This window comes from Salimicrobium jeotgali (assembly GCF_001685435.2).
GTDB classification, from domain to species: domain Bacteria; phylum Bacillota; class Bacilli; order Bacillales; family Halobacillaceae; genus Salimicrobium; species Salimicrobium album.
Window position 1 is genome coordinate 2,072,446 of sequence record NZ_CP011361.2, and the last position, 57,671, is coordinate 2,130,116.

Here is a 57,671-nt window from a genome sequence, read left to right on the forward strand (position 1 = left end):
TTTTATACAGTACACAAAAACCTGGTTCGATTCGGAAAGGAGATGGAAATATGGAAAAAGAAATCATCGCGTTACAGCTTGCTCACATTCTTGGAGAGGAGTTCACTCCGGAAGACCTGAAACAGAAACTTGAGCAGCCGAAGCACAGCAGCCATGGGGATATAGCCTTCCCGTGCTTTTTCCTGGCCCGACACTTCAGAAAAAATCCTCAAAATATAGCGGAGGATGTAAGCGCTCAGCTGAATCACCCTATTTTTGCGGACACGGAAGCCCTTCACGGCTACGTTAATATTTTTCTCGACCAGTCTTTCATGACCGACCACATCCTCCGCCGTGCTACCCATATCGACTACGGCCGTCACCGTTTCGGAAATGGTGAGCGTGTAGTGCTGGATTTATCGGCCCCAAATATAGCAAAGCCCTTCTCCATGGGACATCTGCGTTCTACAATTATCGGGAATTCTCTGGGGCTGCTCGCCGAATATTGCGGTTATAAACCAGTGAAAATCAATTATATAGGCGATTACGGTACTCAGTTCGGTCATCTGCTGGCTGCCTACGAAAGATGGGGGGATAAAGATACATTACAAGAAAATCCTCTGAAAATGCTTTCGGATATTTACGTCAGATTTCACGAAGAGGCAAAACAAAACCCGTCACTTACAGAAGCAGGACGCGACTGGTTCAAGCGTCTTGAAGAAGGAGAAGAGGAAGCCGCAGCTCTGTGGAGTCGTTTCCGTGAATTATCTCTCGAAGAGTTCGACAAGATTTATAAACAGCTTGATATAACTTTCGATCTGACACGGGGTGAAGCTTACTATAGTGATAAAATGGGAGAAACGATAGCGATACTTGAGGAAAAAGGACTGCTCGAACAATCCGAAGGGGCCCTCGTAGTGCGCCTGGATGAATATGACCTCCCTCCCTGCCTGATCGTTAAAAGTAACGGCACGACCACCTATGCTACGAGAGATCTTACGGCTGCGATCGATCGCTATCGGGCCTATCATTTCGCTGAAAGTTTGTACGTAGTCGGAAATGAACAGACGCTCCACTTTGAGCAGATTCGGAAGGTGCTCGAAAAAGCCGGCTTCCTCTGGGCTTCCTCCATGAAACACATCTCTTTCGGCATGATGCTTCAGGACGGAAAAAAAATGTCGACGAGGAAAGGGAGAACCATTCTGCTTGAAGACGTACTCGAAGAAGCCCGGGAACGGGCCGGAGGCAATGCCGACATAGGGACAGGAGCGGTGATTTTCCACGACCTGAAACATCAGAGACAAAACGACGTTGAATTTTCACTGGATGATATGCTCACTTTCGAAGGAAATACAGGGCCGTACCTGCAATACACGTATGCCCGCGCCGTTTCGCTTACCGAAAAAGCCGATTTCGACTTCAGGACCGACCTGAAAGATGGGAGTGCCTGGGAACTTGTAAAACAGCTGCATCTCTTCCCCGATGAAACGAAAAGAGCTTTTATACAGAAAGACCCTTCCGTCATTGCCCGCTATCTTTTAAAACTGTCAAAACATTTCAACCAGTACTACGCCCACACGAAAATTTTACAGACGGACCAGATGAATCAGCGTCTCACTCTTGTACAGGCGGTAATTACGGTGCTGAAAAAAGGACTCCATCTGCTCGGGATGAAAACCGTGGAAAAAATGTAAAAGAAATTGCGTTCTTTATATAATAATAGTATGTTTGGCATATACCCTATTTCTGAAAGGGGAGATATTATGTATCCACTGTATTATACCGCAGCTATCATTATGACAGCCGTTGCCCTTGGAGCCACTATCTATATCGGAAAAAACCTGAACAAGCAGGAACATTCGGCCGACAGTGATGAAGAATTGGCCAGCCTGAAATCCGACTCCCGTGATACTTCCAGTTTCCGTCGTCTCAGCATCATCTACGTTATCACCTTTGTTATTACGTTAGCACTGATCTGGATCTTCATACTTTAACCTTCTCGGAAGAAGGTAAGGAAAACAAGTTGCCGCTCCCCCTCATAAAGCACTAAGGGAGAGCGGCAACTTTTGTATACACCCGTACTATTCGTTATATTCTTCCTCGGCCACTCTTTTCACGCGACGGACAAAGTTAGCGACGGCCTGATCGTTGGAGAAAAGAATCAGTATCCGTAAATACCATTTCCTTGGCCTATTTGAAGATAGATAGGTGAACGTCGTCTTCTTCTCTCCCTCTTTTTCAAGTAAATAAGTGGCCTGTATATCATAAACCCCGGCCAGTGTATAAGAATAAGTGAGTCTTTTTTCATTTTCTTCATCTTTGAATTCAGTTACGGTAACCTCGTATTCTTCCTTTGTCTCTCCTACGCCGTACGATTGTCTGTACACATTCCCGACCGTCTCTCCGGAAGAATGGATGAGCCGGTGTTCTTCGATATTCGGCATAATTTTTTTGGTCTGTTCCAGGGACTGATCGAAATATGACCAGACGTGTTCAATCGGTGTCTCTACCTCAATCGTATCCGACCACCGTTTCATGGGACTTCCCCTCCTCTTTTGTTGTTACTGCCCATGCGATAACTACTGCAAGAAAGCCGGCACTCAACTTACCGGCAAGCACCGGCACTACCATATCCTTTTCAATGCCTGCCACAAAAGCGATATGAGCTCCGAGTGCAAAAGCTCCACTGACAGCGAAAGCTGAGTTGATCACTTTCCCCCTCGGCTCCATATCCTTCATTGTTACCAGCATAGGTATATTGTGAGCCATAGAGGCCAAAAGCCCCGTCATCGCCACTTTATCCACTTTCACCAAAGGTCTGATTATTTCAAAAGGCCTCTGCAGCACTCTTTCGAGAAAAGCGACCAGTGGAAAAGCTCCGGCCAGGGTGACTGTTATTTTCGCTACAATCACCGCTCCTTCCGAAAGAGGGGCCAGCCCCTGGATAACGCTCACTCCAAGAAGTGTTTCAATAGTAATAGACACGAGACCTACAGCAATAAGGACTTCCACTATCTTACCAAATGCGGCGAACAGACGTATAGTGACAGCTGTAAATAAACCGAGACCGATCGAAATTAAAATTGCAAGAACAATGGAAGGGAGCAGATTTACAAGCATCCAGTCAAAAGCATATCCTCCAAGAAACCCGCCTGTAAAACAGCCCACGGGGATAGTCGTAAATCCGATCAGAACTCCTTTGGCAAAATAACGGTAATCCTGCTTATGTAATACCGAAAGCGCAACCGGTATAGTAAACACTACGGTCGAACCCATCATCGTTCCGAGAAGCGACCATGAAAACACAGCCGCCTCCGCGTCCTCGGCAAGGGATTCGGCCAGGGGATACGCCCCGGTATCGATAGCCAGAAGCATCGACGGGAACATCCCGGGGTCCGCCCCCAGCCATTCGTACAGCGGCACGACTACCGGAGCCATCCACTCGGCCATCACGGGGGCGAACGAAATGACCCCTATCATGGCAAGAGCAAGCGTCCCCATCATCCGGAACGCCTCGTAAAACCGGTCCCCGAGCTTCAGCCGTCTATTCAGTATATAATAATCCAGAGCCCCGAGAATCAGAAAAAAACACATAGCTCCGAGGACCCAGTCGTTCAGCGTCATACACCCACCCCCTGTTACTCATAGTATAACAAACCGGTGCGAAAGCGTAAGCATCTGCGTGAAGTTAACGAATAAAGAATAATGCATAAAAAAACTCCAGCTGAAAGCTGAAGTTTTAAACGGCGCTGCAGGCCGCTCCATATTTTTTAACATATTGCTGATGATATTCCTCTGCTTCATAAAAAGTGGAAGCCGGTACCACTTCTGTTACAATCGGAGACTTGAAAATTCCGCGATCGTTCCATTCTTTTATTTTCGCAACGGACTGCTGACGCTGCTCCTCATTCGCATAAAAAATCACGGAGCGGTACTGATGTCCGACATCTTCTCCCTGACGATTGACGGAAGTAGGATCATGGGCTTCAAGGAAGTACTCGACGAGAGCTTCATAAGTGAGCACTTCAGGGTCAAACTCAATACGAATGGACTCCGCATGTCCTGTTTCCCCGGTTTTCACCTGTTCGTAGGACGGATTCTCCACAAATCCTCCCGTATAACCGACTGTTGTATTCGTCACTCCGTTCAATCTGTCAAAGAACGCTTCCACACCCCAGAAACATCCTGCACCGAAAGTAGCGATTGCCATAATATATCTTATCCTTTCTCTCTAACTACACTTCTTCCGAGAGTTTAGACGGGCTAACAATCAAAATCCCCTCTCCTTAATATCCAGGAAGAGGGGTCGACGTTATAATATCCGCTCGATCCTCTCATCTCTTAGAATGGATATCCATTCTACAGGAATTGGCACCGTTCACACTGATTCACATCAGCAGGATGGTTGCCGGGCTTCAAAGGGCCAGTCCCTCCGCCTCTCTGGATAAGAAGTTTCGTTATTAATTTTAAGTTATTTTCCATAATACAACGAACCGGTAGTAAAGTAAAGCAGTAAAGCTCATTTTTTTCCTCCCTGATAATTATGTTTAACCTCCTGTGTTTTTGTCTATAAAGTAACAGTTACGATTATAATAATCACAATGGTTATAATTCCGGGAAGGATGACGAACTATGTACGGACTGGAAGACAAAAGAAAGCTTATTCAGGACTTTATCAGTCAGGTTTCCGAAGAGGATGCCGGAAAGAAACCTTCAGATGATACGTGGTCTATACTGGAAATATTGGAACATTTATATCTGATGGAGAACTTCATCATTGAACAGATCAATGACGTCATAAAAAATGGCACGAAAGAATCTGCATCACCGAAACCTATCGAGCGTACCACCAACCGTTCCCATAAAGTGGAAGCGCCGGAAGCAGTCCGGCCATCAGGGGCCTTCTCTTCTATACAGGAAGCACGTGAGGCTCTCGAGAAGACAAGGGAAGCTACAATGTTTCTGACTCACAACAAATCCGGAAATACACTTCAGCAATACTCTTTCCCCCACCCTTCCTTCGGGGCTATGAATCTGGAACAGTGGGTAGAATTCATCGGATGGCACGAAATGCGTCACCTGGAGCAGATGAAAGAAGTACAGGAACAAATAAGCTGAACCCTTTCCACCTCTCTTCGTTGAGCATTTAGAAGAGAGGTGTCTTATGTATAAGGCCGTATACATCTTCACCCCGTCATTTGACTGTATGAAATATTCTGATAATATTATTAAAATACGAACCTTTGCGGTTCCCTCTCTACAGCCGACAGCTGAATCAACCAATAGAACATATAGGAAGGTGAAGAAGTGAATACACAACCAACATCCAACAATCATACTACGCCACTGCGTCATGATATACGGGTCCTAGGCGAAATGCTCGGTAAAGTCCTCGTTCATCAGGGCGGTCAGGAATTACTTGATAAAGTGGAAAGAATACGCAAGTTAACAAAGGACTTGCGGAGCACCCCTGATTCTTCGACTTATGAGACATTAAAGTCGGAAATCACCGAATTGAAACCGCCTATGCGTTCTCAGGTGATCCGTGCTTTTTCCATATACTTTCACCTGGTGAACATAGCCGAACAGAATCACCGTATACGCCGGCGGAGAGAGTACCAGCTCAGAGAAGACATGTCCGTACAGCCGTTTTCACTGGAGAGTGCTGTGCAGAACCTAAAAGAAAATGATTATTCAAAAGATGTCATTCAGGAGACACTGGACAAACTTTCTTTGGAGTTGATCATAACGGCCCATCCTACAGAAGCGACGAAGCGGACCGTACTGGAAATACAAAAAAGGATTGCTACCATTTTGAAACAGCTGGATGAAAGCAGACTCACCCGGAGAGAAAGGGAAGGCGTCATGGACAGTCTTCAGAATGAAGTCACCGCACTTTGGCAGACAGAAGAGCTCCGGGAGCGGAAACCGACCGTTATGGATGAAGTAAGGAACGGCCTGTACTACTTTGACCATACGTTGTTCGACGTCTTACCGGATATTCACCAGGAACTAGAACATCAGCTTGAGGTGAACTATCCCGAAGAAGAATGGTCTGTACCTGATTTTCTTCATTTCGGTTCCTGGATCGGCGGAGACAGGGATGGGAATCCGAACGTGACGCCGGAAGTCACCTGGGAAACCCTGCATAAGCACAGAAACCTGATTTTAAAAAAATACGAAGATTCGCTCGTCGATCTGATGAAACGTTTCAGCCAGTCGCTTGCTTACGTCCAGGTGTCCGGGAAGCTCATGCAGTCTATCGAAAGAGAAGAAACGTGGCTTCCGGAGGACAAAGTATGGAAAGTGGAAAAAGAAGTGTACCGCAGAAAATTCGCGGTGATACTAGAGCGTCTGCGTCAAATAGGTCAGTCAGAAACCGGCTACAGAAGCGCCGATGAGATGCTTAATGACCTGTCCCTGATTCAGGAAAACGCGCTTCGCCATCAGCCTGAAAGCAGAGAGCTTAAAAGCCTGAGAAAACTTATCCGTCAGGTAAGTCTGTTCGGTTTCCATCTGGCTACTCTCGATGTCCGTAATCACAGTGGCGAACATGAAATAGCTGTCTCGGAACTTTTACAGAAAGTAGGGATCACAGACGATTATTCGTCCCTGAGTGAAGCGGATAAAACCGGGATCCTTGAGAATGTATTGAAAGACCCGAGACCTCTTTCTCTGTTGAATGAAGACTATTCGGAAGCGACCCGTCAAATTATGAACGTTTTCCATATGATACGTGATGCTCATAAAGAATTCGGGAAACGCTCCATTGAAGTCTACCTGATAAGTATGACAGAGTCCGTCAGTGATCTTCTCGAAGTCCTCGTACTTGCTAAAGAAGCCGGGATTTACCGTCTTCATGCAGACGGAAGTGTCGAAAGCGACCTCGACGTCGCACCTTTACTCGAAACTGTAGATGACCTTGTTGCCGGACCTGACATCATCAAGACCCTGTTTGAAATGGAAGTATTTTCGAAACACCTGGAAAAACGGGGCAACCACCAGGAGATTATGCTCGGTTATTCCGACGGCAGCAAAGATGGCGGCACGCTCACAGCCAACTGGAGACTGTACAAGGCTCAGGTCGAGATCCATGAGATGGCCCGCGAATATAACATCGGTCTTAAGTTCTTCCACGGCCGCGGGGGCTCTCTCGGCAGAGGAGGAGGGCCCCTCCACCGGAGTCTTCTTTCCCAACCGGTAGAGACACTTGGAGATGGCGTGAAAATAACCGAACAGGGAGAAGTCCTTTCTTCCCGGTACATGCTCCGTGATATAGCTTACCGTAGTCTCGAGCAGGGGGCTTCTACGCTCTTGGAAGGGGCCGCTAACGTTTCAAAAGAGTCAGAGCAGGGTTTTCATCGGGAAGACAGCTGGGAAGAGGCGATGGAAGAGATATCCGACGTTTCCTTAAAGACATATCAGTCACTCGTTTTCGGAGACAAAGATTTCATTTCTTATTTCAATGAAGCTACTCCGCTGAACGAACTGAGCGAACTGAATATCGGGTCTCGTCCCATGAAGCGTAAAGACAGTTCGAAATTCGAAAACCTGCGTGCCATTCCCTGGGTATTCGCCTGGACGCAAAGTCGTCAGCTGCTGCCGGGGTGGTTCGCAGCCGGCTCCGGGCTCGCTGATTACCGGGACCGGGCCGATGGGAATATGGAACTGCTTCGACAAATGTATGAAAACTGGCCTTTCTTCCGCTCCACTATAAACAATCTGCAGATGGCCCTCACGAAAGCGGATATTCAGACTGCCAGAGAGTACAAATCGCTCGTGAAAGACGAAGCGGTAGGAGAACGGATTTTCAATACGATTGTAGACGAATATGAAAGAACGAAAGAAGTCCTTCTCCAGATTACTGAAGACGATGAACTGCTCGATCATCAGCCGACAATTCAGGAGTCCGTGCGCCTCCGTAACCCGTACGTGGACCCTATGAATTTCCTTCAGGTGGAACTGATCAAGGAACTCCGGGAAACGAAGAACCCGGGAGATGAACTGCTAAAAGAAGTTCTGCTCACTATCAGTGGTGTAGCTGCAGGGCTCAGAAACACCGGTTAAGCCGGTATAAATAAAAAGTTATAAACGAAGGAGCCGGTATCACCGAACAGTTCGGTGATACCGGCTCCTTTTATATTGAATGCTCTTTTCACTTACTCCAGTGAGCGCCCCGCTCCATGTGCACAAAAGGGACATGGGTATTGACTTCTCCCTCTATACGGGCAAGAGGAATGTTCTCCCCCTCAAGCCAGGCGGAAAAATCCAATACTACCGGGGACTGATCGCCCCCGAGAGCAAACCATATTCTTTTGTCATGTACGAGGTACCCGGAAGTATGAATGGTGCCCGCCCACTGATCATACAGTTCGGAGAAGACTCCTCTGGATCTGTCGTTCAGAAGTCTGAAAGCTTCTTCGGCTTCCGGAGCTCCGGCGTTTTCCATCACTTCCATCCTTCTTTTCGAATCTACAAGGTGGTATCTGTTTTCTTTTGGCAGTTTTTCGAAGTGATTCGTACACATACGTGCCTCCCTCACTTCCACGCCTCTCGGTGATGCTTCCACCACGTAAGGCGTATTGGACGGGTCAAACACTGTATAGCTGAACGAATGGCGATGCGGAATTCGTTTCAATACGTCCACCGCTTCTTCCACATTACCACAGGTCTCCAAAATGATTCTTCCGATCATACAGCAGATAAAACCAGGCCCTGGACGCTTCCGGTTCATAAAATTATACCCGAGCACCAGACCTTTTTCGTTCATTCCGTCCATTCTCCCCGTAATACGCTGAGTCGGGCCGGCGGTAGCATATCCCGTATCCGAAGGCTGGAAAAATGCGAATCTTCCCTCGTACGTTTTCGGCAGATAATCATAGTTTCGAATCATATATCCGTCCCCGGTAAGGATGGAACAGCCCGATTTCTTGTAGGGGACACGGTAGCCGCCGAATTCCATCAGCGTCCGTGTCATCGTCCAGTCAAGAGCATCTTTCAGCCCTTCAAGCTCCGCCCATATTCCAGGAGCGAACCGCCCGATCACCTCTTTCGCTTCCTCTATATCCACCTCAAATCGCGGGATGCGTACCTCCCACTGCTTTTTTCTGTTCTCCACTGTGAGAGATCCCTTCAGCCCCAGGCCTTGAGCGTAACCAAAATCGTAATGGGTCCCTCTGAACTGTATAACGTCGCTATGTATTCGTTTCATATGTGCACCTTCCTATCTTTTCCCACTATTCTAAGGAAAAGGCTGGAAAATATCAAAGATCCGGAACTCGAAAGTCCCGGACCGGTAATTAATATAGTTTTCCCTGTTTAAACATGATTGTCGATAATTTCGTTACCGCGTGAATGTAGCAGTTTTGACGAAGCGGGAAAGGGTCTCCGAAGAACTGGGGCAGAATCGTATCCATCGTATGTTTCATTTTATCGAATAACCGTTCATACACTCTTTCCTCCGACATGAACTGGGTCTCTCTTCCCTGCATCCATTCGAAGTAAGAAACGATGACACCGCCGGCGTTAGCCAAAATATCCGGAATGATTAATACACCTTTGTCACTTAAATACTTATCGGCTTCTTCCGCAATCGGCTTGTTCGCTCCTTCGATAATGATTTCGGCTTTGATATTTTCCATATTATCTTTATGAAGCTGATTTTCAAGAGCTGCCAGCAGCAGTACGTCGACATCAAGTTCCAGAAGTTCATCCCGGTCGTGGATATTCGCTTTGATGTCGTACTCCTGAAGCTGGTCGTCTTCGGTAGGAAGTTCACCGTCGTGCTCATTCGCAAACTCTACAAGAGAGGGAACATCCAGACCTTCTTCATTGTAAAGCATGACGTTATGGTCGCTTACCGCAACTATTTTGTTTTGAAGGTAAGTACATTTATAAGCTTCGAGGGCAGCGACAGAGCCGAGATTACCGAACCCTTGAATAGCCATAGTCATCTTTTTCTTCGCATATTTTACTGCCGTATCAGCAAATACATTCTCATTTTGGGCCAGCCACTTCTCGTTCTCTCTTGCATAGTTATACATAAGGTAGCGGAACGAAAAGTATACTCCTTTCCCTGTAGCCTCTCTCCGCCCATGAGAACCACCGTTCAATATACTTTTACCCGTAAAACTGTTGCGGTACGTCTCTCCGGTGTGAATAGTCTTGTATTCAGCCATCATCCAGTCCATCTCACGTTCCCCGGATCCCATATCGGGGGCAGGAATATCTTTATCAGGCCCTATAATATCGTCGAAGTACTGTACGTATTTCTTACATATTAAGTTCAGTTCCTTCACTGTATAATCACGGGGATTGATTTCCAATCCGCCTTTCCCACCTCCGAAAGGTACTTCATGCAGGGCGTTCTTAAGAGTCATCAGTTTAGAAAAGTCGGAGACCTCATCTTCCGTGACACTCGGGTGGAAACGGATGCCGCCTTTATAAGGTCCGAGTACATCATTGTGCTGGACGCGAAACGCAGGTATTCTCTCTACGGTTCCGTCTTCCATCGTCACCCTGAGGAACGACTTATGTATATGGTTCGGCGTTGTTAAAATAGAAACGAGAGACTCATAAGCCTGCTCCCTCGTCTGAGCTTTCAGATCGGGAAGAAACTCTTTATCATCCATAATAGCTTTCAGTGAATTCTCTATGATTGTACTCTGTTTATCCAAGTTCATCTCCTCCTTCTTTCATACTTCTTCCCTACTTTTCCATTAGAAAACCACCCTGCGAAATTTTATCTAGTCTTTCCTGATTTTTTTTGATACTCTTTAAGAAGAGATTGGAAATTTGTTACGTAAAATTGCAGCAGAGGTGAACATACAATGACTGAACTATTAATACTGGGCGGAGGATATGGAGGGTTCAAAGTTCTTTATGATGCTTTGGAAAACGGCATTCCGGATGATGTGCATATCACGATGGTAAACCGGAACCCTTACCACGCCATGAAAACGGAATATTATGCTATAGCCGCCGGAACGACGTCCGACAGAAGCGTTCGTGTTGATTTTCCTATCCATGAAAAGATTTCCTATATTTTTGACGAGGCCACCAGGATAGACGCGGAAGAGGACCGGGTCTTTCTTGCCGGACGGGAAGAGCCGCTCGCTTTCGATCAGCTGGTAATAGCTCTTGGGTGTGAGGACAACTACCACGGAATCGAAGGAGCCGAAGAATTCACTGAAAGTGTGCAGACGATGTCCAGCGCCCGTCATGCCGGGTACAAAATCAACGATCTGAAAGCCTACGGTAACGTGACTATTGTAGGAGCAGGTCTCAGCGGAATCGAAGTGGCCGCAGAGACGAGGGAGAGCCGCCCCGATTTGAATATCCGCCTGCTTGACCGCGGGAACACGGTCCTTAAAGCGTTCGATGAAAAGATCCAGAAACACGTAGCAGACTGGTTCAGAGAAAATGAAGTGAACGTCATTCATGAAGCCAAAGTCGAATATGTAGAAAAAGACGGCGTCTGTAACAACGGTATCTGTTACATGAATGATGTTACAGTGTGGACAGCCGGCGTACTTCCACATCACCTTGCCCGGGAACTCCCATTCAAAAAAGACCGGGAGGAGAAACTGATCGCTAATGACTTCTATCAGATTCCCGAGAAGACGAACATTTATGTGGTAGGCGACTGCGTTTCGTCGGAGCTTTCTCCGAGCGGACAACTCGCCGGCGAGCAGGGAGAACGGATCGCCGAGGTTCTTAAGTATGTATGGCGCGGCCAGCAACCCAAAAAACCGAGCTCGATCAAATTAAAAGGTACCCTCGGCTCCCTCGGTAAAAGTGATGGTTTCGGTAACATGATGAACCAGCCGCTAACAGGGAAGATTCCACGTATTGCGAAGTCCGGAGTGCTATGGCTTCACAAACGTCATTAATACCCTATTATTAAAAAAGAAGTGAATCGGCTGTTATCAGCTGATTCACTTCTTTTCGTACAGATTGCTTCTCATTTCTTCACAATCGCTTCCATCTCCACTTTTGCCCCTTTTGGTAACTTAGCTGCTTCTATTGCAGCCCGCGCAGGGTAAGGTTCACTCAGAAATCCGGCATAAATTTCGTTGACTGTCTGGAAATCATCCATGGAATCCAGGAAGATTCCCATTTTCACGATGTCCGTATATTCTTTCCCGGCTTCTTCGAGAATGGCACCTATGTTTCTCATTACCTGTTTCGTCTGTTCTTCCACACTATCAGCCACGAACTGCTGCGTTTCCGGATCAAGACCGATCTGCCCGGAAATGAATATAAGGTCTCCCGCGTCCACTGCCTGAGAGTAAGGACCTACTGCTTTAGGAGCCTTGTCTGTTTCGATTACTTTCGTCATACTGAATCCTCCTTTGAATGTGTGACGTCTCTCCAAGGATACAATCATCTAAAAAAAAGCACAAGCCGCGGAGGCTTGTGCGATTAATCTTCGTCCTTTATGACAGGGTCTGCAGGAACAGGTTCGCTCAGAAACTGCTGAATCTGCTGCTGATATTGCTCCAGTTGCTCCCAGTACAGATTGAACTGATCCGCATTAACAAGGAACTGTTCCCCGTCATGGACTGCCCTTATCTTTCCTGATACAATGCATGAATATACATAATCTTCCGGAAGCTCCAGATACCGGGCCGTCTCTTCAATTGTACGGTACATGGAAATCCACTCCTTAATGGATAAATGTATATCTCTTTTTATAATTATAACATAGCAGAATCATGGTTGGCTCGTCTTTACTATTTTATTCTGCTCAAAAGTGATGTTGGCGGAACGTTCTTCCATGCGCTGAAGGGCTTCCTTCTCGTCAGGAGCCGGCATGATCCGGTCGTTACGGATCTGCATCGGTATGAAAGAAGGGTGGATCTCATCCTCTTTCAGCCGGACTTTCAAATACCCGGTATAAGCTGTTTCCCCGTCCACGTAATCCGGGAAAAGAAAGTTTCCTAAGGAATAGGCGATAAAACCATCTTTATAATATTCGAACCCTTGCAGAACGTGAGGGTGATGCCCGACGATCACATCCGCTCCCGCATCTATAAGACGATGTGCAATCTGCTGTTCTCCGGGCTGGAATTGGGTCTGACGTTCATCTCCCCAATGCATCTGCACAATGACGTGGTCACTCGAAGCTTCTGCTTTTTTAATTATTCTTTCCATTCTTTCCACCTGATAACCGCTTGCAATACCCGGGCGGTCCTCTTCTGCATACCAGCTCACTTTGGGTAAAACTGCGGAGAAAGCCAGAAAGTGGATGCTCCTCCCCTCCTTCTCTGTTTTCCATCCACGATAGGCTTCTTCTTTGTTACGGCCCGCACCGATAAAAGGAATCTCCCTTTTTTCCAATGCGTGCAAGGTGTCTTCAAGACCGGTGATACCGTAATCCAGAGTGTGATTATTAGCCAGTGATACAGCGTCGATTCCCGCCTTCTTCAGACCGTCGAGTGCTTTGTCCTCCGAACGGAAATTGTATATCTTATCTTCCCGCACTCCTCTGGTCGTAATAGGGGTTTCCAGGTTAACGAAAGTAATATCGTCACTCTGAAACTCTTCATTTACGTAGTGGAAAGGGTAAGCATACCCCTCGTCCGCGACCGTCTGTTTCGTAGACTTTTCAAAAAGCACGTCTCCGGTGAAAGTAAGATCCACTTCCTCATTGAAAGATCCGTCTTTCACAGACTCTCTCCCCACATTTTCTTTCGTTTCCTCTGCACTGTTACCTTCTGTCTTATTCTCATCATTCTTCTTTCTATCTTTCCCCGCATCTGCTGCGTTCTTTTCCAGATCTCCGGCTTTAATATCCTCAGGAGCGGACTCGTATATAACAAAGAACAAAACTGAGCCAAAAACAAGTATCATAATCATAGTCAATGTAACCAACAGCTTCGCCATACAGTATTGTGCTCCTTTTTTATATTTGTTTTTATTATGTCACTACTCCTGAAGAAATACTACTTACTTTTCGCATATTCCCCCTCCTTTTTTCGTATATAAGAAAGGATCCGGACATCAATGTCCGGATCCTTTCGTGAACCATTCTGCGTTAAGACCGATGTCACTCGAGAAGGTACTCAAGCTCACTTATATTTTCATGGTTTCCTGTCACAATCAGCCGGTCTTCGAGCTGTAATTCCGTGTCCCCATGAGGAATAATCGATTCGTTACCCCGGTAAATTCTTACGATGATCGTATCACCGAAGAATGGGAAGTCCCGAAGCTTCATACCATGAAACTCCTGATTTGTAAGCGGTACTTCCATCAGTCCTTCTTCTCTTGTCGCGAAAATATCAGCGATGTACGGAGAGGCGATCATCGCTTTCATCATTGCCCGGGAAGAAAAGATAGTAGAAAACACGTTTATCCCTTTCTCTTTCAGCATAGCCTGATTGGTCGGCGCTTCCACTTTAGTGATGATATTCTCGATTTCCGAATCCGCAGCCTCGAGCGCAATATTCGTATTCAGTTCATCATCATTTGTGGAGATTACGAGTACTTCCGAATCAAATACGCCGTGGCTCTGAAGTTCCTCTATCGCATAACTTTCCAGCTTTTCCACTGTAAAATCAGGCGATCCCGGAAGTTCCCCGCTGTGATTGGGACGGGCGTGATAAAGGTAGACTTCATACCCCTCTTCTGCAAATTCTTTCGTTAAAGGCATGGTGATCTGATTGGCACCGATGATTTTCAGACGCTTCTTCTCTTCTGCATTTTCGGCAATCGGAAAGAATTGCTTAAAAAGCACAGGAGTGAAAATACAGGCTATAATGGCAAGCAGGATTAAGGAAGAAGCCATCTCCCCGTCAATCACTCCTATCCTTTCTCCTATCTTCGCAGCTGCTATTACGAGTGACAGAGTAGAAGTAAGCAGAAAACCGGAACCTGCCACTGTCCGCCAGTCGTACCATTTCTTCAGCACCATCACCGGGATGAGCTTGGACAGCAGGAGACCGAGGAACAGAAGCGGAATGAGCAGTACGACGGAAGGGTTGCTGAAAAGACCCCATATGTCCAGTTCCACTCCGATCATTACGAAGAAAATAGGAATAAGAAAACCGTATCCGAAAGAATCAAGCTGCTGGACCATTTCCTTATTGGGCGAAAGCAGGGAAACAAGGACCCCGGCCAGAAAAGCGCCCAGTATGTTCTCTGCTCCAAGAGACTCGGAAAGGCCGACAAGGATCATTATCAGAGTAAAGACGGCTCTCATTCCGATTTGAACCGTACCCGTCGAGAGGGTCTCGAAAAATGTTTGATTCTTGAAGAATTTCCCCAGGAAATAGAGGCCTATCCCGGCCACAAAGAGCAGAAGAAGCAGCCACATATTCCCCCCTTCTTCGTAAAAGGAGACGAACACCGCCAGAAGAATCATAGTAACCAGATCCGCAATTACAGCTACAAGTAAAATAATCTGGCCGATTGTGGATCTCATGAGTTCCGATTCTTTCAGCGTGGGTACTACAATGCCCAGAGATATTGTGGAAATGACGAGCGTCATAAAGAAAGCATTCCCTACAAGACCCGCCAGAGAAAGAGCAAGAGAAATAAGGTAAGATAAAACCAGAATAAATATGAATATAATGACAGCTACACCGAAACGATGGGGCTCCGGTCGCCCGTTCAACATTTTTTTCCGTTTCCCCGATTTGAAAATAGAAAAGTCTATTTCCAGACCACTCAGAAACATGAGAAATATAAATCCGAGCGTAGACAATATATCCAGCCATTCGTTAGGTTCTATCAGATTAAAGCCGCTTTGCCCGATAATCAGCCCCACGATAATTTCTGCCACTACAACCGGCAGAAAGTGAAGGCGGAACCTTTTAAGTAAAATCGGGGTCAAAAAAGCCGCTACAAGCACGATGATCAGTGAAGTAACAGAAATGTGATCTTCCATAAAAAACTGCCCCTTTCTTCTATATTACACAGAAAGCCCTCCTATTATCGTCGGTGACTACCTTAACGTCAAGAACTTTTTACCAACGGGAATCATTCAAAATAATAAGGAAAATGAAAACGGCAGCCGGCATTGAAAGGATGAGCGCAATACGGGCATTCCGTCTGTTCTTTATACACCTCCACAGCCATCTCCTTCCTGCAGTTCCCACAGTAGATACCTGACTCCCCCTGTCGTTCGGAAGGCCAGACCTCCACCTCATGTTCAGTCATTTCCTCGTGACATTTGATACAGGCGTAATATTCCCCGCAGCAGTAAAATTTTATCGCAACGACATCTTCGTAATTGTGATAATGGCGACACCTCGTTTTATCATCCAGCCGGATTCCGTGTATATCCATAAGTCCAGACCCCCTTCGATTTCTTTCTATTGTAACAATCGCGGCTTACATATAATATTAAATTATACTGTACATAGGAAGGAGCAATAAATAATGTCTTATTTCCCTGCGAAGGACAAAGGTCCGGACCGCTCTCTCGGAATTTTAAAAGACGGGTATAACTTCGCCCGGAAACGTCTGCAGAAACAGCACCTGGACGTATATGAAACGAAACTGCTGGGCGAAAGAGCTGCACTCCTTGGTGGCGAAAAAGGAGCAGAACTCTTTTATGATAACGATAAAATGAAACGGGGCGGCGCTATGCCCGCCTTCATACTGAAAACTCTGTTCGGGGAAAACGGAATCCAGACGATGGACGGTAACCCTTTCGAACACAGAAAGAGACTGTTCCTCTCTCTCATGACCCCGGAAGCGCTTGATCGACTTTTCCAAATTACTGTGGAGCACTGGGAACGTGCTTCAGAAGTCTGGGAAAAGAAACGGAAAGTCGTTTTGTACAATGAGATGCTCACCCTTCTGATGAAGGTTTCCTGCGAATGGGCGGGTGTCCCGCTTAAGGATAAAGAAGTTAAAAAGAGAGCCGATGATTTTGCGCTCATGATCGACGGCTTCGGCTCTATCGGCCCCAAACATCTTCAAAGCAGAAAAGCACGGCAGCGTTCCGAGCAGTGGTTTGAAAACCTTATACTCGACGTCCGGGAAGGGAAGCTTGAAGCTCAGGAAGGCACTGCAATTTTTGAAATGGCGATGCACCGTGATCTCAACGGCAAACACCTGGATGCACGAATGGCCGCCATTGAATTGCTGAACATCGTCCGTCCGACGGTGGCTGTCAGTAAATTCATCACTTTCGGTGCCCTGGCTATGGAAGAATTTCCGGGAGAAAAAGAAAAGGTTGCCGGTAGTGAAGACTATCTCTACTATTTCGCTCAGGAAGTGCGGCGCTTCTATCCGTTCGTTCCTTACCTGCCGGCACGTACGAAGAAAGAGTTCGCGTGGCAGGGATACAACTTCTCCGAAGGGCAGCTCGTGCTCATAGACGTTTACGGTAATAATCACGACCCGCGCATCTGGGAAGAACCGGAAACTTTCAATCCGGAACGCTTCCGAAATTGGAACGGAGGACTTTTCGATCTGATTCCTCAAGGAGGCGGCGACTACGAGAAGAACCACCGCTGTCCCGGAGAATGGTCGACTCTTGAAATTCTGAAAGCCAGTTTCCAGTACATGGCCCAGCATCTCGAGTACAAACTTCCGAAACAGGATTTAAGTTACAGTCTGAATAAGATGCCTGCTTTGCCAAAAGACGGCTTTATTATGAAAAGTGTAAAGAAAAAATGAGACGTTTCCAGGCCCTGTCCGTTTGTTAAGCCATTCAGCATAAACTGACAAAAAATAAAAGCGTCGACCTTCCGCGGTCGACGCTTTTTTCAATTCTTTACTTTTTCATAATTCCCTGCGTTACAGCCATTTCTTTAGCTACGCGAGGGGCGAGCCAGATCATAGGAAGCAGAAGGAACGAAACGGGTACTGCCGTAACTACGATGAAGTTCTGCAGTGCTCCCACTCCGCCGTTACCGATGATAAGGAGTATTGCTGCGACAGCTCCCATAAGAAGAGACCAGAAAATACGTACCCATGGTTTCGGATCTCCCTCACCGGTCACTGCCATTGCGATAGTGTAGGACATCGAGTCACTCGTCGTAACAACAAACAGAATAGTCAGTATGAGGAACAACGGTGAAATGATGACTGCCAGCGGAAACTGCTCCGTAATAGCAAACATCGCTGCAGCGTTACCGGCTTCTGCGAGAGGACCGGAAATAGCTCCCGGATTCTCTAATTCAAAGTGGATGCCGGAACCTCCGAGAACTGTGAACCAGAAAGCGGAGATGACCGGTGCCAGCACGGAAATGGACAGAATGATCTGACGGATGGAACGTCCTCTTGAAATACGGCTGACCAGAATCGCCATCATCGGACCATAACCGATAAACCATCCCCAGAAGAACACGGTCCACGCACCGAGCCAGCCTCTGTCGTCACGGTAGGTCGACATCTCCAGGAATTCCTGAAGATAATGACCGAAGCCTGCTACATACTGGTTAATTATAAACAGACCGGGACCGAAAATAAGAACGAAAAATATCAGTCCGATAGCAAGTCGAACGTTGAAGTTACTAAGCTTCTGAATGCCTTTATACAACCCGGTGACGGCTGAAATGGTGGAGATGAGAACTACGGCACCAATAACTCCGAGCTGCGAATAGAAGTTGTCCGGTATATTGAATATAGTCTGCAGACCATAGCTTGCCTGTGTTCCGAGGAATCCGATCGGGCCGATCGTACCTGCTGCCACTGCAATGATGGAGAAAGCATCTACAATCGTCGCGAACCACCCTGTACGTATTTTCTCCCCGAAAATCGGATAGAGAAGCGTCCGCGGTTTAAGCGGCATACCTTTCTGATAATGACCATACATCATCACTACTGCACTTACCGTACCGAGGATCGCCCACGCCAGAAAGCCCCAGTGCATGAAACTCTGAGCCAAAGCCGGAGCGATCGCTTCCCTCGTACCTGCATCAAGATCCCCCTGCGAAGGCGGGACAGTCAAAAAGTGGGTAATCGGTTCGGCAGCCGCCCAGAATACACCACCTCCGGCGAGAAGAGTCGCCATAATAATGGATAACCATTTGTACAAACCTAATTCAGGCTTGTCCAGGTTCCCCATTTTCACGTTTCCATACTTGGAAAGCGCAAGGTACAGCCCCACTATAAATGTAGCAAGCATGAGAAACTGCCAAAAAGCACCAAAATATTTAGCAGCCCAAGCGAATCCTGTGTTTACAAATTCGGTCACACTGTTAATATCGATAATTGCAAATACCACGAATAAGAGGAGTGCTCCTCCGCTTATACCAAATACGGGCCAGTCAACGCGACCCTGTTTATTCTGTAGCATAACAAACTCCTTTTGAGGTTTATTTTTTTACACAATTAAATATACTACCACTACCTTAATTACGTGTAAAGCGGAAAAATCGAAGTGTCTCCTACTTCTGTAAATCCTGCTTTATTTTTTCCCTGTCTGCTCTGATTGCTTTATAAAAAGCGTAAACCATCAGAAGCATAATCACGGAAAATGGAAGAGCGGCTATAATAAGGGCATTCTGTAACGCCTGCAGCCCCCCTGTATAAAGCAGTACAGCTGCAACGGTCGACTGGGCGATTCCCCAGGCGAACTTAACCGTCTTCGGAGGGTTCAGTGAGCCATTGGTCGTCTGCATACCAAGCACGAAAGTTGCCGAATCTGCAGAAGTGATAAAGAAAGTACCGATTAAAAGCATAGCGATGATAGACATAACGATCCCCAGCGGAAACTCATTGAATACTCCGAAAAGAACCTGAGTATCTGCAAGGCTGGCGACTTCGGAACCGTTCTGCTGAGTCTGGATCCCTGTAGCTCCGAATACCGTAAACCACAAAAAGCTTACAAGGGAAGGGATGAGGAGCACACCGCTCAAAAATTCGCGGATGGTACGTCCTTTGGAGACCCGGGCAATGAATATACCGACGAAAGGCGCCCACGCTATCCACCATGCCCAGAAGAAGACTGTCCAGTCCATGACCCAGGCGCGCTCCTCTTCACTGTTCGGAGCCAGACGCAGGCTTTCGTAAGCGAAATTCTGTATATATGCTCCCAGAGAATCGATGAATGTATTTGCAATGTAAACGGTGGGCCCCACTATAATCATGATGCCGAAGAGCAGAGCAGCCAGCACCATGTTGGCATTACTTAAAAGCTTAATCCCCTTGCTGAGCCCGGTATAGGCGGAAATCATGAACAGGACAGTTACCACTGCAATAATGATCAGCTGCAGGAAAAAGCTTTCGTCCCACTGCAGAAGATATGTAAGACCCCCGTTGATTTGGGCAGCGCCGAAACCGAGCGTCGTGGCAACCCCTACTATCGTTGCAAAAACGGCAACAACATCAATCGCTTTCCCCCAGGGACCGTACATTTTATCACCGAATATCGGTTCCAGAGTGGCACTGATGAGACCGGGCTTCCCGTGACGGAATTTAAAGTACGCAAGTACAAGAGCCACTATCGCATATATCCCCCAGGCATGCACTCCGTAATGAAAAAAAGAAAGGCGCATAGCGTCACGAAGCGCTTCCCTCGTGCCGGGTTCTGCCAGTGGGGGTGTATTTATGTAATGTGATACCGGGGATGCTGCCCCGTAGAATACAAGACCGATCCCCATACCCGCGCTGAACAGCATGGAAAACCACGTCGGATAGCTATAGTCAGGCCGGTCTTCAGCGCTCCCAAGCCTTATCTTTCCGTAAGGACTGAAAATGAGATAAATACAGAAAACTACGAAAAACGTAACTATGAGCAAGTAATACCAGCCGAAATTCGATGATATGTAGCTCATTATAGTTCCGGTAGTCGCTTCAAAGTTACCCGGAGCGAAAATTCCCCATACGGAAGCTGCGATAGTAATGGCTAATGTTATCCAGAAAACTTCTGTCAATTTTTTCATGATGTCCTCCTTTGAATTGTACATATAAAAGTTATATACCCACCGTTTTTCCTGTTAAACGGTTCAGCAAAATCCTCATGTTTCATAAAACCCTGTTCCGGCTATGAGAATAAGAGCATTTATTAAGGAGGAATAATCGATGGAAAAATTCCAGTCACTGGTGCTCGAAGAAGATAAAGACTTGCATCTCCGCTCTAGGACGGAGGGCGACCTCTCCGAAGGGGATGTCACGATAGAAGTAGCCTATTCCAGTATCAATTATAAAGATGCCCTTGTAGGGAACCAGAATCAGATAGTAAAACACTATCCCCTCGTTCCGGGCATCGACCTTTCCGGAACTGTAATAAAATCCAGGGACGGTTCTTTCAAAAAAGGACAGGAAGTAATCGTTACAAGCTACGACCTCGGCACCGGACACGACGGAGGGTTCAGCCAGATTGCGAGAGTACCGAAAGAATGGGTGGTACCTCTTCCTGAAAATATGAGTTTAAAAGAAGCGATGATTCTCGGAACTGCGGGTCTTACCGCCGCTTTGTCCATTCAGAGACTTGAAGATAACGGGCTCACTCCGGAAAAGGGTGAAGTTCTCGTTGCCGGTGCAACCGGCGGTGTCGGAAGTGTCGCCGTAAATATTCTTGCCCAGAATGGTTACAGTGTTACGGCAGCTACCGGAAAAGATTCCGAGCATGACTATCTGAAAAAACTGGGAGCGTCCTCTATCATTCACAGAGATGAAATCATGGATACGGACGGTACCCCTACACGGAAAAAACGCTGGGCCGGTGCGGTTGACCCGGTAGGTGGCAATACCCTTCAGTATATTTTGAGCACGCTTGAAAACAGCGGTTCCGTCTCCACCAGCGGACTTGTAGGCGGCATCCAGATTTCCACCACTGTCCTGCCCTTTATCGGCCGGGGGATAAACTGGCTCGGCATCGATTCCGTCACCTGCCCTATGCACGAACGTAAAAAAGTATGGCAGAAACTTGCGGATGAATGGAAACCTTCCATGCTTCAGGAGGATATGCTGAACGAAGTCAGCCTCGAAGAAGTACCGGGCGTCCTTGATAAAATTCTGCGTGGTGAAGTTCGCGGAAGAACCATTGTAAAACTCTGAGCCGCCTGTACGTGCAGGACACCAGATGATTGTAAACGCAACGAATACAACCCCGGCGCTGCCGGGGTTGTTTCATTCAGATTCTGCGTACGTCTGTATACCTTTATGCCACGTTTCCGTAACTTTAATATCTTTCAGCCGGCCTGGCGGGCTCTCGAGTGGATGCTGGTCCAGCAAAACGAAATCCGCCTGATACCCCGGGCTCACTTTCCCTTTTCGATATTCTTTGAATTCAAGGTAGGCAGGAGCATGGCCCATTCCATAAAAACTTTCATCCACTGTCAATTTCTCCCCGGGCATCCATCCGCCCTCGGGCTGATCTTCCAGGTCCTGCCGTGTAACAGCCGTTCCTACTGTTACCATAGGATTGATCGAACCGATAGGCAAATCCGAGCTTAAAGTAAACGGGATCCCTGCTTCCTTCATACTCTTGTAGGGATCCGAAAAAGGTACAAGCTCTTCCGGTACCCATTTCTCTTTCTTATCCCATTCTCCGAGAAGAAAAGAAGGCTGCGTCTCCACGTAGGCATGACTGGCAGAAATGCGCCCAATCAAGTCCGGCGCCAGAGTCTGGGCATGTATGAGCCGGTGACGCAAATCTTTCGTACAGGCTTCTTCCTGCTCCAAAGCTGTCACTGCCTGTTCCACAGCCCGGTCACCGATCGCATGCATCGCTACCTGCATCTGGTTTTGTGCGGCGTAGCGTACCATCTCGTTCACTTCTTTTTGATTGTAAATGAGCGGACCGCTTTTTGACGGTTCATCCGGGTACGGGTTTCTCATCGAAGCAGTATGAAGCCGCTGGGTTCCATCGAGAAACAGTTTAACAGCCCCCACCGTTACGCTAGCGGTACCATCTCCTGTGCGCATCGTTTCTTTTTCAACAAATTCCGTAATATCATCTTTGTGAAAAACATAATGGTGAAGCTGCACATCAATCGGCAGGTTCCCTTCCTGCTCCAGATCGGTGTACGCCTCATAAAGCCTCGCAAAACTACCGATAAAACTGCGGTCGTCCGTATGTACACTCGTTATACCATAGCTGCTCAGACGGGGAAGGGCCGCTTTAATAGCATTTTTAGCCTCTTCCTTATCACGTCCCCAGAACCTGTGATTGATGAAATGAACCGCAGTGTCTTTAAAACGTCCATTCATCTGCCCTGAAGTATCTCTCTCCTTAAAGGATTCAGGTATGCGGGAAAACTCCTTTTCTTCCTTTAAGAGGTCCAGAGCATTTTCACTGATGACACACTCATGTCCGTCCTCATGAATAAGATAAATGTAGGCATTCACCTGGATATCGTTTAAATCTTTTGCTGTCAACGGGCGTTCCAGATCCTCAAATCCGGCGTCATTGAAACCTTTACCGAATATCCATTGCCCTTCTTCAAGCACCCCGTAATGTTTTTGTATCATCTCTTTCATCTCCTTGAAACTGTCCGCCTCCCGGAGATCCAGCTCTTTCACCAGCAATCCGTACCTCAGCAGATGCATATGTGAATCATTGAATCCCGGCGCAAGCACCCTGCTTTCCCCGTCGATGACCGGCCCCTCTCCCTGGTAAGGACTCGGGTACACTGCTTTAATGTATTCTCCTTCGAATTCCACTGCGTACAGTTCTTCCGGCTTTTCTTCACCGGACGGCTGGTAAATCCGCACATTATCTATAATCATTTTTGTGACTCCTTTTAATAAATTTCCTGCATCCGTCTCCGGATGCAGGAACATCATTACTGTTTGTCATTTTTGTACTGCATATACACAACCTGTGTCACAAGGAAATCTTCTACGCCGTGTTTGCCGTCGGTACCGCCAAGCCCCGACTGACGCATTCCGGCATGATAACCCTGCACAGCTTCGAAATTCTCGCGGTTTACATACGTCTCTCCGAAACGAAGCTCGTTAGCCACGCGCATCGCCTGGTTGACGTCGTCGGTGTATACCGAGGAGGACAGACCATATTCGGTGTCATTTCCTTTTTCAATCGCTTCATCAAGTGTTTTGTATGTCGAAATTGGAATAACCGGACCGAATATTTCTTCCGTCATGATTTCCGATTCATGGGAAATATCGGTCAGAATGGTCGGTTTAAAGAAATAACCGGAATCAAGATCCGCTCTTTCTCCTCCTGTAACAACAGTAGCACCATCAGCGACAGCATTGTTCACCATTTCTTCGACTTCTTCCAGGCGTTCTTTGCTGACAAGAGGGCCGACGTCCACTTCTTTATCTTCTTTCGGATTCCCTATTTTCATACCTTCAAAGGACTCTTTCAATTTCTCAATAAGCTCTTCTTTTTTACTTTCGTGTACGTAGACACGCTCTGCGTTCGTACAGGCCTGCCCGTTGTTTGCAAGCCGGGACGTAACGATACTTTCCGCTGCTATATCGAGGTCGGCTTTATCCGTGACGATAGCCGGTGCTTTCCCTCCGAGTTCCAGATTCACTTTCGTAATATTCTGCGCTGCCGCTTCCATCACTTTTGTGCCGGCGGGGACGCTTCCGGTCATCGTGATCATCTCAACGTCTTTGTGGGAAGCCATAGCGTTTCCGAGTTCGGATCCTGTGCCGGTAATGAAGTTATAAACCCCTTTAGGAATATCTTCCATCTTATCGATGATTTTTGTGAATTCGGCAGCCGTATTCGGGGTCTGCTGACTAGGCTTCAGAACGATTGTACAGCCGGTTACGAGAGCAGTGGCAACTTTACGTGCCAGAATGAATACCGGGAAGTTCCATGGTACGATACCGCCCACGACTCCTATCGGTTTCTTATAAACGAAGATGTTCTCGTTCTCTCTGTCACTCGGTACAATTTCACCTTCTATGCGTCTTGCCCACTCGGACATATAGCGGAAGTAATCAATAGCCAGGTCCACTTCCCCGCTGGCCAGTCCGTAGTCTTTCCCCTGTTCTTCCTGCAGGAGATCAATGAACGTATCGCGGTTGGCTTCGATTTCGTCCCCGAGACGACGGACGATTTTTCCTCTTTCAACATTCGGTGTGAGCTCCCAGCCTTTTTGAGCCTGTTTCGCTGCTTCCACCGCTTTATTCACGTCCTCTTCGGTACCTCTTGGAGTTTTGGAAATAATCTTACCCGTAGCCGGGTTTTCGATCTCTATCCAATCATCTCCACTGGACTCTGTATATTCACCATTAATGTATAACTTGTGTTCAATCACTTTATCATCCTCCTGTAGTTGTACAGAGAATGTTCCACTAACTGTACACCTTTAAACAAATGATCCGGATAAGAAAAAACGCAGCCCTGACTTATAGGCTGCGACTGTTCCCTTATGAAATTCACCTCACCTGACTATTTTTTTGACTGAGTTCTTCAGACTGTTGAACGGGTGCAGGATCAGTAAAGCCGCTAAAGGAGAGCGGGAAAATAACTTTATGTTGAACAATTTAACAAAAGTATAATGCTGCATGTGGTGGTACTTTTTCCAGAACGAAAAATCAAGATACTCAGATGTCTGCCAGCCCGGAATGCTTTCATTCAGGTACCTTTCCATTTCCATGAATTCACGTTTTCTTTCGGAAAATGATACATCTCTTGAAGAGTACATTCTGTTAAAAAGAAAAGTATTGATTAAAAGAGGTTCCAGCCCCTTTCTTACTTCTCCACCTTCTCTGAAGTAATCCACAAGGCAGTTACATGCTATATACATATGATCGTAAAGTTTCTCGTTTTTACTTACATTCGTCTCGTGACTCAAATCATATACATACAAGGGAGTATTTAAATAATTAACGTGGTCAGCTTCGTGAAGTACTTTAGGTATAGTCGCATGATCCTCGAATCTGAATTTCTTTTCCGGAAAACGGATGACGTCGAAAAGTTTTCTTCTGAAAATTTTGTTGCATGGAAAGTGATCAGTGAGCATCAATTCCCTGTAATCCAAATACTTAAGTTTTAAAGCGACATTTTTCATTTCAGTTCGCGATTTTTTTACAGTGTAACCAAAAATCAGAATGTCCCATTCATTCGTGTCGAGAATTCCTTTCACTTTCCGGCGGGCACCCTCCACTAACAGATCATCCGAATCGACAAACCAGACATATTCCGTCACTGCATGGTCAAGACCCAGATTTCTTGCTACACCCTGCCCCTGATTTTCCTGATGCAGAATGATAAAACGGGTATCTTCCTTATAGGTTTCCATCAAGTATTCGTAAGTCCCGTCGCTTCCCCCGTCATCCACAATAATCACTTTATCCCCTTTTACCGTCTCGGGAAGTAAAGTATGCAGACATTTTTTCAGCAGGTCCACATTGTTAAAAGTGGGGATAATGTAAGAAATATCAGCCAACTGATCACCTTCTTTATAGTTTTCCACTTCATTTTTGTTTTCTTTCGTCGGGTCATGAAGATGTAAAGAGATAAAATCGCTGCCATATTCCCTGCGTCCTGATTTCTATGATGTTCCTTTAAGTATATGGTACCCCTCCCGCAATAACAAGACGAAAAAATGAGCGTATGCAGAAGGTTGCATACGCTTAAGAAAGTGCGTTCAGATATCTGTGATAGTAGGAGTCCACGTTGTTAACGAGGAGCAGTTCCATATAGAGATGGGCTTTCATATTGAAATCCTGGAAATCTATGGACGTAAGCTCCTGAATCTGTTTAATCCGGTAGTTCAGCGTATTCGGATGGATATACAACTCGCTTGCCGTCTGTTTCCCTTTCGTATTGTTGGCGAGGTACATTTCAAGCGTACGCAGCAGGTCTGTCTGTTTTTCCCTGTCGTTTTTGATCAGTTTCAAAAGATCTCCACTGTAATAATCGTCGGCACTATTCTTTTCGTAAAGAGCAGCAAGATAGCGATACGTGCCCATCTTCGAGAATTCCCGCGGCATCGTCTCCGGACGGGGCTTAAGAAAACTTGCAACTTCAATCACTTCGAGTGACTCCAGGAAACTTTTCCGTATTTCCCGGAGGGTGTCATACTCTTTTCCGACACCTATCAGAAAACAATAAAATTCCTCTTCTCCGACTTCCGTCTTCACTCTCGAAATAAAAGTGCGGGCTTTACGTAAAGACTCCCCTTCCGATTCTGCTTCCATCAGCAGAACCAGCTGATATTCCGATTTCAGAAAGTACATACGATATTCCTGCTTATACGTCCGCACGATCCGCTCGAGGTAATCCAGCATATACCGGTACCTGCTTTCCGTTACGGAAAAAACTATGACAGAAGCGCGTTCCGGCAGGGAAATTTTGACGAGAGCGGCATCTTTCTTCAGCTGACTTTCAGAAGAATACTCGTGATTGAGCAATTTCCACAATACTTCATCTTTCCGGTTATCTTTTTCGCTCGTCGTTTTATGAAGATCATAGATCATCTTACCGATATAAGGAGTGATGTCGCGGAGAAATTCCATGTCCTCCTCTTCCATCCAGTCGTCCGATTCCTGTATCCACACATATCCTACCGTCTGCCCCATATGCTTTGCTGCAATGACTACCCGCTGTCGGAACCCTATATCTTCGATCGGATGAACGCGAACCGGATGACTGGTACGCTCCAGACGCTGCACGATCCCCTCTTTTTTCAGATGATCTATAATAAACACCGGGCATTTCTTCGATAGTATAGTCTTCTGCTGTGTCTGATCGAATCCATCGAAGGAGGAACTGTAGGATACAAGTTCAAAACTCTTATTTTCGATAATTACAGGCTTCTTCAGCTTCGTACTGATGATTTCGGTTGCCTTGTGAATATCTTCCACCTGCATCAGAAGTTCTTTCCATTCCATTTATTTCTATCCTTTCCCGAACAAGGTTTCGCTCGGTATCATTATACCTATTTTCAAGTGTCAGAAACAAGAAAAGTGCTGATTGTTCAGGAAAATTCCATTTGTCAAAAAATATATCATAAAAAAAGCACCACCCTTTTACAAGGATGGTACTTTCCTTAGTGATACTAGAACATTTCCGAAACTGTTTTAGCCTGCATATGCAGCATAATATAGTCAGGTCCACCGGCTTTAGAATCCGTACCGGACATTTTGAATCCGCCGAACGGCTGGTAGCCGACGATGGCGCCTGTGCAGTTACGGTTGAAGTAAAGGTTTCCGACGTGGAAGTCGTACTTCGCTTTTTCAAGATGAGCACGGTTATTGGAAATGACGGCACCTGTCAATCCGTATTCCGTATTATTCGCTATGTCGATAGCTTCATCGAAATCACGGGCTTTTGTGAAGCAGACGACAGGCCCAAAAATCTCTTCCTGCTGCATGCGGGAATCCGGAGCCAGGTCAGCGAAAATTGTAGGCTCGATGAAATACCCTTTAGAGTTGTCCCCTTTACCGCCTGTAACCAGTCGGCCTTCTTCTTTACCGATGTCGATGTAACTCATCACTTTGTCATAGGCGCTCTGATCCACTACAGGGCCCATGTAGACGTTATCTTCTGTAGCATTCCCTACGGTAAGTTTCTCTGTACGTTCTTTCACCATTTCCAGCACTTCATCATAGACATCTTCATGAACGACAGCACGGGAACCGGAAGAACATTTCTGTCCGGAGAAACCGTAGGCGGAAACGACGATAGCTTCGGCAGCCGTTTCAAGATCGGCTTCTTTATCCACGACCACCGTATCTTTACCACCCATTTCGGCAATAACCTGTTTCAGATGATTTTGGCCTTCCTGGACTTTTGAAGCACGTTCAATGATGCTCGTACCGACAGCACGGGAGCCTGTGAAGGAAATGAGACCGACTTTCGGGTGGTCCACAATCGCATTCCCTACTTCTCCACCGCTGCCCGGAATGAAGTTCAGAACACCTTTTGGAAGTCCGGCTTCTTCAAGCACTTCAACAAATTTGGCTGCGATTACTGCACTGTTGGAAGCAGGTTTCATAACTACAGTATTACCTGCAACCAGTGGTGCTACTGTCGTACCTGCCATAATAGCGAGCGCCAGGTTCCACGGTGGAATAACAGCTGTCACGCCGATAGGCTGATAAATATACTGATTGTGTTCGCCTTCGCGGCTTTCCACGTGTTTCCCTTTTTTCAGTTCTACAGCCTGGCGGGCATAATACTCAAGGAAATCAATCGCTTCTGCCGTGTCGGCATCCGCTTCTTTCCATGGTTTACCTACTTCATAAGCAAGATAGGAAGAAAATTCGTGCTTGCGGCGACGGATGATGGCAGCTGCACGGAAAAGAATTCCGGCACGTGCTTCCGGGTCCCATTTTCTCCAGTCTTCGAAAGCTTCCGATGCAGACTCCACCGCTTTTTCGGCAAGTTCTTTATTCGCTTTGGATACGACCCCTACCACTTCTTTCGTGTTCGCAGGGTTCGTCGATTCTATTTTTGCATCTGTACGGATACGCTCGCCGTCAATTAGAAGATCATGCTGCTTTCCGAGTTCCCCTTTTACATACTTAAGAGCCCCCTCGAAAGCTTCCTTGTTTTCTTTGACTGTAAAATCCGTAAATGGTTCGTGTTTGTATGGCGCTACCATGATACATTCCCCTTTCGATTTATATTATCGTGAAAAGATTCCTTTTACTGCAAAGGCTATATTTGCAGGGCGTTCTGCCAGACGTCTCATATAATAACCATACCATTCCATTCCGTATGGCATATAGACGCGCACAGTGTACCCTTCTTTCGCTAAATCATGCTGCAATTTATTTCTCATGCCGTAAAGCATTTGAAATTCGAAACGGTCTTTTGAAATACCGTGTTCCCTGGCCAGCTCTTTCGTGAAGTTGATGACTTCTTCATCATGACTCCCGACGGCTGTATAGTTGCCGTTAAGCATGTGTTTCTTGACCAGTTGTTTCAGATTCTTATCTACCATATCTTTATCCTGGAATGCGACAGTCCCGGGCTCCTTGTAAGCACCTTTCACCAGCCGCACGTACGGATCATACTTATCCAGTTCGTCCAGATCTCTGTCCGACCGATACAGATAGGACTGGATGACGAGTCCGACGTTCGGATACTTCGCCCGCAGTTCTTTGAAAACATCTATAGTTGCCTGACATCGACCGGAGTCCTCCATATCGATCTGTAAAGTGATGCCGAGTGCCTGAGCTTTATCCAGAATTCGTTCCATATTCCGGATTACCAGTTCGCGGCTTATGTCTAGACCTAGTGATGTCAGCTTCACGGACATCTCACAGGCCAGGTTATGATCAAACATTGCCTGCACCGTTTCCACAGCTTCCCCGGCACGTTCTTTCGCTTCCTCTTCGGAATCCACGAATTCGCCGAGATGATCCACGGTTACTACTAACCCTTCATCATTCAGCTGTCTGATGACCGGAACTGCCTGAGAAAAAGTTTCTCCTCCGACCAGCTTATCGACACCGAATCGGGTTCCGTACTGTTTTGCCAAACGATCGAGTGTTTTATTATTTGATAGAAACAAGAAAAAATTCTTCGTGATGGCTTGCAAATTCAACACACCCTTTCTTTCCTTACCTCCCTGAACTCATGAAGAGTTAGTAGCAGATCTGTTTGAACTGTTAAGAAAATTATAACTCTTGAAAGCGCATTCCTCAACGTGTGCGGACCACAAACATCCGGTGGAGGTTTCATAGTTTAACCACAATAAAACGTATTATGCCGGGAAAGGACAACGGATTGTGAACTTTTTCAATTAATAAGGACAGTCGTTGACTGAAACGCTTATGATAAAATGAAAGAAAGCTGAAGGAGGCGGTAAATAATGGCCAGGTCAGAAGTAACAGGGAAAGGACACAGCAACAGAATAACGGATGTAGAGGGTGTTCTCGTAGGACATGAAACATTGAGCGAAGGATCTGTGCAGACCGGAGTTACAGCTGTACTCCCGCATGGAGGTAATGTATTCCGGGAAAAAGTCACTGCTGCTTCTCACGTAATAAACGGCTACGGGAAAACGTCCGGAATGATGCAGCTGGAGGAGCTTGGAGAACTTGAGACACCCCTTCTGCTAACCAATACATTGGGAGTCGGAAGTTGTTTGAATGCTCTTTTGGACCATGCTCTGGAAGAGAATGAAGAAATCGGGAGAACATCAGGAACAGTCAACCCTGTGGTCGGGGAGTGCAACGATATGTTTCTGAATGATATCAGAAGCAGAAGCATCACTACCGAACACGCCCGAAGAGCAATCCGCGCAGCCGGCAGAGAGTTCCGGGAAGGATCCGTCGGGGCCGGGCGCGGGATGCTGTGCTACTCCATGAAAGGAGGTATCGGCTCTTCCTCCCGTCTCATCTCAGTCGACAAGGTCACCTACACTCTCGGAGTTCTCGTTCTGACAAACTTCGGAGTAATGAGCGATTTGACGTTCCACGGGAAACAGATCGGGAAGTATTGGGCCGACAAAGTAAAAGCCGAACCCCATGAGGATAAAGGCTCCATTATGATAATCGTCGCAACGGACCTTCCTGTTACCCACAGACAACTTACGCGCATACTGAAACGATCCGTCACCGGACTCTCCCGGACAGGGTCATTTATCGGCAACGGAAGCGGGGACGTGGTCATCGGCTTTACGACTGCGAAGGATCACCCCCCTCTCCCCGATTATCTTCTGGACGGAGCGTTCCGTGCTGTCGGGGAAGCTGTGGAAGAAGCTATATTCCGTTCCCTGCAGGAATCGGAACCGGTGACCGGAAGAAACGGTTTCCGCCCTCCGACCTGGAGTGAACTCATGGGGAAATATCCGATTTAATATTTACTGCCGGTCATCGAGTGACGCAGGTGATTACTGAAATCTTTTAATTGTGCAAGCGTGGCGATGTCTTCTTCGTAAAGCGGGATTTCTACAAGTTGCTGGTTCCGGAAAGTTTCCCGGAGCTCTTTCAGATGTTCTTTTTCCACTTCACGGCGTTTTTGAAGAAAAGTGCCGTCCGCGTAATCCGGCAGCACTTTATTCACGAAAATATCGCGGATGTGAAAATGGTGCTGATGCAACTGTTTAATGGCCTGTTCGGTTTCAAGGATAGAGAGACGTTCGGGGATCATGACGAATACGAAGTTCGTTTTCTCCTCGTCGAGAACGATTTCCCGTACAGCTTCAAACTTCTCCCGTCGTTCCTGGAGGACATCATAAATAGGATCTTCGACAGGCTCACCGTCATTGAGCAACTGTGTATAATTATCGTTCGTTTTTTTACGCTTCTCAAGCATCCCGTCAATCCATACGGTCATCATTTCGGGGAGGGTCAGCAGCCGAAGGGTATGGCCGGTCGGCGCTGTATCAAAAATGATATGATCGAATTGTTCGTTCTCCTCCAGGATAATTGCCGTAATCCGGTCGAAAAGAGCCGCTTCTTCCGCACCAGGCGAGGCACTCGCCATGTCAATCTGTCTGTGCACTTCTTCGACCATCTTTGATTTCACAAGCCCTTCCAGGTTTTTCTTGACCCCTTCAATATAGCGGGCGGATTCTTCATGGGCATCCACTTCCATCCCCCACAGGTTGTCGGTCAGTTTCTTCTTCTCGTGATTAAGCTTCGTATGGAAAATATCTCCGAGGTTGTGGGCAGGATCGGTGGATACGATAAGTGTTTTCTTTCCCTCTTCCGCTCTCACCAAAGCAAGAGCCGCACTCGTCGTCGATTTCCCGACTCCGCCTTTTCCACCGATAAATACAATTTTCTCTTTCATACATCATTCTCCTTCAGCAGCAGCGTATTCCCTCAAGGGGGGATTTTTCCATTCCCATCCGTAAATGCCAGTCGTGATACTTATCAATAATATATGGGTAAAGCTCCAGCGTATAATAGAATGCCGGGTTCGGTATACCAAGCATATCGGAATACAGAAGCAGCAGGAAAAGATCATCCTCGTCCCTTAATTCCCGGGCTATTTCCGTTCGATGCGGCATACTGAGCACTTCTTCGTAGTAATCCACGAGACGTTTGATCATCGATTTACGATCAGGCATAAAATTCTCCTTTCTTTGACTAGCAGAGTTTCGTGCATACCGACATCATTCCCTGATTCTTTGGTCCACACCTTTGTATCATCACTTGCAAATCAAAGAGGAGTCACAAAAGTATTGTGCTCCCCTTCTTTCTGTTATCGATCAGTTACTTTTTTCGACTTTACCTCCATCTTCTTTCATCAGAACAGAGATGGCAGTAATCGTTATCCATATGGCGAATACCATAATAAGAGCGCCGAACGTAAACAGAAGCCAGTCAGATCCTTCCACCCACGGTGCCCAGTCGGTGAGTACCTGAGAAATCATGGCCCAGAGGGTCATGAACATCAGGAAAATCATCGGAATCATCGCCGGCCAGTAATTTCGGCCGAGCCGCTTCAGCCATACGGAAATAAGTAACAGACTGATACCGGCAAGCAGCTGGTTCGACGTACCGAACAGCGGCCATAACAGATATCCTCCGGAACCGAAACCTTTCGGACCTTCCGGAATAAGTGTAAGAGCAGCACTGGAAACGACAGCGACTGTAGTAGCAACATGAGTCTTTGTCAGCGCCGGAACATTATATTCCGTACCCAGTTCGGAGATGATATAACGCATCAGACGCACCGATGAATCGAGTGTCGTAGCCGCAAAGCTTACAACGATTACCGATACGATGGTAGCTGCAGCCTGGGCAGGGATGCCAAGTCCGGTCGCCAGCTGGGCTGCGCCCTGAACGAAAACCCCGAGACCCGCTCCGCTTGCTTCCGCAAAGCCGCTGTACGTGTTTGTGAAATCTCCCGCTGTAGGAAAGAAAGTTACTACGGCTATGATGGAAATCAAAGCGAGCGCCCCTTCCCCTACAGCACCAAGATATCCGACGAACCGGGCATCCGTTTCTTTATCCAGCTGCTTGGATGAGGTGCCGGAAGACACAAGACCGTGGAAGCCGGAAATCGCCCCGCAGGCGATGGTTATAAACAGCAAAGGGAACCAGGATGTATCTGCCGTTCCGTTATTTACCGGCGCAGTGACCTCCGGGTTCGAAAACAGAAGACCCAGATAAAGGATGGCAAGTCCGACAACCAGCTGATGGGAGTTGATAAAATCCCTCGGCTGCAGAAGTTTCCATACCGGCATCGTCGAAGCTATATACACATAAACCATCAGGATAATGATCCAGACGAAGAAAGCCATAGATGTAGCCGAAGCTCCGAAAAGAGAAGTGCTGCCTTCCCCGCCGAAATAGCTGACCAGGTCAATCTGCAGAGCCGGAACATAACTGGCGACGATGGCCGTCAGATACATAACCGCAAGAGCTGCCAGAGACGGCAGAAGCATACTTCCCTGCTTTTTGTATACCGTATAACCAATCCATATGGCCAGCGGTATCTGGATGAATACAGACAGCACCGCGGACGGATTTGTGATGAACAGGTTTGCTATAACCCAGGCGAATACAGCGTTGACCATGAGCACCAGGATAAGAATAATGAATAAAAACAGTATTTTGGCGCGTTGACCGATCAGCGTATTCGCGAGCGTCCCTACTGACTGCCCTTTATGCCGTACAGACAGAACTAGTGTACCGAAGTCATGGACACCTGCCGCAAAAACGGTACCGAGAAGCACCCACAAAAGAGCCGGAAGCCATCCCCAGTACACAGCGATAGCAGGGCCGAGAATCGGAGCAGCTCCCGCAACAGACGTGAAGTGATGTCCCCATAAAACCCACTTATTCGTCGGAACGAAGTCCACACCGTCTTTATATTTATGAGCCGGTGTCGTGTAGTTCGGGTCAAGTTTGTAAATCTTTTCTGCCAAGAATTTAGAATAATACCGATAACCAAGTGCCAGGACAATAATACCGAAAACCGCAAGCCAAATCCCGTTCATCAGCCTTCCCCCTTTAATCATCTTCCGCATCTTTATGTATTCGTTTTCAATATGGATTTAATTATACTACCTTTCCTGAAGAGCTTCAATCTATATTACTGATTTTTCTAAACATTCTTACATAATTTTTCAAACAGCAGACTATCCCCTTTTCCTCTGTTAAAAATATGGCAGAAACAACGAATTAACGATTCCGGCTCATAGGCAACAGAGGAATCTTCATGCTATAGTAGTAAAAGTAAATCAATGGAAAGAAGGATACATAATGAACAACCGTAAATTCTATACTGCCCTGCTCATCCTCGGTATTGTACTCGTGTCGTTTAACCTGCGGCCGGCCATCACTTCAGTCGGCCCCGTGATTGGTCTTATCAGGGAAGATCTGAGTCTTGCCAACTGGAGCGCGGGCCTTTTAACGACGTTACCTCTTGTCGCTTTCGCTTTCACTTCCCCGGTCACCCCGAGAATCAGCGCCAGATTCACAAATGAAATCGTACTGGTCGCCGGAACATTTCTGATATTCGCAGGGGTTGCTGTACGGCTGATTCCGAATACGGCTGTTTTGTTCGCAGGTACTCTGCTTGCAGGTATCGGTATCGCCGTCTGTAACGTTCTGCTGCCGGGAATAGTGAAAGAGAAATTTCCTGACAGAGTCGCTCTCATGACCGGAGTCTACGTTACAACAATGGGAGTATTTGCCTCGGTGGCTTCAGGCGTAAGCATTCCCGTAGCTACAGGACTCGGGTGGGGGTGGACGAATGCCCTGGCGATCTGGGCCGTACCCGCTTTTCTGGCAATGGTCCTGTGGATTTATCTGATTGTGAAAGAAGGTAACACCCCACGTAACGGGGAATATTTCGAACTCGACCAGACCAATGTGTGGACGTCCCCGCTGGCATGGAAAATCGCATCATTCATGGGACTGCAGTCGTTTCTCTTCTACGTCACGGTAGCCTGGCTTCCCGAAATTCTGAATGCCGGGGGCGTCAGCATAGCAACTGCAGGATGGATGACTTCTGCCGCCCTTTTCATCGGACTACCTGCGAGCTTCATCGTTCCGGTTATAGCCGAGAAATTCAACGACCAGCGGAAAATGGTGCTTATCCTCGGCACTTTTTCTCTCGCCGGTTATTTTATTTTGTGGATCGGTAACTCTTTTGCTCTGTTGATGGTAAGTATTATATGCATCGGTATCGCCCTGAGCGGCAATTTTGCTCTCGCTCTCGCTTTTCTCGGCATGAGAACGAAGTCGGCCCGGCAGGCCGCAGCACTGTCCGGCATGGCGCAGGCTTTCGGTTATACGCTTGCTGCAGCCGGACCGATGCTCATCGGCCTTCTCTATGATCTGAGCAGCAGCTGGACGCTGCCTGTACTCACTCTTCTGCTCGTTTCTGCAGGAGTCATTCTTTTTGGTATGGAAGCGGGAAGAAACCGATACGTCGAAGAATCTTAATAAGAAGGGAGGGATGACGTTGGCTCTGCAGCAACCCTATACACCGAAGGACAGGAGTTTCTGGCAGATAACACTGAGCCTCACTCTTGCATCCTTTTTTATTTTTGCAAGTATGTATGCCGTCCAGCCGCTGTTTCCCGTCTATGTGGAAGAATTCAATATAAGTATCTCGGCAGCCAGTCTGTCACTTTCCCTGACAATCACCGGGCTGATTGTAGGACTGATCGTTCTCGGTTTCTTTTCGGACCGGCACGGGCGGACGTCGTTCATAAAAGCCTCCGTTGCCGGTGCGACTATTCCTTTTCTGATTATTCCATGGACAGATTCTTTTTTTCTGCTCATCTGTCTGCGGTTTATTCAGGGGGTGGCTCTCGCCGGACTCCCGGCCGCCGCTCTTGCCTATCTGCACGAAGAAATCGACAGCGGCAGTGTTCACGTAGCCACCGCTCTTTACATATCGAGCAACGCCCTCGGAGGGATGGTCGGACGGGTGATGGCAGGAACGATGACCGATTTCTTTTCCTGGCACACGTATTTTTATATGCTCGGGGGCCTTGGTACGGTTATGTTTCTGCTAATGCTCCGTCTTCTCCCCGCCTCCCGTTTCTTTGAATCAAGCGAGCTTTCTTTCCGTCACGATCTGCACGGTTTCTCTTATCACCTCAGAAACCCGCGGCTGCTTCTTATTTTCGGTCTCGGAATCATTTTTCAGACGAGTTTCACCGGGGTATGGACTTATTTACCGTTCCATCTGCAGGAAGCCCCGTTTTTCCTGTCGCTTGCAACTATTTCCCTTTTCTATTTCGCTTATGGTCTCGGTGTTGTCGGCTCGCCTCTAGCTGGATGGCTCGCCGGACATTTTCCTCTAAGCAGCGTACGACTCACCGGTATCTTCGTACTGTGTACCGGTATTTTCCTTATGCTTTTCGATGCTGTATGGATCATTTCTATAGGTCTCGCTCTTCTCTGTCTCGGGTTCTTTACCGCACACTCCCTGACCGCCTCCTCTATCGGAGATCTCGTCACACATCACAAAGGCAGCGCTTCAAGCCTGTATCTGGTTTCTTACTATATAGGCGTAGTGACCGGAAGTTCAATGCTCGGCCCCCTTTACAATTCGCAGGGGTGGCCGGGACTGATGATTTTCCTCGCCCTGCTTCCGCTCATCTATATCATTATCGTACGAAGCAAGGTAAAAATCGGAAATTAGCGGCACACCAAAAAGAAGAAGCATGGAGCCGTACACTCCATGCTTCTTCTTTATTTACATCATCGTTATTCAATTCGGATTCTTGAGCATTTGCGGTACTTCGGTGAGATCGATACCCCATGCCACAGGAAGCCAGAAATAAACGGCGAGGGTTACGATAATGACCCCTACAAAGTTCAAAGCGATACCGGCTTTGGCCATGTCCGGTATGCGCAGATATCCGGAACCGAATACGACGGCGTTCGGAGGAGTAGCCACCGGCAGCATAAATGCCGAAGAGGAAGCTACGCCGGCAGCGATCATAACAGCATAAGGATGCACCCCGAGAGCTACCGCGAGTGACGCCATAATCGGATACATCATATTCGCCGTCGCCGTATTCGAAGTGATTTCGGTAAGGAAGATCACCATCACCGTCACGGCAAGCAGGACGACGAACAGATTGACGCCTTCGAGTATAGTAAGCTGATTCCCGAGCCACTCGGAGAGGCCCGATGCACTGAATCCGCCGGCGATAGCCAGTCCACCGCCGAACAGAAGCAGAATGCCCCACGGCAATTTCACCGCGGTATCCCAGTCCAGAATCCGTCCTCCCTTTTCGTTCTTCGCAGGAATGATGAATAGAATGACGGAAGCAGTAAGGGCGATGACGGCATCATTTATGTTTTCGTTCACGAACTCCTGCAGCAGGAAGGAACGGGTAATCCAGGAGAAAGCAGCCAGTACGAATACGACGAGGATCACTTTCTCCTCAAAGCCCGCTCTTCCTATCGCATCTTTCTCTTTCTTAATGACGTCCCGGCCTCCCGGTAATGTTTTCAGCTTCAGCGGGTAGGCTACTTTAATCAGGTAAAACCATGCAATGAAAAGGAAAGCCCATGCTACCGGCACACCGAACAGCATCCAGCGTGCGAAGGATATTTCCACGCCGTATAAATCGCCGGCAATAGCAGCGAAAGCTGTGTTCGGAGGCGTCCCGATGAGAGTGCTCACTCCTCCGATCGAAGCGGAGTAGGCAATACCGAGCATGAGTGCTTTTCCGAACCCGAAGTTCTCCTTCGATGTATCGATGGAGTCATCGTCTTTCAACTGTTCCGATACCTGGTAAATAATAGCGAGACCAATCGGGACCATCATCATGGCGGTCGCCGTATTGGAAATCCACATGGACAGAAAGCCTGTGGCTACCATAAACCCGAGTATAATCCGCTCCGTATTTGTTCCTATTACGAGAATAATACTTAGAGCAATCCGCTTGTGTAAGTTCCATTTTTCCATGGCGAGAGCGATCATGAACCCTCCCATGAATAAAAAGATCGTATCGTCTCCGTAGGAAGACGCCGTCTCGTCCATCCCGAGACCTCCGGTAAGCGGAAACAGAATGATCGGAAGGAGAGAAGTAAGCGGTATGGGAGCCGCTTCCGTCATCCACCAGCTCGCTACCCAGAGCGTACTTGCGAGTACTGCCTGAGCATCATCCGACATGCCTTCAGGCTGGAAAAACAAAAGTGTAAGTACAAACAAAAGCGGGCCGATGATCAGACCAATCCATTGAACCTTTGAGTAACTTGGACCCCCATTATCGTCATCCGGCCTTGCACTTCGTTCTGAATCGGTCGCTTTCCCGCTGGAGGTGCCACTGTTATTCGGCTTAACGAAAAAACTGAGAAGTTCCTTGGCCTGGTCGTGCTTTTCCCATAGCCAGTTCCACGTTGCTGATATCATATATTGTCCTCCCATTCCTTTATGTATGCGTTATCATTTGACGATTATATCAGAAAGTTGCCTCTTTTTGTTCTTTTTTTTACTTTTAAGTAAAACATTACCGGTGCTTTAAACAGGTAATCTTCTGCGAAAAGGAGTATAATAGAATCACAAATCTATAGTGAGGTGACTGTAATGAGCCGGATAGTGACCATGATCTTCATGACTGTGCTGCTCGTTTTCGGTTCTTTCTCCACTGCCTCTGCTGCAAGTTCCGTGTTCACTATGAAAGGGAACACTTCCTCGAAAACTGTAGCTCTCACTTTCGACGACGGTTCGGACGGTACCAACATCTCTTCCATTCTCAATGTCCTGGACAGGGAAAACGTCACCGCTACCTTCTTTTTGACCGGTTCCGGAGCGAAAAAACACCCCTCTTCCATACGGAGTATCACGCGTGCCGGCCATGAAATTGCCAACCATTCCTACTCCCATCCCGACTTCACTACTATTTCTTCTTCTCAGATGAGAAATGAACTTTCCCGTACGGAAAGTGCTGTTGAATCCATCACCGGCCAGTCTCTTTCTCCTATTTTCCGGGCCCCGTTCGGAGCCGTTAACAGCCGGGTTCTGAACACTGTCGGCAATGCCGGGTATACCCATACTATCCACTGGGATATCGACACTTTGGACTGGAAAGGCTACTCTTCTTCCCGGATATACGACCGTATTATGTCGAATGTCCAGCCCGGTTCTATCATTCTCATGCATACGGGTGCCGGGGCTTCCGGAACGACGAAAGCTATTTCCCGCGCCATCCCTGCTTTAAAACAGAAGGGATACAGTTTCACGACGGTTTCGCAACTGCTCGGCACGACGACAGCTTCCACCCACCGCGTGCAGGCAGGAGACACGCTCTACTCTCTGGCCAGAAGATACGGGACCACTGTGGATGCTCTGATGAAAAACAATAACATTTCGGATGCACGTATGCTTCGTATCGGTCAGGTTCTGCATCTCTCCGGTTCCGGAAACGGAACTGTGGACCCGCCTGCCTCTCAGACTTCCTATACGATAAAACGTGGCGACACGCTTTACAGTATTGCGAGAAGATATAACGTGTCGGTGTCAAACCTTGCTTCTCACAACAACATCTCCAACCCGGCTTATATCCGCACCGGTCAGGTACTGAAAATCCCGGGTACCGCTCAAGTATCCAAAACGCATACAGTCAAGTCAGGGGATACCATGTACCGGATCGCCCTGAACAACCGTGTCACTGTGTCCGCTCTTGCCGCCGCCAACTCCATCTCTTCGCCGTATATCATTTATCCGGGACAGGTACTGAACATTCCGCGTTAAAAAATAAGTGTGTCCCCCGGTTCACGGGCGGCACACTGTACATATCCTTCATCCTTCAGTTTCCAGAAATTTTTCGACGGCATGAATGAGTCTAGGGTAATACGCGTTGCCATGAGGTACAAAGTCATTTTCTTTCAATACCCGCCCTCTCGCCGAATTCACTTCATCCTTATGTCCCTGAAACAGAGCTTTGAAATCCTCCCAGCGTATCCGGTCCATTTCCTCGACCTCTTCCTTCTGCAGGGAGAACTGGGAGAGAGAATGACTGCAGACATAAACATGTTCATGAGCGAATTCCCGGTCGATTCCGATCCACGTATCGAGTACCGCTATTTTTTCCAGGTTTTCATAAGGGATATCAAGACCTATTTCTTCCTTCACTTCCCTAACGCCGTCCGACACAGACTCTTCCGCTTCCAGATGTCCCGCTGCCGTGATGTCATAAAGACCGGGGTAATCCTTTTTTGATGGGCTTCTCCATTGAACGTATACATAGCTATCACCTCCGCAGTAACTTAAAAGCCAGCAATGAAAAACTTCATGCCACTCCCCGGAAGCGTGAGCCTTTTCTCTGTCCATTATTTCTTTGTATTCATACGCGTCCGTAAATACTTTTATGTATTCCATCGTTCTCTCCTCTTACACTTATTGTACTTTTGCTTTTAACTAAAGGCCGGCCGTTCACTGTTTAAAATAAACGGCCGGTCCTCGTCCTGTTATACGTCAGGAGCTTTCATACTTATGTCGTTATCCTCCAGAAACTTACGGATGGAGCGGGTGAAATCCACCGCTTCGCTGTTGTCGCCGTGCACACATACAGAATCCGCCTGTATATCGATAGTCGTTCCTTCCCCGGTTCTTACCCTTTGATGGAGCACCATATCACGGACCTGCTCTAAAGCCTGGTCTCTATCCGTAATTACTGCACCCTTCTCTTTTCTTGGGGTAAGCGTACCGTCATGCTGATACAGACGATCCGCAAACACTTCACTCACTACGGTAAGCCCGGCGTTCTTCCCGGCTTTTAGCAGCTCGCTCCCGGCAAGACCGTAAAGCATCATGCCGCCGGCGTCCCTTACAGCTTCCGCTATCGCCTGTGCCAGTTCCGCGTCTTTGGCAGCCGTGTTATAAAGAGCCCCGTGAGGCTTCACGTGCTGAAGACGAGTGCCTTCCGCTTCTGCGAATGCCTGCAGTGCCCCCGTCTGGTACAACACAAAATCATAAGCGTCCTCGGGAGTTATATCCATCTTCCTTCTTCCGAACCCGGCCAGGTCCGGAAGTCCCGGGTGGGCTCCGACAGCCACATTTCTTTCTGCCGCCATACGCACCGTTTCTTTCATTAAGCGTGAATCTCCGGCGTGAAACCCGCAGGCTATGTTGGCCGAGGTCACATGATCCAGCACTTCCCGGTCTCTCCCTTTATTATACACTCCGAACCCTTCGCCCATATCGCAATTCAAATCGATAGCCATTCTGTTATCCCTCCATTATTTTTCGTTTGACGGATTGTTCACACCGGTACAGCCGGTTTTCGACGGTCAATAACAGTTCCTCAGCCTCCGGGTGAGTGATCATACGGAAACTGACAGCCTCTCCCGGACGCAGCTGTGCTGCTTTCGAGCAGTCCACACTGATGATCTGGGCTATTTTCGGGTAACCGCCCGTCGTCTGCCGGTCGGCAAGCAGAATGATCGGTTCGCCATTCGACGGCACCTGGACGGTTCCGAATGTTACCGGTTCTGACAGAATGTCCTGTGGCTCCCGGAGCGTCAGCGTAACTCCGTCCAGTCTCACACCCATCCGATCGGATTTGCTCCCGGCTTTGTACTTTTCTGTTTCAAAAGCTTCTTTACTTCCGACATCAAATAATTCATAGTGCCTCCCCGGAAATGCACGAAGCTCTCCGGGAGTGCCTATTCGGAAATGGCCGGGGCCGGGGACTCTCCAGGCCGGGTAAGTAAACCCTTTCTCTCTGGAGGACCGACTCAGCCAGTCTTTCACCTCTTCGTTTAGATGACTGGGTTCATTTACCGAAAGTACGTCCCCGCGTTCGAGTTTCCTGCCTTTATGCCCTCCGGCGTTCATACTCAGATAGGTAGAGAAGCTGCCGAGAAAATCCTCTCCGACAAAACCTCCCGCTATCGCTACATACGTCCGGATTCCCCTGGCAGCATTGGAAAAATTGAGGACCTCCCCTTTATCTATATATACCGGTCGCCACATCGGTACACGTTTTCCGTTTATTTCCGGTTTCATATCCGCTCCGGCGATGGATATGACGGCCGGTTCCTCAAACAGTAACACGTCTCCCTGAAGAGTCATCTCCAGTACAGCTGCGCCGGCCTCGTTTCCAACCGCAATATTGGCCAACCGGTAAGCGAATGTGTCCGCCGCGCCTCCCGGACTTGCCCCGTATTTCTGATAGCCTCTACGGCCTGCGTCCTGTATTGTCGTCAAAAGACCCGCTTTCTGCACCTGTATCATTCTTCTCCCTCCAGACGGTTATATTCTTCAGGAGAGACAGGATAAAATTTCACCCGGTCCCCCGGCTGAACGTAGGAAGGAGATTCCCTGTCCGGATTGAACAGCTTAAAAGGTGTTCTGCCGATAAGCTGCCATCCTCCGGGAGACACTACCGGATACACTCCGGTCTGTGAACCGGCTATCCCGACTGAACCGGCCGGCAAGCTGGTTCTCGGAGAATCCTTACGGGAGGTCGCGATCCTTTCGTCCATACCTCCGAGAAAAGGAAACCCGGGAGCGAATCCAAGCATGTATACCAGATACTCGTTGTCGGAGTGACGTTTTATGACTTCCTCTTCCGTCAGTCCATTCTCTCCGGCTACCACAGAAATGTCCGGACCGAATTCCCCTCCGTAACAGACAGGGATCTCCACGGTGCGGTGTCCGCTCCCTTCCCGCGGCTCCGTCGTCTCCACGACCTTCTTCAGCATCTCCGCCACCTGTTCATAAGGGGAAGAATGCTCAGGGTAAAATGCCGGAGCATCATAGTAGACGGCCAGTCCGGTATAAGAAGGTACGATTTCAGATAGCCATGACCACTTTTCTTTCTCCAGCCGGGCCGCGACCGCCTGCACGGACTCATGCGTATCCGGATCGATTTCATCTCCTAAATTAATAAACAGGGACTCATCTCCAAGCGGTTCAATCGTATGTTTCATCGCCGTATTCATCTCCTTTTCCAATCATGCTCTTCGTTTCTGAAAAACTCCCGTGCCGTTTTTCCAAAGCGCAAGAAGCATGGACAGCTTCGGCGAGAAGCACGGCTTCGTCGCTTTCCCTCTTCCCATCCTGTGCAGCTGCTGGCTGTACCACATCACTTCCATCATTCCGGCTTTGTCTACCGGGGGAATGCCGGTCTTAATGGACGGGATTGTAATATCATCCATCTCTTCGCGTAAGATTTTTTGCGGGATATCCGGATCGACCGCAAGGGGACGGGCCAGACCGATCATATCGGCAGAGCCCGAACGAACTGCTTCGATCATTCCTTTCTTCGTGCGAAAGCCACCGGTCACTGCTACCGGAAGGCTGGTCTGATTCTTCAAGGTATCAGCGTATTCCAGAAAGTAGGCTTCACGCTTCGATTTTTCCGACTGTTTCCCTGTCATTACCGCCTTCTCATATGTGCCTCCGGAAATTTCAACGAGGTCTACACCCAGGTCTTCAAGAGTCCGGATTACGTAAAGAGACTCTTCCTCTGTAAACCCGTCCTTCATGAAGTCGGCACTATTGATTTTCACTCCAATCGGGTAATCCTCACCGACTTCCGCCCGCACGGCGCGATAAATCTCTTTTAAGAAACGGGAGCGGTTCTCGATGGACCCTCCCCATTCGTCCTCCCTGATATTATGTCTCGGCGAGAGGAACTGACTGATGAGATAACCATGAGCAGCATGAATCTGTACTCCGGTGAATCCCGCTTCCTTCGCCAGAGCTGCTGTTCTTTTAAAACGATAGATAATTTCTTCTATACCTGCTTTAGTCAATGCCCGTGACGGGGCGAAAAATTTCTGGAAACCCGCCGGAAACGGAACAGCAGATGGAGCCTGTCCTTCTTTCACAAGCCCCCTCACTACCTGTTTCCCGGGATGATTAATCTGCATCCAGAACTCGTTCCCTTCTTTTTTCCCGGCTTTTGCCCAGCGGCGGAAAGCATCCATACTCCCTGAATCTTCCAGCACCACATTCCCCGGTTCCCCGAGCGCATCGCGTGTAACCATCACGTTTCCCGAGACTATAAGGCCGGCACCCCCTTCAGACCAGCGTTTATACAGTCTTATTAGATCTTCCGCAGGGGTGTTCGACCGGGAAGCCATACCTTCACTCATCGCCGATTTCATAAAACGGTTTCTTATGGTAACTCCTCTGTTTTCAAGAAGCAGAGGCTCCTGCAAATAGTGAATCATACATTCCTCCCCCTTCTTTCAGACGGATCAGCTTTTCGATTCCTGATACATCCGGAAATATCTGTAGAAGTTATAAAGCAGCACCTTGATCACGGAATAGAGCGGTACAGCGATAACCATTCCTATGAATCCTCCGAGCGGAGCGGCTACGATAAGCAGAAAGATGATTGTCAGCGGGTGGATATGCAGACGTTCTCCAAGAACCACCGGAGCTACGATATTTCCTTCCAGCTGCTGCACAACTATCAGTGCCACAAGTACGTAAATGACCATTATCGGAGCCTGGGTCAGTGCCACAACAATCGCCGGTATTACACCCAGTATCGGTCCGAAGAACGGTATGATGGCCGTCACCACCACGAACAAACCGAGAATGAGAGCGTAATCAAGTCCGATGATCAGGTAACTGATATACATAAGAACCCCGTCCACGAAGGCGACGGTCGCCTGACCGATAATATACGCAGCCACAGTCTCGTCGAGTCTCCGGAACAGTCTGGTCGCTTCTTCCCTCTTCTCCCCGGAAAAAGGACTGGTAAGAAAAGGAACCAGTTTCCTGCCGTCTTTCAGAAAGAAAAACAGTACAAAAGGAATAATGATAATCACAGTCGCTGCTCCTGCTACTGTTGAAAACGTTTCGGCAAAATGTTCACCTATATCCTGTCCAAGGCTGCTGGCGTATTTGCTGACCTGCTGTTTCAGGGAGTTCGTCGAGAGCATCCCCATATCTTTACCTTCGAGGCCCTGCCTTGCTTCTTCCGCAGTTTTACTCAGCTGATCCGGCAGCTTCGAGATGTTCTTCGCCTGTTCCTCAATAGTGGATGCAAGCAGACTAACACCGGCTGCAATCAATCCTCCGACTGCTGCGAACAGAATAAGAATAGAGGCGAGAAGCGGTATCGATAATTTCCTCGACAGCCATTCCACTACCGGTCTGGTAAGATAAAAAAGAAAACCGGCGATCAGTATCGGATAAAACAGCGTCTGGAATAACGTAAGAAATGGACTGAATATATTTAAAAGCTGCATAAAATAAATAGTGATCAACAATAAAATAAAAGCCGTAATGTATTTGAAATAAGGGTGTTTCCACCACATACGTATCACTCCTTCCTCTTAAATTTTCACTAAATTGTATTTCGTTAAACCGGAAAAGCCCGGCTTTTTCGCCGGGGTGTCCCGTACGGTTATAATTGTTCGCACCCGAACCGGGAAAAGAGTTGCAAGTTTCTCTGTCGGATGAGTTTTCTAAACGACTGAATAAGTGTAATATTCCTAAAGAGAGGTGAAAAAATATGCAAAGAATTTACTATGGAGAAGATATATACCAGTACGGGGAGCTCATGCTTCCGGAAACGCCCGCCCCTCACCCGGTGGTCGTCATTATACATGGGGGATTCTGGAAGGCTGACTTCGATCTCGACCTCACGCGGGAAATAGCGATGGACCTGACCGCTGCCGGATGGGCGACGTGGAACATCGAATACAACAGAATCGGTCAGGATGGTGGAGGATGGCCCGGAAGTTTCCGGGATGTGGCGGATGCTACGGACCATCTGATCCACATTGAACACGAGTATCGTCTGGATCTGGATCGCGTCGTCACACTCGGTCACTCAGCCGGGGGCCATTTCGCCCTCTGGCTTGCAGGCCGGCACAGACTTCCCGACACGAGCGATCTTTTCAAAGAAACCTTTCTGGAACCGGGAGCCGTGGTCAGCCTTGCCGGCATCAGCGATCTTTCCATGATGCATATGATCCACGCTTTCCGTGACCAGGAACTCGCGAAACCTGCGGAAAATCCGACCGCGGAACTTATGGGGGGAAGTCCTTCGGAAGTACCGGATCGCTACAGGGACGGCTCTCCGAAAGAGCTCCTTCCTCTTTCCACTGCGCACATTCTCTTTCACGGCTCCCTCGATGTGAACGTTCCCGTCGGTATGAGTGATGATTATTACGAATGGGCGGAGAACATCGGGGACCCTGTTAAATACATCAGGCTTACGGATACGGAACACTTTATGTTTACAGATCCCTCCACGAGAGCTTGGAAGAAAGTGAAGGAAGAAATGGAATTACTGCTGAAACATCTGTAAGGAGGGGGTTCTATGGCAGAACTGCTGACGATTCTTCTGGACATTCTCCTCCCTGTCTTCATTATCATGGGTATAGGTTTTGTACTTGAGAAAAAATTCAATCTGGATTTGAACACGTTGGCAAAATTGAATATATACTTTCTCGTTCCGGGTTTCATTTTCGTAAAACTTTATGAAACGGAATTCGCCCCGGAGAAATTCCTCGGTGTCATAGGCTTTATCGGCCTGTACGTATTACTGCTTTTTATTATTACGAGAGCTTTCACCCGACTGCAGGGGATGGATGGAGCTAAGGCAACGACAGTATCCAACAGCGTCATCTTCTTCAACTCCGGCAATTACGGCGTACCGGTGAATGATCTCGTTTTTAAAGGAGATCCATTCGCCATGTCGATTCAGGTCGTCGTTCTGACGATGCAGAATGTGATTACCTTCTCCTACGGTATCTTCGCTCTGCAGTCCATTCACATCGGAAAATGGAGAGCGATGGCCGGATATTTCAAAATGCCCGTCCTTTATGCTCTTCTTGCAGGCATTCTTCTTAATGCCGGAGATATTGCTGTACCTGCCTTTCTCTGGGTACCATCCACCTACATAGCCGATGCGATGATAGCGATTGCTCTCGTCATGCTTGGGGCCCAGGTGGCAAAAATTAAGTGGACGACAAATTTCTCTTCCGTTTATCCGAGTCTGTTCCTGCGTCTTCTCGCGGGACCGCTCCTCGCTCTTGGTATGATTTACGTATTCGGGCTTAATGGTGTGACAGCCCAGGCACTCTTTATTGCTTCCGCAATGCCCACCGCCGTCAACAGTGCCGTCATTGCCCAGGAATACGAAAATTATCCCGAGTTCGCGGCCCAGATCGTGCTTTTGTCCACTCTCTGTTCAGCGGTGACGGTTACGTTCGTTATTTATGTGTCGCGGATTATCTGGGGATAAAAAAAGCAGGAAGATGAACCGGGATACACGTTCTTCTTCCTGCTTTTTACGCATTAATGCTCAATTTTAGCGGACCATACGCCCAGGATACCTCCCAATATGGCACCGCCCAGCACTTCCAGGGGCTGATGACCGAGAAGTTCCTTCAGTTCTTTCTCTCTTTCCACGAATTCAAGGCTCGGGATATCCTTTGATATTTTGGAAAAACTGTCTTCCAGTTCATTCACAAGTTTGGCGATTTCACCGGTGTGACGGCGGATGCCCTGAGCGTCATACATAACGATCACTCCAAAAACGACGGCCAAAGCCGTTTCTGTGTGCCGTGAACCTTTATTGGCAGCTATGTAGGAAGCTATAGAAGCCACTCCTGCCGAGTGCGAACTCGGCATCCCCCCGGTCGCAGCCACCTGTTTCACGTCCCATTCCCCGGTCTTTCTGTAGTACGTCCATATCTTTGCTGCCTGTGCAAGACCTATGGAACCGAGAGCCGTAATGATTCCTCTGTTCATATCTTCCATCGTTCTCAACTCCTTCCTTAGTCCCTGTTACCCTTAACGTCTTGCCGTTATGCTTTGAAAAGGATAATTTACTGCAGAAATGAAACTTATCATGTAAGCCCTGCGTACAGATAATAAAAAAGGAGAGATGAAAATGAAACCTGTCACGAAAAAACGTACGTACGCCGTGCTTATCGACATTGCGTTCTCCGGTATCATCAATGCTGCAGCAGAGAATTTTCTCAGAAAAAAAGTGAAAAACGAAGCTTTCCTCACACTCGTTTTGCCGACACTCATTACCTGGGGGATGGAGTACGGGCAACTGAAGTACAGCGGACAGACGCTCGGCTATAAACTGATGGAACTGAGACTTGAAAGTGGAGACGGCTCTCCTCTCACTTCCGGTCAAATCCTCAAACGGATAGCTCACCGGGATTTCGCAAGCAGCATTGCCTACATGAGAGACAGAAAGAACTTTTCGAGAGACGAGGGCAGGAGCCTTGCCCAGGACCGGTTCGCAGGAACAATCGTCACGACGAAAAGCACCTGAATCTTCAGGTGCTTCCTGTTTTTTAATACAATTTCCTTACCATACCTTCCACGGTCGGAGGATCCACCTCGTGATCCTTTTTTCCCCAACGGAAAAAAACGAAGACAAGCATCAGACCTCCAAGCACCTGCACAACTCTCGCGTATACGGACACCTCCGCCGGCACTCCGTACTCGTCCAGACCCATCGTGTACAGCCCCCATATCGTCATGTGGACGATAAGGTATACGGAAGTCCTTGCGAACGTGAGGCGGTGAAAACGCCGGAATCCTTTCTCAAAGAACATGCGGAAGAGACAGAGAGCCGTCCCGAACACAAGCAGGGATACAGGCATCGTAATCAGGATGGAAAACTCCTGAAGCCATACATAATCAAACAGGACACCTGTACCAAAAAACAGGAAAAGGACGAGCAGTGTGTTCCGGTTAAAATGGTCCAGTTTCCTTATAAGGTAGTGGAACCAGTACTCTTTTCTGTTCACCCAAAGCACGAAGCCCGCAGGCAGAATAATCTGCAGAAATCCTTTGCCGATAATGCTTGCGAACAGCGAATAATGGCCGGCAGCACCGGCTGAGAATACGAAAAAGACCAGCAGGAGTAACATCTTCTTCATCCAATCCCTCCACGTTCATGGAATACAGAACAACGAAAAAGCCTACCTTTTAGTTACATTAAATATATTCCTCTTCCCATACTTCGTCAACCGGATCCTTATTCTTACCACAGCCTTTAATTCTTGGAAAACAAAAAACCTCCCCTGTTCCGAGAGAAGGGTTCATGTAAGTGAAGCATAACGGGCTTGAACCGGATACGCTGAAAGAATATTCTTCCGTTTAAATGATCTAACCTGCTTCCTCCAATAACAATACGCAAAAATGGTGTCTTCCCTTATAACGGTTATACGAACAAACCGCTGAGTTATCCTGCCTTCGCTATCTATATAGACTATTTCAACTTTTTGTTTATTAGAAAGACCTCTTTCAAGAACTCCCTCCATAGTTATCTCTCCCCTCTCAAAAAACAGGAACATTTGTTCTTATTATACCACCCAGGGGGCAAATTAAACAAAAATAAGCAGCCTAATCCAAATCGGAAAGACTGCTTATTTTTATGGTTCCATTATTTGATTATCACCTTATTAATAAAAGAAGATGAGGAGAACCTTTTCGCCGCTACCAAACTTCTCACCATAACAAAAACCCCTTGCATAGCAAGGGGTTACATAGTGGAGCATAGCGGGCTCGAACCGCTGACCTCTTGTCTGCCAGACAAGCGCTCTCCCAACTGAGCTAATGCCCCGTAGTTAAAATCCGACAATAATCATTATAACCAAACCTTTTTCATTTAACAAGAGGGAATTTTTATTTTTTCATCAAAAAGGGACATATGTCCTTTATCATAATAGATAAATGTTATTTACTGTTATAAGATAAAAAGGAGGAACGTTTTATGAAAGGTATTTTGTTTGCAGTCATCGCAGGCTTAAGTATTACGATGCAGGGAGTTTTCAATTCCAGTATGAATCAGGTGATCAGCGGCTGGCACACGACGGTCATTGTTCACCTCGTAGGTTTCGTAATCGCACTCACATTCTATTTGACCAAAAGAGACGGAGATATACGCCGCCTCCCCTCCGTCCGACCTCTCTATATCACCGGCGGGACGTTCGGAGTAGTCGTCATCTTCTCGGAACTCTACGCTTTCAATGAGCTCGGGCCTGCTTCTGCCATAGCGATTCTTCTCGTAGCGCAGTTGCTTACTGCTTTCATCGTGGAGATCAAGGGCTGGTTTGAAGAAAAGAAAATCGCGGTGAAAGGGTATCAGCTTCTCGGTGTCGCCTTAATGATTACGGGCGTCGTTCTATTCAAACTGTAAAGGAGTGTCCATAGTGAGAAAACTGTCCGACCCTACCCTTTTCCGGGAGTACGCAACCGCATTCGACTTCGACAACATTTTTTCCTCCGCTTCTTTTGATGCGCTGGAACTGTACGAAATGAAGCAGGGAGAGGTGCTGTGGGAGAAGAATGATACGCTCGACCATCTTTATTTCCTCGTCGATGGAAAAATAAAAATCCACACCAGCTCAGCGGGAGGGAACGGTCTCATACTCCGCTTCAAAAATCCCCTGGCTGTCATCGGAGATGTCGAATACGTGAAAGGGACGGACGTGTTTCATACGGTAGAAGCTGTTACAGACGGGCACCTTATGAAGATCCCCTTCGCCAGGCTCAGACAGGAAGAAAAGGAAAACACAGCTTTTCTCCACTTTCTCCTGGAAGTCATCACCCACAAATTTTACACAGAAGCCCACGCTTCCACTCTTAACATGCTTTATAATACGGACGTGCGTCTGGCGAGCTATCTCTTAAGCCTTACCGATGACGGAAAAGGATCACTGTTCCATGAAGAGATGCGTCCGGAAACGTTGAAAGAGACAGCGGAAGTCATCGGTACCAGTTACCGCCACCTGAACAGGGTGCTTCGTAACTTCGAAGACGAAGGGATTCTTGAAAAACATAGAGGCATCATCAAAATCACTGATATCGATTTACTTCGCCACAAAGCAGAAGGAAACATTTATGAATAAGGAGCTGTTTTTTTGATAGGTATATTATTCTCCATTCTCGCCGGTGTCATGATCAGTACACAAAATATATTCAATACCCGAATGAGCGGTAAAATCGGCTCGTGGGGATCGACGACCGTCGTTCTCGGGCTCGGTCTCATCGCTTCGCTCATCGTATTTACGATTGTCGAGGATACTCCTCTTTTCGCTTTAAGCGGCATCAATCCGATTTTCCTTTTGAGCGGCGTATTCGGGGTGACGCTCGTCTACTGCCTGATGCGGGGGATGGCTATTCTCGGGCCGGCCTACACGGTATCGATCACGATGGTCTCTCAGCTTGCCTTCGCTTCCACCATCGATACGTTCGGGCTGTTTCATTTCGAACCGGTTCCGTTCACCTGGACGAAAGCTCTCGGTCTCTCCATCCTTATGGCAGGTATCCTCATCTTCAAGCTCGGGCACCGGATTCCCGTTCTTCACAGACAGGAGAAACCGAAAGAAACCTATGCACAGGAAGCGAAGTGACCTCACTACGCTTCCTGTTTTTCTTTAGATAGAAGTCCGCGTTCCACGCAGGTTTCAAGCAGCAGTTCCTTATACCCCGCTTCTTCAAAGTGAATGACGATAAGCCCTTCTTTATATTCCATGACGGTGCCCCGCCCGAACGCCTGATGAACCACTTTCGTTCCCGGGTCCATCCCTTCGAGTGCCGAGGTATCCACACGGCTCGCAACTTCCCGGTGATTCGTTTTTTTCGTAGAGCCCGCAATGGTACGCACGTTGTGCAAAAAGGTGGATTCCTTCACCCGCTCTTTCCCTAGGTAGTGGTACGTCAACAGCTCGAGACGGACCCGGGCCCGGGTCATCCCGACGTAAAACAGGCGTGCCGCTTCTTCCATCGCTTCTCTCTCCCCGTCCCGGTAATCCTCAATGTCGTCATTCGAGGGAATGATGCCGTCGACGAGATCGATCATATAAACGGCATCGAACTCAAGCCCCTTGGCACTGTGAAACGTCGTAAGCGTAAGGGAGCTCTCCCTCACGTGGGCGTTCTTCACAATCTCCTCGAGTTCTTTCAGACGGAAAGCGAAATCTTTCAGAGAATCACAGCTCTCGGCAATACGGATGAGTACATCGAGGGTACCGAAAAGCTGATCCGCCCGGAACCCGAACTTGTCCACCATCTTCCGTAACACGCGGTCATAGCCGAGTTTTTCCCTGATCGTCACTATCGCCTCGTCGGGCCTCATATTGTTGATGTCATGGAAGGTCTGTTTCGCTTTCGGAATCGATTTCTTCTGGTACTCCTGAATATCGAGCTGAAGCAGCTGATCGAACAGAGACCCCTTCGTGTTTCTTCCCTTCAACAGGTCCATCTGTTTTTTCGAAATATAAGCATTGAATTTCGTATGGATTCTTTCCAGAATATCGATTCTGCTGTCGTTATAGGAGAAACGGAGAAAGTTCAAAACGTCCTCGACGATCCAGTGTCTGAAGAATTTAGCCTCCGAGTCTTTCATGTAGAAATCGATGCCGGCACGGTCCAGCTGATCGACGAGCGGGATCACGGAAGCGTGATTGCGGTAAAGCACCGCCGTCTCCTCTTTGCTTTTCTCCTGTATCTGCTGTACTACGTAGTCGAGCTGTTTCTCGTCATTCTGGAAAGCATGGATTTCCACGTCCTGCATGGATCCGTTCGGGGTAGTCATCTCTTTTTCGTAACGATCGATATTCCGCTTAATGAACCGGTTGGCTACGTGGACGATTTCTTCGGAGGAACGGTAATTCTCCGTCATCGTGAGGACGGTCGCTTCCGGATACGTCTCCTGAAACCGAAGAAGTTTATCGACTTCCGCTCCGCGCCACCCGAAAATCGACTGATCGTCATCCGCAACGAGACAGAGATTATTCGAAGGGGCCGCCAGCATCTCCACGATTTCATGCTGAACGATGGAATTGTCCTGACTTTCATCGGTGAGGACGTAATCGAACTGCTGCTGATAAACAGAAAGGACATCCGGGTTTTCTCTCAGTATTTCGTGACAGAACGTAAGCATATCGTCGAAATCGAGAAGAGTGACCTCCGCTTCCGACTGCTTGAACGATTCGTACGCCTGGAAGACTTCCTAGGCAGCTTTCGCCTGGCACGGCACCCGCTCCAGTTCTCTCCCCTCAAGCATCCGGTTCTTCACGAGACTGATGTAACTCATCAGATCCTCCATCTCCTCCTCAGTCGCCTGCGTCCCGTTCACATCTTCGTACACTTTTTTCAAAATGAATGTTTTCTGAAGGGGGAGACCGCCCGGCATCCGGCCTTTCTGCCCTCCCCCTTCAATCAACTGGTAGGGGATGTTCTCTTTTCTCATGAACTCACGCACTACTTTGTAGGCGAAACTGTGGATGGTGGAAAACGGTACTTTCACACTGCTCCAGCCGGAGAAATAGTCGTCGAAACGCCGGGACATATCGCGGGCGGAAGCTTTACTGAACGTAACCGCCATAATTTTCTCCGGCGCCACCTTCTTCTCAAACAACAGATAGGCGATTTTCATATTCAGCGTAGTCGTCTTCCCTGACCCCGGTGACGCCAGCAGAAGAAGAGGACCTTCCGTATGAAGGACCGCCTGCTTCTGGGACCCATTCAATTCTATTCCTGTTTCTGTACTCATCCTGTTGAAAAATGTTTCAGACATACTGTTTCTCCTTTATTTTCTGCATTTGAAAAATGACTTCACCGACACTCACTATCGTCTATCATATCACGTCCGGAAAATGAAGATATACCACCGGCTCTGCTTCTTTCCCCTGTCCCTCTGTCCGTTTAGATTCCCATGGAGACGGGAAGGCAAAATGTAGTTGTCACCTTTATTCCAATAATAAAGTGCAATTTCTTGAAAAATAGACCACCGATTATACGCAGAATCATTCCCTAAGGAGGAATATCATATTATGAGTAAAACGATTTTTATCACCGGAGCCGGTACGGGTCTTGGAAAAGGTACGGCTATCGGTCTTGCTAAAAAAGGACATCACGTCATTGCCGCCGTTGAAATTATGGCCCAGATTACGAGTCTCCGGGAAGAAGCCGAAGCAGCAGGTGTCACCCTCGAAGTGATCAAACTGGATATCACGAATGAACGGGACCAGCAGCTGATAGACGAGTACGACTATGACATTTTCGTCGCGAACGCGGCTATCGGCGAAGGTGGACCGATTGCCGAAATACCGGTCGACCGGGTCCGCGATATTTTTGAGACGAACGTATTCAGTACGCTTGAAAATGCCCAAATTGCTGCCAACAAATTCATGAAGAAAGAAAAGGGCAAAATCGTCTTCCTAAGCTCCGTCGCCGGTGTTGTAGGCATGCCTTACCTCGCCGCGTACGCTTCCTCAAAACACGCAATCGAAGCTTTTGCCAAGGCTATGAAAGCGGAACTTGAAGAATTCAACGTGCAGGTAGCTACCATCAACCCCGGTCCGTTCAACACCGGTTTCAACGACCGGATGTTTGAAGAGAAGTGGAAATGGTACAATCCTAAAGAGAACCTGACTCCCGAGAAATCCATGAGTAACATGGAACAGCTGCTCGAGAACCAGTACGATCCCGAGGACATGATCACAAAAATGGTCGAAGTGATCGAAGCGGATCATCACGCTTTCCGTACGGCTTACCCGCAGGAGATCGAAGACCAGATGAAAGACGAAGAACAGAAAACCTGGGACGCGCGTGTTTAAAACGTAGTTTTCCAGAGACTGGTGCCGAAGAATATTTTTCGGCTCCAGTTTTTTTATTCCCTTATCGGAGTTACTCCCATTTTCTCTTCTTTTTCTTTATTTAACTTCTCGGTCCGAATTTTTCTTTCCAGGAAGAGGAATCTCGGGTATGGTTAAATAAGTAAAACCTAGTCTTATGCTGACAGGACTGCCTCTCCCAGCCGGAGACTTTAAATACAAAGGAGTTTGAGAAACGATTATGGCATACATATTACTGCTCGCCGGCTTCGGATTATTGATTAAGGGAGCCGATTTCTTCGTTGATGGATCTTCGAATATCGCCAGACTTCTCCGCGTTCCGCCTATCCTGATAGGACTTACGATTGTAGCATTCGGCACAAGTTCCCCTGAGGCGACCGTCAGTATCATCGCCGCTTTACAGGGAAATGCTGAAGTGTCTCTCGGGAACGTTGTCGGCAGTAACATTTTCAACATTACGTTAGTTGTAGGTGCAGCAGCTTTTCTTTACCCGTTAGCGGTCGAAAGTTCGACGGTCAAAAAGGAGATACCGTTCACTTTGCTGGCCAGCGTAGCACTGCTGGTACTTATCAGTGACATGATACTGCAGGGATTTAATGATAACCTGCTTACACGCAGTGATGGTGTAATCTTCTTATTGTTCCTCTCCATTTTTATGTACTACGTCATCGAAGTCGGTCTGAAAAGTCGGAAAGATACGAAACATGAGCCCCCGACGACAGGGATCAAATGGGGCAAAAATGTCGTTTTGACGTTAGTCGGTTTAGCAGCGATCATTTTCGGAGGAAACCTGGTGGTGAATAACGGCACAGAAATCGCCTACGCCCTCGGAATGAGTGAAACTTTGGTAGGATTGACTATCATTGCAATCGGGACCTCCCTGCCTGAGCTGGTCACGTCCATCTCTGCCGCACTGAAGAAAGAAAGCGGAATCGCCCTCGGGAACATTGTAGGGAGTAATATATTCAATATCTGGTTTGTACTCGGTACTTCCGCCGTGATTACGCCGTTACCTGTGGCCGGCAAAATTTTCACTGATGTCTTGATTATGATTGTGCTTAGTGTGTTATTATTCTTATTTTCGAGGAGTGGATACACTGTCGGGAAGAGAGAAGGTCTTTTTCTTATACTGGTGTATGTCGCTTATTTTGTTTATATCATATTAAGGAACTAAAAAGCAGGCTCCCCTGCTTTTTAGTTTAATTTCCGGTCTTTCCGTTCTCTTGGGTCACCTTTTTCAAAAGATAGATTTGTCTTCCGCCATACAATCCAAATCCTAACATAACTAAAACATAACTTAACCAATGAAGAAATATTTCGAGAGCGGGATACAGAAGGTAAGTTGACATCCCTATCATGACAAGCACCCATACTAACCTGTTAACAATGTTCGCTTTCTCATTTTTAAACATAGAATTTCTCCTTATGAACAAGTGCTTACTTGTGATGTTAACTTTCCTACAAGTGACGCAACACATCCATCATTCAAGTCGTTATGTCATAAAGATGGAGTTCTGCATAACAACTAAATCCAGCAGGAAACGTAACAGTCTTGGAGGACTGGAGCAGCAATCACCTTTTTGAGGAAAATTATGTGAGAACCTTCTGTTTTCTATAGTTATAATATTTCTCCAACCATATATCTCACCACATCCTCTGATTCCAGACTTACTTTTCTTGTTTTCGTCAATTGAAGTGTAAAAGATAAAGGAGCTTGTGTGTTTTTTATGCCAAGTTTTTCTGATACCCCAACAAATATTGTAGAACCCAAATTCTTACCCGTTCATTCGTAAAGAATAGAAAAAAGCTCAAGCCATATTTCAACTTGAGCCAATTGGTATAATTCATTATTTTTTCACCAGCCACGTTACACATTCTATGTGGTTCGTCTGCGGGAACTGATCCACCGGCTGCACTTCTTTCGTTTCATACCCGCCATCTTCAAGAATCCGCAAGTCCCGGGCTAAGGTAGAAGGGTTACAGGAAACGTAGACAATCCGCTCCGGCTCCATCTCAAGCATCGAGGCAAGGAGTGCTTCGTCACATCCTTTTCTCGGGGGATCGACGACGATGACATCCGGGCGGAGCCCCTGGCCGCGCCACCACGGCATCACTTCTTCCGCTTTCCCTTTATAGAACTCGACGTTATCGATGTGATTGAGACGGGCGTTCTTCTTCGCATCTTTCACTGCTTCGCCGACGACTTCCACTCCGTACACTTTCTTTGCGGCTTTCGCCATGAACAGGGAAATCGTACCGATGCCGCAGTAGGCGTCAACAACTGTCTCCCCGCCCCGCAGGTCCGCATACTCCAGTGCTTTGTCATACAGCGTTTTCGTCTGGGTCGGGTTGACCTGATAGAATGATTGTGCGGAAATCATGAAGCGTATGTC

Annotated in this window: 51 protein-coding genes, 1 tRNA gene, 1 pseudogene and 1 riboswitch (1 of these 54 running past the window's edge); of the genes and pseudogenes, 19 read left to right on the plus strand and 34 right to left on the minus strand. The window is 47.6% G+C overall.

Annotated elements, in window-relative coordinates:
• The first annotated feature begins 50 nt into the window (after positions 1-50).
• Together argS and AAV35_RS10425 are read left to right on the plus strand one after the other, a co-directional pair.
• Positions 51-1,673: an arginine--tRNA ligase gene (gene argS, locus AAV35_RS10420; protein ID WP_008588366.1), complete on the plus strand. Its 1,623-nt coding sequence runs from the start codon at positions 51-53 to the stop codon at positions 1,671-1,673.
• Positions 1,674-1,742: 69 nt separating this feature from the next.
• Positions 1,743-1,973: a hypothetical protein gene (locus AAV35_RS10425; protein WP_008588364.1), complete on the plus strand. Its 231-nt coding sequence runs from the start codon at positions 1,743-1,745 to the stop codon at positions 1,971-1,973.
• A gap of 87 nt (positions 1,974-2,060) precedes the next feature.
• Here the strand turns inward: AAV35_RS10425 and AAV35_RS10430 are convergent, their stop codons facing one another.
• The 3 genes from AAV35_RS10430 to msrA form a co-directional block, all read right to left on the minus strand.
• Positions 2,061-2,516, minus strand: a complete 456-nt coding sequence (locus AAV35_RS10430) for an SRPBCC family protein (protein WP_008588362.1) — start codon at positions 2,514-2,516, stop codon at positions 2,061-2,063.
• Entirely contained in the window at positions 2,491-3,603 is a 1,113-nt protein-coding gene (locus AAV35_RS10435) for an ethanolamine utilization protein EutH (RefSeq protein ID WP_008588360.1), read from the minus strand. The genes AAV35_RS10430 and AAV35_RS10435 overlap by 26 nt, the downstream gene beginning before the upstream one ends.
• Positions 3,604-3,718: 115 nt before the next feature.
• Positions 3,719-4,189: a peptide-methionine (S)-S-oxide reductase MsrA gene (gene msrA, locus AAV35_RS10440; protein ID WP_008588357.1), complete on the minus strand. Its 471-nt coding sequence runs from the start codon at positions 4,187-4,189 to the stop codon at positions 3,719-3,721.
• 121 nt (positions 4,190-4,310) lie between these two features.
• Positions 4,311-4,430: riboswitch (SAM riboswitch) on the minus strand.
• 181 nt (positions 4,431-4,611) lie between these two features.
• Between msrA and AAV35_RS10445 the strand changes: the two genes are divergently transcribed.
• Both AAV35_RS10445 and ppc read left to right on the plus strand, forming a co-directional pair.
• Positions 4,612-5,097 (plus strand): DinB family protein, encoded by a 486-nt coding sequence (locus AAV35_RS10445; RefSeq protein ID WP_008588355.1) that lies wholly within the window; start codon positions 4,612-4,614, stop codon positions 5,095-5,097.
• 189 nt (positions 5,098-5,286) lie between these two features.
• The gene (ppc, locus tag AAV35_RS10450; RefSeq protein ID WP_040609125.1) at positions 5,287-8,046 is read left to right on the plus strand and encodes a phosphoenolpyruvate carboxylase; all 2,760 of its coding nucleotides are present in this window, start codon (positions 5,287-5,289) and stop codon (positions 8,044-8,046) included.
• A gap of 88 nt (positions 8,047-8,134) precedes the next feature.
• Here ppc and AAV35_RS10455 read toward each other — a convergent pair whose 3' ends face one another.
• On the minus strand, positions 8,135-9,190 hold the full coding sequence (locus AAV35_RS10455; RefSeq protein ID WP_008588350.1) for a C45 family autoproteolytic acyltransferase/hydrolase: 1,056 nt from the start codon (positions 9,188-9,190) through the stop codon (positions 8,135-8,137).
• A gap of 88 nt (positions 9,191-9,278) precedes the next feature.
• Positions 9,279-10,655 (minus strand): Glu/Leu/Phe/Val family dehydrogenase, encoded by a 1,377-nt coding sequence (locus tag AAV35_RS10460; RefSeq protein WP_008588347.1) that lies wholly within the window; start codon positions 10,653-10,655, stop codon positions 9,279-9,281.
• Between the two features lie 153 nt (positions 10,656-10,808).
• Between AAV35_RS10460 and AAV35_RS10465 the strand changes: the two genes are divergently transcribed.
• Positions 10,809-11,870 (plus strand): NAD(P)/FAD-dependent oxidoreductase, encoded by a 1,062-nt coding sequence (locus AAV35_RS10465; protein WP_008588345.1) that lies wholly within the window; start codon positions 10,809-10,811, stop codon positions 11,868-11,870.
• Positions 11,871-11,941: 71 nt separating this feature from the next.
• Here AAV35_RS10465 and AAV35_RS10470 read toward each other — a convergent pair whose 3' ends face one another.
• The 5 genes from AAV35_RS10470 to AAV35_RS10490 all read right to left on the minus strand — a co-directional run bounded on the left by AAV35_RS10470 (position 11,942) and on the right by AAV35_RS10490 (position 16,269).
• Positions 11,942-12,319 (minus strand): RidA family protein, encoded by a 378-nt coding sequence (locus tag AAV35_RS10470; protein WP_008588344.1) that lies wholly within the window; start codon positions 12,317-12,319, stop codon positions 11,942-11,944.
• A gap of 83 nt (positions 12,320-12,402) precedes the next feature.
• Positions 12,403-12,633, minus strand: a complete 231-nt coding sequence (locus AAV35_RS10475; protein WP_008588341.1) for an excisionase family DNA-binding protein — start codon at positions 12,631-12,633, stop codon at positions 12,403-12,405.
• 60 nt (positions 12,634-12,693) lie between these two features.
• Complete coding sequence (locus AAV35_RS10480) at positions 12,694-13,866, minus strand: CapA family protein (RefSeq protein WP_008588339.1); 1,173 nt, start codon at positions 13,864-13,866, stop codon at positions 12,694-12,696.
• A 163-nt stretch (positions 13,867-14,029) separates the two neighbouring features.
• Positions 14,030-15,868, minus strand: a complete 1,839-nt coding sequence (locus AAV35_RS10485) for a monovalent cation:proton antiporter family protein (protein ID WP_008588336.1) — start codon at positions 15,866-15,868, stop codon at positions 14,030-14,032.
• Positions 15,869-15,960: 92 nt separating this feature from the next.
• Positions 15,961-16,269, minus strand: a complete 309-nt coding sequence (locus AAV35_RS10490; RefSeq protein WP_008588334.1) for a CHY zinc finger protein — start codon at positions 16,267-16,269, stop codon at positions 15,961-15,963.
• A gap of 93 nt (positions 16,270-16,362) precedes the next feature.
• Here AAV35_RS10490 and cypC point away from each other — a divergent pair, with 93 nt between their 5' ends.
• A complete protein-coding gene (gene cypC, locus AAV35_RS10495; RefSeq protein WP_008588331.1) occupies positions 16,363-17,610 on the plus strand; it encodes a CYP152 family fatty-acid peroxygenase CypC in 1,248 nt (415 codons plus the stop codon).
• A gap of 97 nt (positions 17,611-17,707) precedes the next feature.
• On the opposite strand, the gene AAV35_RS10500 is transcribed toward cypC, so the two are convergent.
• A complete protein-coding gene (locus AAV35_RS10500) occupies positions 17,708-19,234 on the minus strand; it encodes a BCCT family transporter (RefSeq protein WP_008588328.1) in 1,527 nt (508 codons plus the stop codon).
• 91 nt (positions 19,235-19,325) lie between these two features.
• A complete protein-coding gene (locus AAV35_RS10505) occupies positions 19,326-20,822 on the minus strand; it encodes a glycine betaine uptake BCCT transporter (protein WP_008588326.1) in 1,497 nt (498 codons plus the stop codon).
• A 139-nt stretch (positions 20,823-20,961) separates the two neighbouring features.
• Between AAV35_RS10505 and AAV35_RS10510 the strand changes: the two genes are divergently transcribed.
• Positions 20,962-21,939, plus strand: a complete 978-nt coding sequence (locus AAV35_RS10510; protein ID WP_008588324.1) for an acrylyl-CoA reductase family protein — start codon at positions 20,962-20,964, stop codon at positions 21,937-21,939.
• A 72-nt stretch (positions 21,940-22,011) separates the two neighbouring features.
• On the opposite strand, the gene AAV35_RS10515 is transcribed toward AAV35_RS10510, so the two are convergent.
• The 6 genes from AAV35_RS10515 to AAV35_RS10540 all read right to left on the minus strand — a co-directional run bounded on the left by AAV35_RS10515 (position 22,012) and on the right by AAV35_RS10540 (position 30,359).
• Positions 22,012-23,613, minus strand: a complete 1,602-nt coding sequence (locus AAV35_RS10515; RefSeq protein WP_156330851.1) for an amidohydrolase — start codon at positions 23,611-23,613, stop codon at positions 22,012-22,014.
• 56 nt (positions 23,614-23,669) lie between these two features.
• Positions 23,670-25,121, minus strand: a complete 1,452-nt coding sequence (gene aldA / locus AAV35_RS10520) for an aldehyde dehydrogenase (RefSeq protein WP_008588318.1) — start codon at positions 25,119-25,121, stop codon at positions 23,670-23,672.
• Positions 25,122-25,247: 126 nt separating this feature from the next.
• Positions 25,248-26,255, minus strand: a complete 1,008-nt coding sequence (locus AAV35_RS10525; RefSeq protein ID WP_062838372.1) for a glycosyltransferase family 2 protein — start codon at positions 26,253-26,255, stop codon at positions 25,248-25,250.
• A 187-nt stretch (positions 26,256-26,442) separates the two neighbouring features.
• A complete protein-coding gene (locus tag AAV35_RS10530) occupies positions 26,443-27,702 on the minus strand; it encodes a PucR family transcriptional regulator (RefSeq protein WP_008588313.1) in 1,260 nt (419 codons plus the stop codon).
• Between the two features lie 167 nt (positions 27,703-27,869).
• Positions 27,870-29,417 (minus strand): L-glutamate gamma-semialdehyde dehydrogenase, encoded by a 1,548-nt coding sequence (pruA, locus tag AAV35_RS10535; RefSeq protein ID WP_008588312.1) that lies wholly within the window; start codon positions 29,415-29,417, stop codon positions 27,870-27,872.
• Positions 29,418-29,441: 24 nt separating this feature from the next.
• Positions 29,442-30,359 carry a proline dehydrogenase family protein gene (locus tag AAV35_RS10540; protein WP_008588309.1) on the minus strand — a complete coding sequence of 306 codons (918 nt, stop codon included), beginning with the start codon at positions 30,357-30,359 and terminating at the stop codon, positions 29,442-29,444.
• Positions 30,360-30,632: 273 nt separating this feature from the next.
• Between AAV35_RS10540 and AAV35_RS10545 the strand changes: the two genes are divergently transcribed.
• On the plus strand, positions 30,633-31,622 hold the full coding sequence (locus AAV35_RS10545; RefSeq protein ID WP_008588307.1) for a DmpA family aminopeptidase: 990 nt from the start codon (positions 30,633-30,635) through the stop codon (positions 31,620-31,622).
• On the opposite strand, the gene AAV35_RS10550 is transcribed toward AAV35_RS10545, so the two are convergent.
• From AAV35_RS10550 to AAV35_RS10560, 3 genes are all read right to left on the minus strand, one after another.
• Positions 31,619-32,560, minus strand: a complete 942-nt coding sequence (locus AAV35_RS10550) for an ArsA family ATPase (RefSeq protein ID WP_008588304.1) — start codon at positions 32,558-32,560, stop codon at positions 31,619-31,621. The two genes, AAV35_RS10545 and AAV35_RS10550, sit on opposite strands and share 4 nt — an antisense overlap.
• Before the next feature lie 13 nt (positions 32,561-32,573).
• Positions 32,574-32,840 (minus strand): cory-CC-star protein, encoded by a 267-nt coding sequence (locus AAV35_RS10555; RefSeq protein WP_008588302.1) that lies wholly within the window; start codon positions 32,838-32,840, stop codon positions 32,574-32,576.
• 141 nt (positions 32,841-32,981) lie between these two features.
• Positions 32,982-34,718 carry a carbon starvation CstA family protein gene (locus tag AAV35_RS10560; protein WP_008588300.1) on the minus strand — a complete coding sequence of 579 codons (1,737 nt, stop codon included), beginning with the start codon at positions 34,716-34,718 and terminating at the stop codon, positions 32,982-32,984.
• A gap of 265 nt (positions 34,719-34,983) precedes the next feature.
• Between AAV35_RS10560 and AAV35_RS10565 the strand changes: the two genes are divergently transcribed.
• Both AAV35_RS10565 and AAV35_RS10570 read left to right on the plus strand, forming a co-directional pair.
• Positions 34,984-36,171 carry a CynX/NimT family MFS transporter gene (locus tag AAV35_RS10565; protein WP_008588297.1) on the plus strand — a complete coding sequence of 396 codons (1,188 nt, stop codon included), beginning with the start codon at positions 34,984-34,986 and terminating at the stop codon, positions 36,169-36,171.
• Positions 36,128-37,381, plus strand: a complete 1,254-nt coding sequence (locus tag AAV35_RS10570) for an MFS transporter (RefSeq protein ID WP_008588295.1) — start codon at positions 36,128-36,130, stop codon at positions 37,379-37,381. Before AAV35_RS10565 ends, AAV35_RS10570 begins: the two co-directional genes overlap by 44 nt.
• 69 nt (positions 37,382-37,450) lie before the next feature.
• Here AAV35_RS10570 and AAV35_RS10575 read toward each other — a convergent pair whose 3' ends face one another.
• Positions 37,451-39,106, minus strand: a complete 1,656-nt coding sequence (locus tag AAV35_RS10575) for an SLC13 family permease (protein WP_008588293.1) — start codon at positions 39,104-39,106, stop codon at positions 37,451-37,453.
• A gap of 174 nt (positions 39,107-39,280) precedes the next feature.
• Between AAV35_RS10575 and AAV35_RS10580 the strand changes: the two genes are divergently transcribed.
• Positions 39,281-40,447 carry a LysM peptidoglycan-binding domain-containing protein gene (locus AAV35_RS10580; RefSeq protein WP_008588292.1) on the plus strand — a complete coding sequence of 389 codons (1,167 nt, stop codon included), beginning with the start codon at positions 39,281-39,283 and terminating at the stop codon, positions 40,445-40,447.
• Between the two features lie 48 nt (positions 40,448-40,495).
• On the opposite strand, the gene AAV35_RS10585 is transcribed toward AAV35_RS10580, so the two are convergent.
• The 6 genes from AAV35_RS10585 to AAV35_RS10610 all read right to left on the minus strand — a co-directional run bounded on the left by AAV35_RS10585 (position 40,496) and on the right by AAV35_RS10610 (position 45,975).
• Positions 40,496-41,074 carry an NUDIX hydrolase gene (locus AAV35_RS10585; protein ID WP_008588289.1) on the minus strand — a complete coding sequence of 193 codons (579 nt, stop codon included), beginning with the start codon at positions 41,072-41,074 and terminating at the stop codon, positions 40,496-40,498.
• Between the two features lie 89 nt (positions 41,075-41,163).
• Positions 41,164-41,919 carry a LamB/YcsF family protein gene (locus AAV35_RS10590; RefSeq protein WP_008588286.1) on the minus strand — a complete coding sequence of 252 codons (756 nt, stop codon included), beginning with the start codon at positions 41,917-41,919 and terminating at the stop codon, positions 41,164-41,166.
• 4 nt (positions 41,920-41,923) lie between these two features.
• A complete protein-coding gene (locus AAV35_RS10595) occupies positions 41,924-42,931 on the minus strand; it encodes a 5-oxoprolinase subunit C family protein (protein ID WP_008588285.1) in 1,008 nt (335 codons plus the stop codon).
• Positions 42,928-43,629: a 5-oxoprolinase subunit PxpB gene (pxpB, locus tag AAV35_RS10600; protein WP_008588283.1), complete on the minus strand. Its 702-nt coding sequence runs from the start codon at positions 43,627-43,629 to the stop codon at positions 42,928-42,930. Before pxpB ends, AAV35_RS10595 begins: the two co-directional genes overlap by 4 nt.
• A gap of 24 nt (positions 43,630-43,653) precedes the next feature.
• Entirely contained in the window at positions 43,654-44,877 is a 1,224-nt protein-coding gene (locus tag AAV35_RS10605; RefSeq protein ID WP_008588281.1) for an NADH:flavin oxidoreductase/NADH oxidase family protein, read from the minus strand.
• A gap of 27 nt (positions 44,878-44,904) precedes the next feature.
• Positions 44,905-45,975: an AI-2E family transporter gene (locus tag AAV35_RS10610; RefSeq protein WP_008588279.1), complete on the minus strand. Its 1,071-nt coding sequence runs from the start codon at positions 45,973-45,975 to the stop codon at positions 44,905-44,907.
• Positions 45,976-46,172: 197 nt separating this feature from the next.
• Here AAV35_RS10610 and AAV35_RS10615 point away from each other — a divergent pair, with 197 nt between their 5' ends.
• Together AAV35_RS10615 and AAV35_RS10620 are read left to right on the plus strand one after the other, a co-directional pair.
• Positions 46,173-46,973 (plus strand): alpha/beta hydrolase family protein, encoded by an 801-nt coding sequence (locus AAV35_RS10615; RefSeq protein WP_008588277.1) that lies wholly within the window; start codon positions 46,173-46,175, stop codon positions 46,971-46,973.
• 12 nt (positions 46,974-46,985) lie between these two features.
• Positions 46,986-47,912 (plus strand): AEC family transporter, encoded by a 927-nt coding sequence (locus tag AAV35_RS10620; RefSeq protein WP_008588276.1) that lies wholly within the window; start codon positions 46,986-46,988, stop codon positions 47,910-47,912.
• A gap of 53 nt (positions 47,913-47,965) precedes the next feature.
• On the opposite strand, the gene AAV35_RS10625 is transcribed toward AAV35_RS10620, so the two are convergent.
• On the minus strand, positions 47,966-48,430 hold the full coding sequence (locus AAV35_RS10625; RefSeq protein ID WP_008588274.1) for a divergent PAP2 family protein: 465 nt from the start codon (positions 48,428-48,430) through the stop codon (positions 47,966-47,968).
• A gap of 133 nt (positions 48,431-48,563) precedes the next feature.
• Between AAV35_RS10625 and AAV35_RS10630 the strand changes: the two genes are divergently transcribed.
• Positions 48,564-48,959 carry an RDD family protein gene (locus tag AAV35_RS10630; protein WP_008588271.1) on the plus strand — a complete coding sequence of 132 codons (396 nt, stop codon included), beginning with the start codon at positions 48,564-48,566 and terminating at the stop codon, positions 48,957-48,959.
• Between the two features lie 22 nt (positions 48,960-48,981).
• Here the strand turns inward: AAV35_RS10630 and AAV35_RS10635 are convergent, their stop codons facing one another.
• Both AAV35_RS10635 and AAV35_RS10645 read right to left on the minus strand, forming a co-directional pair.
• Positions 48,982-49,572 carry a hypothetical protein gene (locus tag AAV35_RS10635; protein ID WP_008588269.1) on the minus strand — a complete coding sequence of 197 codons (591 nt, stop codon included), beginning with the start codon at positions 49,570-49,572 and terminating at the stop codon, positions 48,982-48,984.
• A 613-nt stretch (positions 49,573-50,185) separates the two neighbouring features.
• A tRNA-Ala gene (locus AAV35_RS10645) sits at positions 50,186-50,258 on the minus strand.
• Positions 50,259-50,408: 150 nt separating this feature from the next.
• Between AAV35_RS10645 and AAV35_RS10650 the strand changes: the two genes are divergently transcribed.
• The 3 genes from AAV35_RS10650 to AAV35_RS10660 are packed head-to-tail and all read left to right on the plus strand — an operon-like array spanning position 50,409 to position 52,050.
• Complete coding sequence (locus AAV35_RS10650; RefSeq protein WP_008588265.1) at positions 50,409-50,834, plus strand: DMT family transporter; 426 nt, start codon at positions 50,409-50,411, stop codon at positions 50,832-50,834.
• A 13-nt stretch (positions 50,835-50,847) separates the two neighbouring features.
• Positions 50,848-51,546, plus strand: coding sequence for a Crp/Fnr family transcriptional regulator (locus tag AAV35_RS10655; protein WP_008588263.1), 699 nt, complete (start codon positions 50,848-50,850; stop codon positions 51,544-51,546).
• A gap of 12 nt (positions 51,547-51,558) precedes the next feature.
• Entirely contained in the window at positions 51,559-52,050 is a 492-nt protein-coding gene (locus AAV35_RS10660; protein WP_008588262.1) for a DMT family transporter, read from the plus strand.
• Positions 52,051-52,055: 5 nt separating this feature from the next.
• On the opposite strand, the gene AAV35_RS10665 is transcribed toward AAV35_RS10660, so the two are convergent.
• Both AAV35_RS10665 and AAV35_RS14560 read right to left on the minus strand, forming a co-directional pair.
• Positions 52,056-53,321: a 3'-5' exonuclease gene (locus AAV35_RS10665; RefSeq protein WP_272947607.1), complete on the minus strand. Its 1,266-nt coding sequence runs from the start codon at positions 53,319-53,321 to the stop codon at positions 52,056-52,058.
• 30 nt (positions 53,322-53,351) lie between these two features.
• Positions 53,352-54,218, minus strand: a pseudogene (locus tag AAV35_RS14560) (ATP-dependent helicase); the annotation flags it as partial.
• A gap of 256 nt (positions 54,219-54,474) precedes the next feature.
• On the opposite strand from AAV35_RS14560, the gene AAV35_RS10670 reads away from it, so the two are divergent.
• Together AAV35_RS10670 and AAV35_RS10675 are read left to right on the plus strand one after the other, a co-directional pair.
• The gene (locus AAV35_RS10670) at positions 54,475-55,260 is read left to right on the plus strand and encodes an SDR family oxidoreductase (protein WP_008588260.1); all 786 of its coding nucleotides are present in this window, start codon (positions 54,475-54,477) and stop codon (positions 55,258-55,260) included.
• A gap of 238 nt (positions 55,261-55,498) precedes the next feature.
• Positions 55,499-56,452 carry a calcium/sodium antiporter gene (locus tag AAV35_RS10675; RefSeq protein ID WP_008588258.1) on the plus strand — a complete coding sequence of 318 codons (954 nt, stop codon included), beginning with the start codon at positions 55,499-55,501 and terminating at the stop codon, positions 56,450-56,452.
• 673 nt (positions 56,453-57,125) lie between these two features.
• On the opposite strand, the gene rlmD is transcribed toward AAV35_RS10675, so the two are convergent.
• Positions 57,126-57,671 carry the 3' end of a 23S rRNA (uracil(1939)-C(5))-methyltransferase RlmD gene (gene rlmD, locus AAV35_RS10685; RefSeq protein ID WP_008588254.1) on the minus strand. 831 nt of this gene lie beyond the right edge of the window, so the window shows 546 of its 1,377 coding nt (coding positions 832-1,377); its start codon lies off the right edge, out of view; it ends in the stop codon at positions 57,126-57,128.

Excerpts from the sequence above, each read along its gene's own strand:
- AAV35_RS10590 (WP_008588286.1), bottom strand. The coding sequence starts at position 41,919 with ATGGCTATCGATTTGAATTGCGATATGGGCGAAGGGTTCGGAGTGTAT.
- AAV35_RS10550 (WP_008588304.1), bottom strand. The coding sequence starts at position 32,560 with ATGAAAGAGAAAATTGTATTTATCGGTGGAAAAGGCGGAGTCGGGAAA.
- AAV35_RS10615 (WP_008588277.1), top strand. The coding sequence starts at position 46,173 with ATGCAAAGAATTTACTATGGAGAAGATATATACCAGTACGGGGAGCTC.
- AAV35_RS10675 (WP_008588258.1), top strand. The coding sequence starts at position 55,499 with ATGGCATACATATTACTGCTCGCCGGCTTCGGATTATTGATTAAGGGA.
- AAV35_RS10505 (WP_008588326.1), bottom strand. The coding sequence starts at position 20,822 with ATGAAAAAATTGACAGAAGTTTTCTGGATAACATTAGCCATTACTATC.
- AAV35_RS10425 (WP_008588364.1), top strand. The coding sequence starts at position 1,743 with ATGTATCCACTGTATTATACCGCAGCTATCATTATGACAGCCGTTGCC.
- AAV35_RS10480 (WP_008588339.1), bottom strand. The coding sequence starts at position 13,866 with ATGGCGAAGCTGTTGGTTACATTGACTATGATTATGATACTTGTTTTT.
- AAV35_RS10610 (WP_008588279.1), bottom strand. The coding sequence starts at position 45,975 with ATGTGGTGGAAACACCCTTATTTCAAATACATTACGGCTTTTATTTTA.
- AAV35_RS10620 (WP_008588276.1), top strand. The coding sequence starts at position 46,986 with ATGGCAGAACTGCTGACGATTCTTCTGGACATTCTCCTCCCTGTCTTC.
- AAV35_RS10475 (WP_008588341.1), bottom strand. The coding sequence starts at position 12,633 with ATGTACCGTACAATTGAAGAGACGGCCCGGTATCTGGAGCTTCCGGAA.
- pxpB (WP_008588283.1), bottom strand. The coding sequence starts at position 43,629 with ATGAAACATACGATTGAACCGCTTGGAGATGAGTCCCTGTTTATTAAT.
- AAV35_RS10580 (WP_008588292.1), top strand. The coding sequence starts at position 39,281 with ATGAGCCGGATAGTGACCATGATCTTCATGACTGTGCTGCTCGTTTTC.
- AAV35_RS10485 (WP_008588336.1), bottom strand. The coding sequence starts at position 15,868 with ATGGAAGATCACATTTCTGTTACTTCACTGATCATCGTGCTTGTAGCG.
- AAV35_RS10490 (WP_008588334.1), bottom strand. The coding sequence starts at position 16,269 with ATGGATATACACGGAATCCGGCTGGATGATAAAACGAGGTGTCGCCAT.
- argS (WP_008588366.1), top strand. The coding sequence starts at position 51 with ATGGAAAAAGAAATCATCGCGTTACAGCTTGCTCACATTCTTGGAGAG.
- AAV35_RS10650 (WP_008588265.1), top strand. The coding sequence starts at position 50,409 with ATGAAAGGTATTTTGTTTGCAGTCATCGCAGGCTTAAGTATTACGATG.
- pruA (WP_008588312.1), bottom strand. The coding sequence starts at position 29,417 with ATGGTAGCGCCATACAAACACGAACCATTTACGGATTTTACAGTCAAA.
- AAV35_RS10630 (WP_008588271.1), top strand. The coding sequence starts at position 48,564 with ATGAAACCTGTCACGAAAAAACGTACGTACGCCGTGCTTATCGACATT.
- AAV35_RS10565 (WP_008588297.1), top strand. The coding sequence starts at position 34,984 with ATGAACAACCGTAAATTCTATACTGCCCTGCTCATCCTCGGTATTGTA.
- AAV35_RS10605 (WP_008588281.1), bottom strand. The coding sequence starts at position 44,877 with ATGATTCACTATTTGCAGGAGCCTCTGCTTCTTGAAAACAGAGGAGTT.
- msrA (WP_008588357.1), bottom strand. The coding sequence starts at position 4,189 with ATGGCAATCGCTACTTTCGGTGCAGGATGTTTCTGGGGTGTGGAAGCG.
- AAV35_RS10545 (WP_008588307.1), top strand. The coding sequence starts at position 30,633 with ATGGCCAGGTCAGAAGTAACAGGGAAAGGACACAGCAACAGAATAACG.
- AAV35_RS10510 (WP_008588324.1), top strand. The coding sequence starts at position 20,962 with ATGGAAAAATTCCAGTCACTGGTGCTCGAAGAAGATAAAGACTTGCAT.
- AAV35_RS10445 (WP_008588355.1), top strand. The coding sequence starts at position 4,612 with ATGTACGGACTGGAAGACAAAAGAAAGCTTATTCAGGACTTTATCAGT.
- AAV35_RS10560 (WP_008588300.1), bottom strand. The coding sequence starts at position 34,718 with ATGAACGGGATTTGGCTTGCGGTTTTCGGTATTATTGTCCTGGCACTT.
- AAV35_RS10555 (WP_008588302.1), bottom strand. The coding sequence starts at position 32,840 with ATGCCTGATCGTAAATCGATGATCAAACGTCTCGTGGATTACTACGAA.
- AAV35_RS10670 (WP_008588260.1), top strand. The coding sequence starts at position 54,475 with ATGAGTAAAACGATTTTTATCACCGGAGCCGGTACGGGTCTTGGAAAA.
- AAV35_RS10595 (WP_008588285.1), bottom strand. The coding sequence starts at position 42,931 with ATGATACAGGTGCAGAAAGCGGGTCTTTTGACGACAATACAGGACGCA.
- AAV35_RS10575 (WP_008588293.1), bottom strand. The coding sequence starts at position 39,106 with ATGATATCAGCAACGTGGAACTGGCTATGGGAAAAGCACGACCAGGCC.
- AAV35_RS10625 (WP_008588274.1), bottom strand. The coding sequence starts at position 48,430 with ATGGAAGATATGAACAGAGGAATCATTACGGCTCTCGGTTCCATAGGT.
- AAV35_RS10455 (WP_008588350.1), bottom strand. The coding sequence starts at position 9,190 with ATGAAACGAATACATAGCGACGTTATACAGTTCAGAGGGACCCATTAC.
- AAV35_RS10585 (WP_008588289.1), bottom strand. The coding sequence starts at position 41,074 with ATGGAATACATAAAAGTATTTACGGACGCGTATGAATACAAAGAAATA.
- AAV35_RS10465 (WP_008588345.1), top strand. The coding sequence starts at position 10,809 with ATGACTGAACTATTAATACTGGGCGGAGGATATGGAGGGTTCAAAGTT.
- AAV35_RS10635 (WP_008588269.1), bottom strand. The coding sequence starts at position 49,572 with ATGAAGAAGATGTTACTCCTGCTGGTCTTTTTCGTATTCTCAGCCGGT.
- AAV35_RS10665 (WP_272947607.1), bottom strand. The coding sequence starts at position 53,321 with ATGACGGAGAATTACCGTTCCTCCGAAGAAATCGTCCACGTAGCCAAC.
- AAV35_RS10530 (WP_008588313.1), bottom strand. The coding sequence starts at position 27,702 with ATGGAATGGAAAGAACTTCTGATGCAGGTGGAAGATATTCACAAGGCA.
- cypC (WP_008588331.1), top strand. The coding sequence starts at position 16,363 with ATGTCTTATTTCCCTGCGAAGGACAAAGGTCCGGACCGCTCTCTCGGA.
- AAV35_RS10470 (WP_008588344.1), bottom strand. The coding sequence starts at position 12,319 with ATGACGAAAGTAATCGAAACAGACAAGGCTCCTAAAGCAGTAGGTCCT.
- AAV35_RS10430 (WP_008588362.1), bottom strand. The coding sequence starts at position 2,516 with ATGAAACGGTGGTCGGATACGATTGAGGTAGAGACACCGATTGAACAC.
- AAV35_RS10515 (WP_156330851.1), bottom strand. The coding sequence starts at position 23,613 with ATGATTATAGATAATGTGCGGATTTACCAGCCGTCCGGTGAAGAAAAG.
- AAV35_RS10435 (WP_008588360.1), bottom strand. The coding sequence starts at position 3,603 with ATGACGCTGAACGACTGGGTCCTCGGAGCTATGTGTTTTTTTCTGATT.
- AAV35_RS10500 (WP_008588328.1), bottom strand. The coding sequence starts at position 19,234 with ATGCTACAGAATAAACAGGGTCGCGTTGACTGGCCCGTATTTGGTATA.